Raw genomic sequence first — 56,503 nt, 5'->3', positions numbered from 1 at the left:
GTCGGTCGAGTCGGCACAGATCGCGACCATCTGCGCCGACTCGACGTGACGGTCAGTGTGCGGTCTTCGCCGGCTCGACGAGCTCGACGAGGACGCCGCCGGCGTCCTTGGGGTGGATGAAGTTGATGCGCGAGTCGGCGGTGCCGCGCTTCGGGGCGTCGTACAGCAGGCGCACGCCGCGCTCGCGGAGGATGGCGCTCACCTGCTCGACGTCGGTGACGCGGTAGGCGAGCTGCTGGAGGCCCGGGCCGCTGCGGTCGAGGAACTTCGCGATCGTGGAGCTCTCGTTGAGTGGCGCGAGCAGCTGGATCTTGTTGTCGGAGTCGCCGACGGCGATCATCGCCTCCTCGACGCCCTGCTCCTCGTTGGTCTCGCGGTGGGCGAGCCTCATGCCGAAGGTCGTCTCGTAGAACGCGATCGCCTCGTCGAGGTCGGGGACGGCCACACCGACGTGGTCGATCTGGGTGAACAGGTGCTCGGGGATGTCCAGGGACGTCATGGCCCCACTCTGGTGCGGGTGCGACCGACCGCGCGAGACTGTGTGACGATGGGCACACGTGGCCGGGCCATGGACCCCCTCCCGCTCCTGGTTAACGGTCGTTAATCTCGGCGTACTGCCAGTGCACACCCTTGGAGGCATGCCATGTCCACCCAGTCCGCATCCGTCATCGTCGCCGGGGCGCGAACCCCGATCGGCCGCCTGCTCGGCGGCCTGAAGAGCCTCTCGGCCGCGGAGCTCGGCGGCGTCGCCATCAAGGGGGCGCTCGAGAAGGCGGGCGTGGCGCCCGAGCAGGTCGACTACCTGATCATGGGCCAGGTCATCCAGGCCGGGTCGGGCCAGAACCCCGCCCGCACGGCCGGCATCGCGGCCGGGCTGCCGATGAGCCTGCCCTCGATCACGATCAACAAGGTCTGTCTCTCGGGGCTCAACGCGATCGCGATGGCCGACCAGCTCATCCGGGCCGGGGAGTGCGAGATCGTCGTCGCCGGCGGCATGGAGTCGATGACCAACGCGCCCCACCTGCTGCCGAAGTCGCGCGAGGGCTTCAAGTACGGCGACACCACGCTCGTCGACTCGATGGCGTACGACGCGCTGTACGACCAGCTGACCCAGCAGGCGATGGGCGGCCTCACCGAGCAGATCAACGCCGAGGGCACGAAGCTGACCCGCGAGGAGCAGGATGCGTTCGCCGCGACCTCCCACCAGCGCGCGGCGGCGGCGCAGAAGAACGGCCTCTTCGACGACGAGATCGTCCCGGTCTCGATCCCGCAGCGCAAGGGCGACCCGATCGTCATCAGCGCCGACGAGGGCGTCCGTGGTGACACCACCGTCGAGTCGCTCGGCAAGCTCCGTCCGGCGTTCTCCAAGGACGGCACCATCACCGCCGGCTCGGCGTCCCAGATCTCCGACGGCGCCGCCGCGGTCGTCGTGATGAGCAAGGCGAACGCCGAGGAGCTCGGCCTGGCATGGCTCGCCGAGATCGGCGCGCACGGCATGGTCGCGGGGCCGGACTCCTCGCTCCAGATGCAGCCCGCCAACGCCACCGCGAAGGCCCTGGAGAAGGAGGGGATCACCGCCGCCGACCTCGACCTGGTCGAGTTCAACGAGGCCTTCGCCGCGGTCGGCATCGAGTCGACCCGCGCGCTCGGTCTGGACCCGGAGATCGTCAACGTCAACGGCGGGGCGATCGCGCTCGGCCACCCGGTCGGCATGTCCGGCACCCGCGTCGTCCTCACCCTGGCGCAGGAGCTCAAGCGTCGCGGTGGCGGCGTCGGCGCGGCCGCGCTGTGCGGCGGTGGCGGCCAGGGTGACGCGCTGATCGTGCGTGTTCCGAAGTCCTGACGTTGCGGCGTGCTGACCCCGCGAGGGTCGACGACCTCGTCGCGCGCGCCCGGGGCGGTGAGCCCCGGGCCGTCGCGCGGCTCGTCTCCCTCGTGGAGGACGCGCCCGTCGGCGGCAGCGAGATCCTCCGCCAGGTGATGGCGGCGCTCGCGCCGTACGGCGGGCGTGCCCACGTCGTGGGCCTCACCGGCGCCCCGGGCGTCGGGAAGTCGACGACGACCTCCGCGCTCGTGCGCGAGCTGCGCGCCGCCGACCGCCGGGTCGCGGTCCTCGCCGTCGACCCGTCCTCGCCCTTCTCTGGCGGCGCGCTGCTGGGCGACCGGATCCGGATGACGGACCACGCCACCGACCGCGGTGTGTTCATCCGCTCCATGGCGTCGCGTGGCCATTTGGGTGGCCTCTCGTGGAGCACGCCGCAGGCCCTCCGCGTCCTCGATGCGGCGGGCTTCGACGTGGTGCTGGTCGAGACCGTCGGGGTCGGCCAGTCGGAGGTCGAGATCGCCTCGCTCGCGGACTCGACTGTCGTCCTCCTCGCGCCGGGCATGGGCGACGGCATCCAGGCGGCCAAGGCCGGGATCCTCGAGATCGGCGACCTCTACGTCGTCAACAAGGCCGACCGCGAGGGCGCCGGCCGGGTCCGTCGCGACCTGCGCGGCATGCTGCGCCTCGCCGACCGGAGCCCCGATGCGTGGCAGCCGCCGGTGCTGGCGACGGTGTCGCAGACCGGCAAGGGCGTCGACGCGCTCGTGGCCGCGCTCGACGAGCACCACGCGTGGCTGTCGTCGAGCGGTGAGCTTGCACGGCGGCGTACGCGTCGCGCGCGGGAGGAGATCGAGGCGATCGCCGTCGAGACCCTGCGCGCCCGCTGGGCGCGCGTCGGCGCCGAGGAGGAGCTGGGCCGGCTCGCGGCCGCCGTCGTGGCGGGGGAGTCCGACCCGTACGCCGCCGCGGACTCGCTCCTCGACCGCTGAGGCGCCCGGGCACGTCGGCCGGTCTGGACCGGTCCGGCTCCGCGTGCCTCCCGCACCCGGAGCCGCTGCTTTGCCATCATGGCCGGCATGAAGAAGGCGATCATCGCCGTGCTCGTGGTGTTCCTCGGGTTCTGGCTGTTCACCGACCCCCACGGCCTCGCCACGACGGCGAAGGACGTGGGTGGTGCTGCGTGGGTCGGGGTGAGCGCGCTCTTCACGAAGGTCATCGACTTCATCACAGACCTGTGAGCCGCAGCGGCCTCGGGACACCTGATATCTCCCGCCACCTCCTGCGCGACGAGGGCGAGGTCGTGGTCGACGAGGTCAGTCATCACTGGGTCGCCTACCTGCGTCCTGCGGTCGAGGGCTTCCTCGGCGTCGTGGTGCTGATCGTCGCCGCGATGATCGACCTCGACGTCGCGTGGATCCTCGTCCTGCTCTCCTGGGCGCTGCTGCTCCATGCCGCGTGGGGCGCGCTGCGGGAGCACCGCGACCGCTTCGTCATCACCAACATGCGTGTCTTCCGGCTCCACGGGGTCCTCTCCACCCACCTCGCCACGATGCCGCTGACCCGCATCCTCGACATCACCGTCGAGAAGCCGTTCCACGGTCGGCTGCTCGGCTTCGGTCACTTCGTCTTCGAGTCCGCCGCCCAGGAGCAGGGGCTGCGGGAGATCCGCTACGTCGGGCGGCCCGACGAGCGCGACCTCACGATCCAGCGGGTCGTGCAGCGGTCCGGCCTGCGCGGTCCGCGGGTGTACGGCGCCTGACCTGCTCCGGCTCGACCGCGACCGGGCACCGGGCCGAGCCTCGCGCAGCACTCGCCCGCCGCACCCCTAGGATTGTCGGCATGACCCAGCAGCCGTTCTCCCGTCCCGGTGCGATCGACCTGTCGGCCCTCAAGCGTCCCGCGCAGTCCGCGCCCGGTGCGGCGGCTCCGGGAGCGCCCGGCGCCACCGCCGGCGGTGCCGGCGGCCAGGCGACCGGCGCCTACACCGTCGAGGTGGACGAGCAGAGCTTCCAGTCGGTCCTCGAGTCGTCGATGACCGCTCCGGTGGTCCTCGTTTTCTACTCGCCCGGTCGGTCCCCGGAGAGCGCCGACCTGGCGCGCAACGTCTCGACCGTCGCCGAGGAGTACGACGGCCGCTTCCTCGCCGGTCTCGTCGACATCGACGCCTCACCGCAGATCGCCCAGGCGATGCAGATCCAGCAGGTCCCGCTCATGTACGTCCTGCTGGACGGCCGCCCGGTCACCCAGCCGATCCCGAGCGCCCCGCCCATCGACGAGCTGCGCGCGTTCTTCAACCAGCTCGGTCAGCAGCTCACCGCCCAGGGCATCGGGGGCCGTCACAAGCCGCGGACCGTCGAGGCGCCCGAGGGCGAGGAGCCGGTCTCCGACCCGCGCTTCGCGGCCGCGGACGAGGCACTCGCCTCGGGGGACGTCGACACCGCCGTCGCGGAGTACGAGAAGCTCGTCGCGGCCAACCCGGCCGACACCGAGGCGGCCGCCGGGCTCGCGCGTGCCCAGCTCCTCAAGCGCACCCAGGGCGTCGACCTCAACGCCGCGCGGGCCGCGGCGGCCGCGAACCCCGACGACGTCGAGGCCCAGATCCTCGTCGCCGACCTGGACCTGCTCGGTGGTCACGTGGAGGATGCGTTCGCCCGGCTCGTCGAGCTCGTGCGGCGTGCCTCCGGCGACGAGCGCAACGCCGTGCGCGAGCACCTCGTCGCCCTCTTCGCCGCGGTCGGCAACGACGACCCGCGCGTCCTCAAGGGCCGTCAGGCGCTCGCCAACGCGCTGTTCTGACCGTCGGCGCACATCGCGTCGAGGACCGCCGACACCGCGGGTGAGGCGGCCATGCTGCGCCGGTGGAGCGCGACGATCTCGCGGGTCGGCACCGGGTCCGTGGCGGCGACCGCGACGAGATCGTCACCGAGCGGCGCGCGACCCAGGCGCGGGACGAGCGCGATGCCGAGCCCGGCCCGGACCAGCGCGAGATGGCTGTCGAACTCCATCGACACGTGCGCGATCCGGGGGAGACGGCCGGTGCCGTCGTACATCCGGGTGAGCCACTGGCGGCAGATCGTCCCCTCCGGCGTCGCGACCCAGCCCTCCTCGACCAGGTCGGCGGGGCGGACCTGCGTGCGCCGGGCGAGGGCATGGTCGCGGTGGACGATCACGTCCGCGACGTCGCACGCGACCGCAGTGGTCTCGACGTGGTCCGGGATGGCGAGGGGTACGTCGCCCCAGCTGTGCACCAGGCCGAGGTCCGTCTGACCCGTGGCGACGAGGTCGATCGTGTCCCAGGGCTCGCGCTCGGCGAGGGTGAGGGTGAGCTCCGGGTAGGCGTCGAGCAGGCCGCGCGCGACCGGCGCGACGAGTCCACGCATGGCGGTCGAGAAGGTGGTCAGCCGGACGATCCCTGCGACGGTCCCCGTCTGGCGATGGAGTCCGGCCTCAAGGGACTCGAGGTCGGTCAGCAGCCGGGCGCCCTCGTCGACGAGGTGGCGCCCGGCGTGGGTCAGCATGACGCCACGCCCGACCCGCTCGAGGAGGCGTACGCCGGTCTGCCGCTCGAGCCGCTTGACCTGCTGTGACACCGCGCTCGGGGTGAAGCCGAGCGCCTCGGCCGCGCCGGCGACCGTCCGGTGGCGGTCGACAGCGCGCAGCGCGACGAGCGCGTCGAGGTCGATCATGAAGGAAGGCTAACGCTATCTCGTCACGAACGTTTGCTGGTGCTTCATGATCGGCCACGCAAGGCTGGACCTGTGACTCGCCGTGACTCGCTCCTCGCCGCCCTCGTCGCCGCCATCTGGGGCGTCAACTTCGTGGTCATCGACTGGGGGATGGGCGACGTTCCGCCCCTGCTCTTCGCGGCGCTCAGGTTCGTGTTCGTCGCCTTCCCCGCCTGCCTGCTGGTCCCGCGACCGGCAGCGCCGTGGCGGACGGTCGTGGCCGTCGGGACGTTCATGAGCCTGGGGCAGTTCGGCTTCCTCTACGCCGCGATGCACGCCGGGCTACCACCCGGGCTCGCGGCCCTCGTGCTGCAGTCCCAGGTGGTCTTCACGATCGTCATCGCCGCCGTGGCGCTGCGGGAGAGGACGACGGCGGTCCAGGTCGCCGGCGTGGCGCTCGGTGCCGTCGGGCTGCTCATCGTCGCGCTCGGCCGCGGCGGGCACGTACCGGCCGGCGCACTCCTGCTCTGCCTGGCCGGCGGCCTCTCCTGGGGGATCGGCAACGTCGTCGCGCGAGCCGCCCGGGTCGCCGGCGGACTGGGACTGACGGTCTGGTCGGCCCTGGTCGTGCCGGTGCCGTTGCTCCTCCTCGGCCTCGTGCTCGACGGGCCGCAGGCGCTGGCGGACGGGGTGGTGCACCTCGGGTGGCACGGCGTCTGGTCGACGGCGTACACCGTGGTGATGAGCACGCTCGTGGCCTACGGGATCTTCAACGGCCTGCTCGCGCGCAACGCCTCGAGCGACGTCGTGCCGTGGATCCTGCTTGTGCCGGTCGTGGCGATGGCCGCGGCCTGGACGCTGGTCGGGGAGAGGCCCAACCCCCCGGAGCTGGTCGGCGGCGCGCTGCTGGTGGCGGGCGTGCTCGTGGCGCAGGGCGTGGCGGCGCGGCTCATGCGCCGGCGGCTACCGCGTCCGGCCCGACTCGGTGTAGCGCGGCCCGTCGCCGCGAACCGCGGCGAGGGCGGCCTCGATCCGGCGGGCGGTGAAGTCGGCGGCCCGCTCCCGGATCTGCTCGATCGTGCAGAACTCCGCCGTGCGGATCTCGCGCGCCTCGTGGACGATCCGCTCGGTGAGTGACGCCGGGTGGACCCCGCCGTCGAAGACGAGACAGACGGCGTCGTCCCAGCCGCTCCACGGCGGCAGCCAGTCGGTGAGCACCAGCTCACCGGCCGGGATCCGCAGGGCCAGCTCCTCCTCGATCTCACGCGAGGTGGCGAGCCGCGGCGACTCGCCGACCTCGACGACGCCGCCGGGCAGGTCCCAGTCGCGCTTGTAGGTCAGCTGGCAGAGCAGCACCCGTTCGTCCTCGTCGCGGAGCAGCATCTGCCCGATCGCGCGCTTGCGCGGGAGGAAGGAGTTGAGCAGCGCCCGGAAGCCCTCCGGCTCGTCCACGGGGACGTCGGTCGTCAGCCGCGCGTAGACGATCCGGTCGACCGGGCGGCCGTCGATCGTCACGCCCCGCATGACGCCCTCGCGGTGCATCCCGGACCAGGTCGCCGTCCGCTGACCCTGAGTGTCGTCAGGATCGACCAGCGCCTCGACCCGCACGTGGGTCATCAGCGCGGCGGCCACCTCTCGGCGTACGACGTCGATGGGCTCGCCCGGCTCCCAGCTGATCCGAGCGACGCCTTCGCCCACGGTGGTCACGGTCAGCTCGTCGCTCACCCGATCACCCTACCGAGGGCCGCACGCCCGAGGGCGACCGGCGTGACGCTCCGCCGACGCGGGGCCCGATCGCGGTGGCGCTGTCACATTCGCCCGGCGAGCGGTGTCTCGTGGGTACGACCAGTTTTCCCGACCCAAGGAGGCACCGATGCCCTCACAGTCCACGTTCCGCATTCCCAAGGCCCGGCTCACCGGCGTCTACGGCTGGCTGGTCTCGCGCTTCGCGACCCGCACGTACGGCGAGATCCCGGACGGTGCCTACGTCTACGCCCACCACCTCCCGCTGCTCAAGGCGGTGCTGAGCTTCGAGGGCAAGGTCGCGAAGTGGGACGCGCTCGACCCGACCCTGAAGTCCTACGCCCAGCTCGCGAGCGCCGGCGCGATCGGCTGCAGCTGGTGCCTCGACTTCGGCTACTTCCTGGCGCACAACGATCACCTCGACCTCGCCAAGGTCAGCCAGGTGCCGCGCTGGCGGGAGCCGGAGAACGCTGACCTCTTCACCGACCTCGAGCGTGACGTCCTCGAGTACGCCGAGGCCATGACCGCCACGCCGCCGACGGTCACGGACCCGATGGTCGAGAAGCTGGTCGACCGGCTGGGGGAGAAGGCGGTCGTCGAGCTGACCCAGATGATCGCGATCGAGAACATGCGGTCGCGCTTCAACACGGCGGCGGGGCTGCAGAGCCAGGGCTACTCCGACGTCTGCGAGATCCCGCTCGCGCGAGCGTCGTCGGCGTCCGCCGTACGCTCGCAGGCATGACCACCCCGCGGCAGCCCTCCTCCGACCCGGACGGCGGACGAGCCCGGGCGAGCGCGGCCGTGGACGCTGCGACCGAGTCGTTCGTCGCTCACCGCAACCTGCTGTTCACCGTCGCCTACGAGCTGCTCGGGTCGGCGGCCGACGCGGAGGACGTCCTCCAGGAGACCTGGCTGCGTTGGGCCGACCGGGCGGCGGACGACGGGAGCGAGGAGGTCCGCGACGAGCGTGCCTACCTCGTCCGGACCACGACCCGTCTCGCCCTCAACCGGCTGCGCACCCTGAGCCGTCGCAAGGAGTCCTACGTCGGCCCGTGGCTGCCGGAGCCGCTGTTGACCGCTCCGGACGTGGCCGAGGACGTCGAGCTCGCGGAGAGCGTGTCCATGGCGATGCTGCTGGTCCTGGAGACGCTCGCGCCCACCGAGCGGGCAGTCTTCGTCCTGCGCGAGGTCTTCGACGTGCCGTACGACGAGATCGCCCACGCTGTCGACAAGTCACCCGCGGCCGTCCGGCAGCTGGCTCATCGGGCGCGCGAGCACGTCGCGGCCCGTCGCCCGCGGGAGGTCGTGTCGCCCGCCGCGTCCCGCCGCGCTCTGGAGGCGTTCCAGCGGGCGGCCCGGACCGGAGACCTCCACGCGCTGCTCGACGTCCTCGCCCCCGACGTGGTGCTGGTCAGCGACGGCGGCGGGCTCAAGCAGGCGGCGCTGCGGCCGATCACCGGCGCCGACAAGGTGCTCCGGTTCCTGGTCGGGGTCACGGCGAAGAACGGCCTCGCCCAGGTCGAGCCGGCCCAGGTCAACGGCAGCCCCGCCCTGCGTCTCCACCTCGACGGCGAGCTCGACGGAGTCCTCGCGCTACGCCTGGACGGCGGCGTCGTCACCGGGCTCTACTACGTCCGCAACCCCGAGAAGCTCCGCCGGCTCGACACCGCCACGCCGCTCACCCGCTGACGGCCGAGTTGTCGGTTGTGACGGGTCGAGTTGCGAGTTGTGACGGGTCGAGTGGTGGGTTGTGACGGGTCGAGTGGTGGGTTGTGACGGCGGCTGGGCGACCGGACGGTCGCCAGCGGCAGCTTCCGCTCAGTCGCTCACCGACTCGGCGCCGGGCTCCTTGGCCTCCGTGGTGACCGGCGACGTCGCGGGGTTGAGCGCTCCGCCCGTCGTCTTGGTCGCTTCGGGTGACTCTTCGGCAAGAACGGGTGACTCTTCGGCAAGAACGGGTGACTCCTCGCGCTTGCGGAACCAGACGGTGGCGAGCGGCGGGAGGACGACCATGGCGTGGGCCGGCTGACCAGACGCCTCGCCCTCGATGGCGGTCACCGCGCCGAAGTTGCCGACGCCGGAGCCGGTGTAGACGTCGGCATCGGTGTTGACGACCTCCTCCCAGACGCCGGCGGAGGGGAAGCCGAGCGGGAAGTCGCCGTGCGGCACGGCGGAGAAGTTGGCGACGCAGACCAGGTCCGGCCCATCGCCGCCGCGCCGGATGAACGAGTAGACGTTGTGGTGGGCATCGTCGGCGTCGATCCAGGAGAAGCCGGCCGGGTCGGCGTCGAGGGCCCACAGCGCCGGCGTGGCGGCGTACGCGCGATTGAGGTCGCGGACGAGGTCGTGCACGCCGCGGTGGTCGGGGTTGTCGAGGAGCCACCAGTCGAGTTCGCGGGACTCGGCCCATTCGGACTCCTGGGCGAACTCGCCGCCCATGAAGAGCAGTTGCTTGCCGGGATGCGCCCACATGTAGGCGAAGTAGGCGCGCAGGGTCGCCAGCTGGCGCCACCGGTCGCCGGGCATCTTCCGGATCAGTGAGCCCTTGCCGTGGACGACCTCGTCGTGGGAGAGCGGCAGGACGTAGTTCTCCGACCACGCGTAAGTCAGCGCGAACGTCATGTCATGGTGGTGCCAGGAGCGGTGCACGGGGTCGTAGTGCAGGTAGCCGAGGGTGTCGTGCATCCAGCCCATGTTCCACTTGAAGCCGAACCCGAGCCCGTCGTACGCCGTCGGCCTGGTGACCCCGGGCCAGGAGGTGGACTCCTCGGCGATCGTCACGATGCCCGGCACCCGCTTGTAGGCGGTCGCGTTCATCTCCTGCAGGAAGCCGACCGCCTCGAGGTTCTCCCGGCCGCCGTGGACGTTCGGCGTCCACTCGCCGGGCCCGCGGGCGTAGTCGAGGTAGAGCATCGACGCCACGCCGTCGACGCGAAGCCCGTCGGCGTGGAACTCCTCAAGCCAGTAGATCGCGTTGGCGACGAGGAAGTTGCGGACCTCGCGGCGGCCGAAGTTGAAGATGTGGGAGCCCCACTCCTTGTGCCAGCCGCGCTGCGGGTTGGGGTCCTCGTAGAGCGGCGTCCCGTCGAAGCGCACGAGCGCCCACGGGTCGGTGGCGAAATGGCCGGGCACCCAGTCGAGGATGACGCCGATGCCGGCCTGGTGGAGCTGGTCGACGAGATACCTGAAGTCGTCAGGGGTACCGTAGCGCGCGTCCGGGGCGAAGTACGACGTCACGTGGTAGCCCCACGAGCCGCCGTACGGGTGCTGCATGACGGGCATCAGCTCGACGTGGGTGAAGCCCAGGTCGGCGAGGTAGGGGACCAGCTCGTCGGCGAGCTCGCGGTAGGAGCGCCCGCGCCGCCACGAGCCGAGGTGGAGCTCGTAGACCGACATCGGCGCGGCGATCGGCTGCTTGGCGCGGCGGTCCTCCATCCACGCGGCGTCGCCCCAGGCGTAGCCGGACTCGAAGACGACCGAGGAGGTCTTCGGCGGCTCCTCGGCGTGGAAGGCGAGCGGGTCCGCCTTCTCCCGCCACTCCCCGTCGGCCCCGAGTACGACGAACTTGTACTGCGTCCCGGAGCCGACCTCGGGCACGAACAGCTCCCACACGCCCGACGTGCCGAGCTGGCGCATCGGGTGCTCGCGGCCGTCCCAGTGGTTGAAGGCGGCCTTCACCCGGACGCCCTGGGCGTGCGGCGCCCAGACGGCGAAGGAGGTGCCGGTCACCGGCGGCCCGCCGAGCCCCTCGTAGTGGTGGACGTGAGCGCCCAGCACGTCCCAGAGCCGCTCGTGACGGCCCTCGTTGACCAGGTGCAGGTCGAGCTCGCCGAGCGTCGGGAGGAAGCGGTAGGGGTCGTCGAGCTGGAGGGTGTGGCCGTCGTAGGTCACCAGCACGCGGTAGTCCGGGACGTCCGCGACCGGCAGGACGCCGACCCAGATCCCCCCGTGCTCGTGCACCAGCTCCACCTCGGTCGTCCCGCCCGCGGGCTCGACATAGCGCACGACGACCTGGGCGGCAAGCGGCTTGAGGACGCGGACCGTGACGCCGCCGTCGTGAGGGTGGGGGCCGAGCACCGAGTGGGGGCTGCCGTGCCGGCCGTCGGCGAGCAGCTCGAGCTCGGACCGGTCGATGGTGAGAGGGGCAGGGGAGGTCATGAGGCTCCGATCCGGGCGATCGCGGCGAGCGGGATCTCCAGCCACGCGGGCCGGTTGCGTGACTCGTAGACGCACTCGTAGACGGCCTTGTCGGCGACGTAGGCCTGCAGGAGGGTGCGCTCGTCGGGCGTGAGCTCCTCGGCGTACGCCACCACGAAGAAGTTGCGGTTCCGGTTCGCCCACTCGACCGCGCGCAGCCGGAGCTGCTCCTCCTCCTCGCCTGCGTTCAGGCCGTGCAGGACGGCGTGGGGGGCGTAGTCGAAGGAGCGCAGCATCCCTGCGACGTCGCGCCAGCGCGAGTCCGGCTCGAGCCGCTCGGCGAGCGGCTTGGCGGGCTCGCCCTCGAAGTCGACGATCTTCCACCCCACCGACGTGCGCAGAGTCTGGCCGAGGTGGAGGTCCCCGTGGATCGTCTGGACGGTGATCTCGGGCAGCGCGGCGACCTGGGCGAAGCTCGCGCGGAGGGCGTCGGCGTGCTCGGCGAGCTGCGGGACCACGGCCAGGGCGTCGTCGAGGCGCGACGTCATCGCCCGCGCCAGCGCGGCGGTCGCCTCCGGGCCGCGGGTCTGCGTCCCGAAGTGCTCCGCGAGGGTCCGGTGGACCTCCGCGAGCGCCTCGCCCAGCCGGGTCGACTCGCCGGCGAAGTCGCCCCCGGAGTCGGTGGCGTGCTGCTCCGGCTCGGCGAGCAGGGTGCGGACGCTGGCGAGGGCGAGGTCCCATCCGTCGGTGGCCGTCCGCAGGAACTTCTGCAGCATCGCGAGCTGCATCGTGGCGCCCTCGTCGTCGCCCGGTGCCGCCGTGTCGAGCCAGCCGTAGAGCGGCGCGACGTGCTCGGAGCCGGCGTTGGTCAGGACCTCGTGGATCCGGATGTCCGGGTTGAGCCCGGGGGTCACCTTCCGGAAGACCTTCATCAGCGAGTCCTCGCCGAAGGCCACGGACGAGTTGGACTGCTCGCCGGAGAAGAGCGTCGAGTGGGCCTCGACGTCGAGATCGTGGCCGGGCAGCCGGTGGAACACCAGGGGCGATGCGGGGTCGCCCGGCCCCTCGGCCGCCCGCGCGAACGAGCGGAGCCAGCAGGCCATCGCCTCGCGGTCGTGGAGGGCGTCGTACGCATGGACCCAGCCGTACGCCGGGTCCTCCCACCAACCGATGAACGCGTGGTCGAGCCGTCCCTCGGGGTGCGCGTAGAACGAGAGCGGGACCTGGTAGAGCTCGGTGTCGGGCGCGGCACCCGCGACGGCGTCGCCGTAGGTCACCTCGACGAGGTAGACGACGACGTGCGGGCTGGTCTCGACCCGGCCCGGCACCTCGCCGACGGCGGTGATCGCGGTGACCTCGAAGGGGCGCCCCTTGCCTCCGAACCAGCGGGTGCGGACGAGGTAGTCGTGGAACAGCTCGCGGTCGAGATGGTCCGTGGTCGGCGACGGGTTCGGCCGGTCGGCCGGTCGATCGGTCACAGCAGCGCTCCTTCCTCGGCGGTCGCTCCGCTCGCGCTGCTCTCGACGGGCTGGGTCAGGCGGAACCAGTAGAAGCCGTACCCGCCGAGGGTCAGCAGGTACGGCAGCTCGCCGATCGGCGGGAACGGCACTCGGCCGATCACCTCGACCGGGACCATGCCCTCGAAGCGGCGCAGGTCGAGCTCGACAGGCTGCGGGAAGCGGGACAGGTTGTTGACGCAGATCATGATCTCCGTCGTGCCGTCGGGGAACGTGTGCTCCCGGGAGTAGGACAGCACCGACGGGTTGGAGCCACCCAGGTCGTGGAAGCTCCCGAGCCCGAACGCCGGGTGCTGCTTGCGCGCGTGGATCATCCGGCGGGTCCACTGCAGCAGCGACGACGGATCCTCGGTCTGCGCCTCGACGTTGACCGCCTGGTAGCCGTAGACCGGGTCCATCACCAGCGGCCGGTCGAGCTTGCCGGGGTTGGCGGTGGAGAAGCCGGCGTTGCGGTCGCCGGACCACTGCATCGGCGTGCGTACGGCGTCGCGGTCACCGAGCCAGATGTTGTCGCCCATCCCGATCTCGTCGCCGTAGTAGAGGACCGGCGACCCCGGCAGCGACAGTAGGAGCGCGGTGAACAGCTCCATCTGGTTGACGTCGTTGTCGAGCAGCGGAGCCAGCCGCCGCCGGATGCCGATGTTGGCCTTCATCCGGGGGTCCTTGGCGTACTCCGCCCACATGTAGTCGCGGTCCTCGTCGGTGACCATCTCGAGGGTCAGCTCGTCGTGGTTGCGCAGGAAGATGCCCCACTGGCAGCCGCTGGGGATCGGCGGCGTCTGCTCGAGGATCTCCGAGATGGGGAAGCGCGACTCGCGGCGTACGGCCATGAAGATGCGCGGCATCACCGGGAAGTGGAAGCACATGTGGCATTCGTCGCCACCCGACGCGAAATCGCCGAAGTAGTCCACGACGTCGGCGGGCCACTGGTTGGCCTCGGCGAGCAGGATCCGGCCGGGGTACTCCTCGTCGACGACGCGGCGGACCTTCTTGAGGAACTCATGTGTCTCGGGGAGGTTCTCGCCGTTGGTGCCCTCACGGACGTAGAGGTAGGGGACCGCGTCGAGGCGAAACCCGTCGAGACCCATGTCCAGCCAGAACCGCAGGGCATCGAGGACGGCCTCGTGCACCTGGGGGTTCTCGTAGTTGAGGTCGGGTTGGTGGGAGAAGAACCGGTGCCAGAAGTACTGCTGGCGGACCGGGTCCCAGGTCCAGTTGGACGGCTCGGTGTCGACGAAGATGATCCGCGCGTCCTGGTACTTCTCGTCCGTGTCGGACCAGACGTAGAAGTCGCCGTACGGGCCGTCGGGGTCACTGCGCGACGCCTGGAACCACGGGTGCGCGTCGCTGGTGTGGTTGGCGACGAAGTCGATGATCACCTTGATCCCACGCTCGTGGGCGGCGTCCAGGAACACCTGGAAGTCCTCGACCGTGCCCACGAGCGGGAGGACGCCGGTGTAGTCGGCGACGTCGTAGCCGCCGTCGCGCAGTGGGCTCGGGAAGAACGGTGGCAACCAGAGGCAGTCGACGCCGAGCCACTGCAGGTAGTCGAGCTTCTTGGTCAGGCCCTTGAAGTCGCCGGTGCCGTCACCGTTGGAGTCCTTGAAGGAGCGGACCAGGACCTCGTAGAAGACCGCGGTCTTGAACCACGCCGGCGGCCCCGCCTCGCGGGAGTCCTCGAAGCTGCTCTCCTCGGCGGCGGGGGTGGCCTCGACGGGGGAGGTCGCGGTCTGCGCCTGGGCCGAGGCCTGCGCGGTGGACTGGGGTGTCGCGTGGTCGGGGGTCTGCTCCATCGTCTGGTCGGTCAACGGGGCCTCCTGACGGTGAGGATGTGGGCGGGTTCCTGCGCGGGGTCGAGCCGGACGTAGTTGTCCCGCCCCCAGGTCCAGTCGCTGCCGCTGAGCTCGTCGTGGACGGCGTACGACTCGGTGCCCTCGGGGAGGCCGAGCGCCAGGGGATCGATGGCGACCATCGTCTCGCGGGTCGCGTGGGGGTCGAGGTTGAGCACGACGATGACGGTGTCCTCGCCGGCGGTCTTGGAGAAGCACAGGATGTGGTCGTCCCCGGTCGGGTGGACGGTGAGGTTGCGCAGCCGCTGCAGCGCCGGGTGGGCGCGGCGGAGCGCGTTGAGCGTCGTGAGGTACGGCGCGAGCGTGCGCCCCTCGCGCTCGGCGGCGGCCCAGTCCCGCGGCCGGAGCTGGTACTTCTCCGAGTCGAGGTACTCCTCGCTGCCGGGGCGTACGGCGACGTGCTCGAACAGCTCATAGCCGGAGTAGACGCCCCAGCTGGGGGAGCCCATCGCCGCCAGCACCGCGCGGATCTTGAAGGCCGCGGGGCCGCCGTACTGCAAGAAGGCGTGCAGGATGTCGGGGGTGTTGACGAAGAAGTTCGGCCGCATCAGATGGTCGGACTCGTGGGCGACCTCAAGGAGGTAGTCCTCGATCTCGGTCTTCTCCGTCCGCCAGGTGAAGTAGGTGTAGGACTGGTGGTAGCCGATCGCGCCGAGCCCGTGCATCATCGCCGGTCGGGTGAAGGCCTCGGAGAGGAAGAGGACGTCGGGGTCGGTGGCGCGGACCTCGGCCAGCAGCCACTCCCAGAAGCCCAGCGGCTTGGTGTGGGGGTTGTCGACGCGGAAGACGCGGACGCCGTGGGACACCCAGTGCCGCACGATCCGCAGCACCTCCTGGGAGATCCCGCGCGGGTCGTTGTCGAAGTTGATCGGGTAGATGTCCTGGTACTTCTTCGGCGGGTTCTCCGCATAGGCGATCGTGCCGTCGGCGCGGGTGGTGAACCACTCGGGGTGCTCGGTCACCCAGGGGTGGTCGGGCGCAGCCTGGAGCGCGAGGTCGATCGCCACCTCGAGGCCGAGCGCGTTCGCCCGGGCGACGAACGCGTCGAAGTCCGCGAAGGTGCCGAGGTCGGGGTGGAGGGCGTCGTGGCCGCCGTCCTTGGAGCCGATCGCCCAGGGTGAGCCCGCCCAGTCGGCGGGGACCGGGCCGGGGCCGTCGTAGACCATGTTGTTGGGTCCCTTGCGGTTGACCTCGCCGATCGGGTGGACCGGGGGCAGGTAGACCACGTCGAACCCCATCGCGGCGATGGCGTCGAGCCGCTCGGCGGCGGTCCGGAAGGTGCCGGAGCGCAGTGTGCCGGTCTCCGGGTCGGGGTTCGCGCCCTCGGAGCGCGGGAAGAACTCATACCAGCTGCCGAAGAGGGCGAGGGGGCGGTCGGCGTACGCCAGGAAGGGGCCCTCGACCGAGGCCAGCTCGCGCAGCGGGTGGGTGTGGAGCAGGTCGACCAGCTCGGGCGCCTCGAGGACGGCGAGCCGTGCCTCGGTCGGTCGCTCGGTGTCGGACGCGGCCTCGATGGCGGCACGGACGAGCGCCTCCTCGCGCTGGTCGAGCGCGTCCGCCCCCTCGAGCTTGAGGACCCGCTCGAGCAGGAGCCTGCCCTCGGTGAACATCAGCTCCACGTCGACGTCGGCACGGATCTTGATCGGCGCGTCGTGGAGCCAGGTGGCGAGCGGGTCGGACCAGCCCTGGACCTCGAAGGTCCACGGACCCTCGAGGTCGGGCGTGACCCAGGCCTCGTAGCGGTCCGTCCCCGGCGCGATCTCGACCATGCGCAGCGGTGGACGGCGTACGCCGTCGGGGCCGGTCGCCACCACCTCGGCGCCGAGTCGGTCGTGCCCCTCACGGAAGACCGTCGCTCGGACCGGGAACGGCTCGCCGAGGGTCGCCTTCGCGGGTTGGCGGCCGTTGTCGACGACCGGGTGCACGTCCATGACGGGGATGCGTCCGACCATGGACTCAACTTATCCAGATCCGGCGCCCGGCATGCGGGTCGCCGCGGCGGCGCGGCCCGTCGAGGTCGTCCGCCGACCTGGCGCAGGCGCCGCTGCACCGGTCCTTTCGAAGGTTCCGCGATCTCGGTAGGTTCGCGGACATGCGCGCGATCCGTCGCTTCACCGTCCGTCCTGTCCTGCCGGAGCCGCTTCACGCGCTCGGCACGCTCGCCGGCAACCTGCGCTGGGCGTGGCATCCCCCCACACAGGACGTGTTCGCCGAGATCGACGAGGACCTGTGGCAGTCGACCGGACACGACCCGGTCCGCCTCCTCGGCGAGGCCGACCGCGGTCGGCTCGACCGGCTCGCCGGCGACGAGGGCTTCCTCCACCGGCTCGCCGCGGCCGAGGACGACCTGCAGCGCTACCTCGACGAGGACAGGTGGTATCAGCGGGCCGTCCCCGACGGTCCGCGGGCGATCGGCTACTTCTCGCCGGAGTTCGGCATCGCGGCCGCGCTCCCGCAGTACTCCGGCGGCCTCGGCATCCTGGCGGGCGACCACCTCAAGGCCGCCAGCGATCTCGGCGTCCCGATCGTCGGCGTCGGGCTGCTCTACCGTCACGGCTACTTCTCCCAGTCGCTCTCCCGCGAGGGGTGGCAGCAGGAGAGCTATCCCGTCCTCGACCCCGACGAGCTGCCCATCTCCGCGCTCCGGGAGGCCGACGGGTCCCGCACCACGGTGACGATCACCCTGCCCGGCGGTCAGCCGCTGGTGGCGCGGATCTGGGTGGCCTCGGTCGGTCGGGTGCCGCTGCTCATGCTCGATGCCGATACCGAGGAGAACCCCGAGCAGCTTCGCACCGTCACCGACCGGTTGTACGGCGGAAACTCCGAGCATCGCCTCCGCCAGGAGCTGCTCCTCGGCGTCGGTGGGATGCGGGCCCTGCGCGCCTACTCACGCATCACCGGCGCGCCGGCCCCCGAGGTCTTCCACACCAACGAGGGGCACGCCGGGTTCCTGGGCGTCGAGCGCATCCGGGAGCTGACGACCGCCGACGGCGAGAAGGGGCCGCTCGACTTCGACACCGCCCTGGAGGTGACCCGGGCGTCGACGATCTTCACCACCCACACGCCGGTCCCGGCCGGCATCGACCGCTTCCCGCGCACGCTCGTGGAGCAGTATTTCGCCGGTGAGGCGGGGGCCGCCCCCGGCGTGCCGGTGGACCGCGTCCTCGCCCTCGGCGCCGAGACGTACGACGGCGGCGACCCCAACGTCTTCAACATGGCTGTCATGGGCTTCCGACTGGCTCAGCGGGCCAACGGGGTGAGCAGGCTCCACGGCCACGTCAGCCGGGAGATGTTCAACGGGCTCTGGCCCGCCTTCGACGAGGCGGAGGTCCCGATCGGGTCGATCACCAACGGCGTGCACGCCCCCACCTGGGTCGCGCGCGAGGTCTACGCGCTGGCCGAGCAGGAGGGCGCCGACCACAACGACCCCGACACGTTCTGGGCCGCGGTCGACAAGGTGCCGGGCCGACAGGTGTGGGCCGCGAAGCGGGCACTGCGGGAGCGGCTCGTCAAGGACGCCCGGAGGCGGCTGCGGGCGTCGTACCTCAAACGCGGGCTGTCGCCGGCCGAGCTGGGCTGGATCGACGACGCGCTCGACCCCGATGTGCTCACGATCGGCTTCGCGCGGCGGGTGCCGTCGTACAAGCGGCTCACGCTGATGCTGCGCGATCCTGAGCGGCTCAAGACCCTGCTGCTCCATCCCGAGCGGCCCATCCAGCTGGTCATCGCAGGCAAGGCGCACCCGGCCGACGACGGCGGCAAGAAGCTCATCCAGGACATGGTCCGCTTCGCCGACGACCCCGAGGTGCGGCACCGGATCGTCTTCCTGCCCAACTACGACATCGCGATGGCACAGCCGCTCTACCCCGGCTGTGACGTCTGGCTCAACAACCCGCTGCGGCCCTACGAGGCGTGCGGCACGTCGGGGATGAAGGCCGCGCTCAACGGCGGCCTCAACCTCTCCATCCTCGACGGCTGGTGGGACGAGTGGTTCGACGGCGACAACGGCTGGGCCATCCCGTCGGCCGACGGCTACGACGACCCGCACGCGCGCGACGACCTCGAGGCGGCGGCGCTCTACGACCTGCTCGAGCACGAGGTCGCGCCGCGCTTCTACGACGCCGCGACCACCGGCGATGACGCAGGGCTGCCGGTGCGCTGGATCGAGATGCTGCGTCACACGCTGAAGTCGCTGGGCCCCAAGGTCCTCGCCACCCGGATGGTGCGCGACTACGTGCAGCAGCTCTACGCCCCGGCCGTGGCCAACGCGCGGTCGCTGGACCCCGATCACCGCGGGGCGGTCGCGCTGGCGGCCTGGAAGCAGCGGGTGCGGTCGGCCTGGCCCGCCGTCCGCATCGAGCACGTCGAGGGGGAGGGCATCGGCGACGTCCCCCAGGTCGGCGACACGCTCTCCGTGCGCGCCTACGTCGCGCTGGGCGACCTCGGTCCCGACGACGTCGACGTCCAGCTCGTGCACGGCCGGGCCTCCGCCGAGGACGAGCTCGTCAGGACCGCCGTGACGCCGTTGACCGAGGTCGAGGCGTACGACGGCGGCCGGCACTGCTTCGGCGGCTCCCTGACCCTGTCGCGCTCGGGCCCGTTCGGCTACACGGTCCGCGTCGTCCCGCGCAACAGCCACCTCGCCTCCGTTGCCGAGCTCGGGGTCGTCGCCTACGCCTGACCGCCCGAGAGGTCGCTCGTTGCGCGCGAGAGGGCGGTGAGCCCCGCCGGCGGGCCGCAAACCTCTTGCCCGGCGGCGGCTGTCATGCCGAGACTCTGCGGCATGACGACCGCCGCCTCCGTCTTCCCGGTCCTGGGCCTGCGGGTCACCGCCGGTCCGCTCGAGCTGTGCGGGATCACCGACGACCTCCTCGCCGGCCTGGGCGACCTCGCCGTCGCCGGGATCCACGACCCGGACGCGATGCCGTTCTTCGTGCCGTGGTCGACGGCGCCCGCCGAGGAGCTGCCGCGCAACCTCGCTCGCTACCACTGGGGCGTCCGGTCCCGGTTCGCTCCGGAGACCTGGTCGCTCGAGCTCGCGGTGCTGTGGGAGGGCGAGCTTGTCGGGGTGCAGGGGATCTCGACGAAGGACTATCTCGTCACCCGCACGGGGGAGACCGGCTCCTGGCTGGGCCGCGCCCATCAGGGCCGGGGCATCGGCACGGTCATGCGCCAGGTCTTCTGCGCCTTCCTCTTCGACCACCTCGACGCCGCCGAGGTGACCTCCGCGGCGTTCACGGACAACCCCGCGTCGCTCGCGGTCAGTCGCAAGGTGGGCTACCGCGAGAACGGCGTACGCCGCGTCGTGCGCCGCCCCGGCGAGCTCGCCGTCGTGCAGGAGCTCGTCCTCGCGCCCGAGGACCTCGTTCGCTACCAGGAGCCGCTGGAGGTCACCGGGGTCGCCGGCGTACGCGACCTGGTCGGTCTCGCCTGAGGTTGTGGACGGGCCGGGGCGGCCGCCTCCGGCGTACACCGTGCCCTCGTGGGCGGAATGGATGACATCTGGCAGGGAATGAGTGGCGCCTCGCGGTCAGTGACCCTGGATGACGACGATGGTGTGACGGCCGAGGGTGATCCGGTCGCCGGCCTTCACCGCGGTGCCGACGGGAAGCCGGAAGTCGGTGGAGAGCACGATGTCGCCGGTATGGACCCACTCGTTCTCCGGGAGCACGATCGTGAGCGGCTTGTCGGAGGCGTTGAACCACAGCACGAACGATGCGTCGATCAGCTGCTCGCCGCAGCGGCCGGGCTCGCGCAGCGGCGCGCCCGACACGAAGGCGCCGACCGCCTTCAGCGACGTGTCGGCCCAGTCGGCCTCGGTCATCTCGCGACCTGAGGGATGCAGCCAGGCGAGGTCCTTCGGGCCGCCGGGGATGGTCGGCGCGCCCTCGAACCAGTGCCGCTGACGCAGCGCCGGGTGCTCGCGACGCAGCTTGAGCGCGGCGCGGGTGGTCTCGTAGACGTCGAGCCATGCCCCGGCGTAGCCGTCCTCCGGCACGGGGTCGGCGCGCCAGTCGATCCAGGAGATCTCGTTGTCCTGGCAGTAGGCGTTGTTGTTGCCGCGCTGGGTGCGCCCGCGCTCGTCACCGGCGGTGATCATCGGGACGCCGTTGGAGAGGCAGAGCGTGACCATGAGGTTCGCGGCCTGTCGGCGACGGAGCCGGACGATCGCCTCGTCATCGGTCTCGCCCTCGACTCCGTGGTTCCAGGACCGGTTGTTGTCGGTGCCGTCGCGGTTGTCCTCGCCGTTGGCCTCGTTGTGCTTGTGGTTGTAGGAGACCAAGTCGCGCAGCGTGAAGCCGTCGTGGGCGGTGATGAAGTTGACCGAGTTGTAGGCCGAGCGGCCGTCGTCGGCGTACAGGTCGCTCGACCCGGCCAGCCGCGTCGCGACGTTGCGTACGCCGTCGGAGCGGCCGCGCCAGAAGTCGCGGATCGTGTCGCGGTACTGGTCGTTCCACTCCACCCAGGGGGGCGGCATGCGGCCGACCAGGTAGCCGTCCATGGAGACGTCCCAGGGCTCGGCGATGAGCTTGACGTGGCGCAGGACGGGGTCCTGGCCGATCGCGATGAGCAGGGCGCAGTGGAAGTCGATGTCGTAGCCCGTCCGGCTCAGCGCCGACATCAGGTCGAAGCGGAAGCCGTCGACGTGCATCTCCTCGACCCAGTAGCGCAGCGAGTCGAGGATCAGCCGCAGCGCGAGGTCGTTCCAGGTGTCGACCGTGTTACCGCAGCCGGTGACGTCCCAGTAGGTGTCGTCGAATCCGCCGTCCTCGGGCAGCACCCGCTTGTAGAAGCCGCGGTCGTCGAGCCCGCGGAAGGAGAGCGTCGGCCCGGTCGGGCCGGCCTCCGCGGTGTGGTTGTAGACGACGTCGAGGATCACCTCGATGCCGGCACGGTGCAGCGCCTTGACCATCTCCTTGAACTCGGTGACCTGCTGACCCCGGTCCCCGGAGGAGGAGTACGACGCGTCGGGGGCGAAGTAGGAGATGGTGTTGTAGCCCCAGTAGTTCACCGTGCCGCGCTCGAGCAGCGCGGTCTCGGAGAAGAACTGGTGCACCGGGAGCAGCTCGACCGCCGTGACGCCGAGATCGCGGAGGTAGTCGACGACATGGGGCGTCGCGAGGCCGGCGTACGTGCCACGCAGGTGCTCGGGGACGCGGTCGTGGAGCTGGGTGAACCCCTTGACGTGGAGCTCGTAGAGCACGGTGTCGCGCCAGCGTGTCCGCATGGGCTGGTCGCCCTCCCAGTCGAAGGAGGGATCGACGACCACGCTGCGGCCGGTGACGGGTGCGGAGTCCTGGGTGTCCGGCGTGGCCGGGTCGTCCCAGCGGTAGCCGAACAACGCAGGATGGTTCTCGATGGTGCCGCACGTTGCGCGTGCGTAGGGGTCGAGCAGGAGCTTGTGCAGGTTGAACCGGAACCCGTGAGCGGGGTCCCACGGGCCGTCGGCGCGATAGCCGTAGCGCTGGCCGGGCGCGATGTCGGGCAGGGCGCCATGCCAGATGCCGAGGGAGCGCTGGGTCAGCGGGTGGCGCGTCTCGACCTCGCGGCCGCTCTCGTCCTCGTCGAAGAGGCAGAGCCACATCGCGGTGGCGTTGGGAGCGTAGACGGCGAAGTTGGTCGACTCGGGCGACCACGTCGCGCCCAGGGGCCAGTTCCTCCCGGGCCACACCGGGGCCCGCTCGCCGAGACGGCTCCACATTCCCGCTTCCACGCCCGGCATTGTCGCCGATGACGCCCGCGAAGCCGTCTTCGCCGATCGCGATGCCCGCGTGGAGCGGCGGCCCGACGCGCCGGCGATGGCCTAGGGTGCGACGCATGACGACAGCCGAATTCATCCGCCTCGAGGTCGACGAGGGCGTCGCCACCCTGAGGCTGGACCGCCCGAAGATGAACGCGATCAACTTCCAGGTGCAGGACGAGCTGCGCACCGCCGCGGCCGAGGCCGCCGAGCGCGAGGACGTCCGCGCCGTCGTCCTGTACGGCGGAGAGCGGCTCTTCGCGGCCGGCAACGACGTCAAGGAGATGGCGGACGTCTCCTACACCGAGATGGTCCGGCGGGGTGCGTCGTTGCAGTCCGCGGTCACGGCGGTGGCCGAGATTCCGAAGCCGGTCGTCGCCGCGGTCACGGGCTATGCCCTGGGCGGTGGCTGCGAGCTGGCGCTGGCGGCCGACGTACGCTTCGCCGCCGAGGACGCCCAGCTCGGCCAGCCCGAGGTGCTGCTCGGGATCATCCCGGGTGCGGGCGGCACGCAGCGGCTCGCGCGTCTCGTCGGTCCGTCGAAGGCGAAGGACCTGATCTTCACCGGCCGGTTCGTGAAGGCCGATGAGGCGCTCGCGATGGGGCTCGTCGACCGGGTCGTGCCGGCCGCCGACGTCTACGCGGAGGCGGTCGCGTGGGCGCGGCAGTTCGCGACGGCGGCGCCGTACGCGCTGCGTGCCGCCAAGGAGTCGATCGACAAGGGGCTCGGCGTCGACCTCGCCACCGGACTGGAGATCGAGCGGCAGCAGTTCGCCGCGCTCTTCGCCACCGAGGACCGCACGATCGGCATGGACTCCTTCGTCGCCAACGGACCCGGCAAGGCCGTGTTCGAGGGGCGCTGAGGTGACCGACAAGGGGGAAGGCACGATGGAGAACTCGTCACAGGACACACCGCAGCACTCCTCGGAGAGCGGGGCGGACAAGCGTGCGCGGGCCTCGCGCACGGCCTCCGCGTCGGCGATGGCCGCGAAGGTGAGGGCGTACGCCGCCCGGCTGGTCTGGCTGGTCTGCGTGCTCGCCGCGCTCGTGCTGGCGGTGGGGGCACTGCTGATCGCGCTCAAGACCAACACCGAGAACGGCCTGGTGAAGGGGATCCTCAACCTTGCGGACGTCGCCGACGTCGGCGTCTTCGACCTGGCGAACCCGATCAAGAAGTTCGCCGAGCCGGATGCCCACATCAAGGTCGCGCTGCTCAACTATGGGCTCGGGGCGCTCGCCTGGCTCGTCGTGGGCCGGATCCTGACCTGGGTCCTGCGGCCGCGTTCCTGACGGCACGCCTGACGCACGCGCGCCGGCGCGCGTCCTCATCCCGAACCGCCTTAACGCTCGTTCAGCGAGTGTGACATTCTCAACGGAGCGACCCGTATCGACCGTTGTGACTGATCGGTAACATCGGCGCGAACTACGACTATGCAGGAGGGGCCGACCAGGCCGACCACCATGAACATTGTTGTGCTTGTGAAGTACGTCCCCGACGCGACTGCCGATCGGCAGTTCGAGTCGGACAACACCGTTGACCGGGTGAACGTCGATGGTCTGCTCTCCGAGCTGGATGAGTACGCCGTCGAGCAGGCGCTCCAGATCAAGGAGAAGCGTGCGGAGGAGGAGATCGAGGTCACCGCGCTGACCGTCGGTCCGCAGGCCGCCGAGGCCGCCGTACGCAAGGCCCTGCAGATGGGTGCCGACAAGGCCGTGCACGTCGTGGACGACGCGATCGCCGGCTCGGACGCGGTCGCGACGTCGCTGGTGCTGGCCAAGGCCGTCGAGAAGCTGGGTTCGGATTCTGGGAAGAAGTTCGACCTCGTCGTGGGTGGCCTGGCCTCGACCGACGCGGGCATGAGTGTGGTGCCGGCGATGCTGGCCGAGCGTCTCGGCGTGCCTCAGGTCACGCTGGCCTCGGTGGTGGAGACCCAGGGCGACCAGGTCCGGATCAAGCGGGACGGCGACACCGCGACCGAGGTCATCGGCGGCACGATGCCGCTGGTGCTGTCGGTGACCGACCAGTCCGGTGAGGCGCGCTACCCGTCGTTCAAGGGCATCATGGCCGCGAAGAAGAAGCCGCTGGAGACCTGGTCGCTGGCCGACCTCGGCCTCGAGGCCGGTCAGGTGGGTCTGGCGGCGGCGTGGACCGCGGTCGAGGAGACCACGGCTCGTCCGCCGCGCACCGCCGGCGAGATCGTCAAGGACGAGGACGGCTCGGGCGCCAAGGCGCTGGCCGACTTCCTCGCCTCGAAGAAGTTCATCTGAGGCCAGGAAGGGATACGCATCATGGCTGAGGTTCTCGTTCTCATCGACCACGTCGATGGCGCTGTCAAGAAGCCGACCTTCGAGCTGCTGACCATCGCCAAGCGGCTCGGCGAGCCGTCCGCGGTCTTCATCGGCGCGCCGGACCAGGCCGCGGGTGCCGCGGAGGCGGTGGCGAAGTACGGCGCGGAGAAGGTCTACGTCGTCGACGACGCCCAGATCAAGGGCTACCCGGTGGCGCCCAAGGCCGAGGCGCTCCAGCAGCTGGCCGCCAAGGCCGGCCCGGCGGCGATCCTGCTGCCCTCGGGCGCCGAGACCAAGGAGGTCGCGGGTCGCCTGGCGATCAAGCTCGAGTCCGGGCTGATCACCGACGCCGTCGACGTCCAGGCCGGGGCTGATGGGGGTCCGGTGGCGACCCAGTCGGTCTTCGCCGGCAACTTCACGGTGACCTCGAAGGTCACGCACGGTACGCCGATCATCACGGTCAAGCCGAACTCGGCCGCGCCGGAGGAGGCTGCCGGCGCCGGTGCGGTGGAGCAGGTCGCGGTGACCATCTCCGATGCGGCCAAGACCGCGCAGATCGTGGCCTCGCAGCCGCGCAAGGCGTCGGGTCGCCCGGAGCTGACCGAGGCCGCGATCGTGGTCTCGGGCGGTCGTGGCACCGGTGGCAACTTCGAGCCGATCGAGAAGCTCGCCGACGCGCTCGGTGCGGCGGTGGGTGCCTCGCGGGCCGCGGTCGACTCGGGCTGGATGCCGCACACCTTCCAGGTGGGTCAGACCGGCAAGACCGTCAGCCCGCAGCTCTACGTCGCCAACGGCATCTCCGGCGCGATCCAGCACCGTGCCGGCATGCAGACCTCGAAGACCATCGTGGCCGTCAACAAGGACGAGGAGGCCCCGATCTTCGAGCTCGTCGACTTCGGTGTCGTGGGTGACCTCCACACCGTCCTTCCCGCGGTCATTTGGGAGGATCGGCGCATGGACCTGCTCACGTCGCTCACGCCGCTCGAGGGCGGCTGGTCGGGCGAGACCTTCCTGGCCGAGGCCGGCGGGGAGCGATCCGTCGTGCGGATCTTCGCCGACCCGCGCCATGCGCCCGAGGCCGCTGAGATCCAGGCGGCGCTGCTGCGGCTGGTCCGTGGCCTCGTGCCGGTGCCCGAGGTCCTCGAGGTCCGGCGCGCCGACCCGGTCGCAGGGACGCCGCCGCTGCTGGTGACCGAGCACGTCGCCGGCGTACGCGGTGACCTGCTGCTGCCCACGCTCGACGGCCCGTCCCTCACGCGGGTGGGGGAGGCGCTCGGCCGGATCGCCGGGACGCTCGCCGGCATGCCGCAGCTCGTCGGCGGGACCTTCGCCGACCGGGAGCTGCGGGTGGCGCCGTACGACCTCGACCTCACCGACTGGGTCGCCTCCCACGCGGACGGGCTTGCGTGGTCCGAGGACGACCTGCTGGCGCTGCGGGACGTGGCGGCCGCCGCCCAGACCCGCCTCGACACGGTCGGCCGGGTCAGCCTCGTCCACAGCGACCTCAACCCCAAGAACGTCCTCCTCGACCCGGACACGCTCGCCGTGTCAGCGGTGCTCGACTGGGAGTTCAGCCATGCGGGATCACCGTTCTCCGATCTCGGCAACCTGGTCCGCTTCGACCGTCGTCAGGAGTACGTCGCCGGCGTGCTGCGCGGCTGGGTGACGCTGCGGGGCGGCGCCGACGACGAGGCCCTGGAGCTCGCCCGGTGCGCCGACCTGGTGGCGCTTGTCGAGCTGGCGGCGCGCAAGGATGCCAACCCGGTCGCCGCCCGGGCCCATGACCACCTGCTGGCCATCGCGCGCCGGGGCGACGTCCATGCCCTGCCGTCTGACTGACCGGTCAGTCAGGCCGGGCTGGTCAGTCAGGCCGGAGTGGTCAGTCGGGCCGGAGTGGGCGTCGCCGGCGCACGGTGCGTGCGCCGGCCGAACAGATTTCTGTTCGGCTCGCAGTGGCGGGCGCCGAGGAGCCGCCCGGCGCCCGTGGAACACCGAGGCGTGCCGTAGGCCATCCGCCTTAGGCTTGAGCCATGAGCGCCGAGACGCAGATCCGTGAGGTCGCCCTGCGCGCGCGGGAGGCGAGCTATGAGCTCGCGCTCGCGACGCGGGGCGTGAAGGACGCCGCGCTGCACGCGATGGCCGACCAGCTGCTCGCGCGGGCGCCGGAGGTCCTCGCTGCCAACGCCGAGGACGTCGCCCGCGCGGAGGCCGACGGCGCGCCGGCCAACATCGTCGACCGGCTGCGGCTGACCGAGGAACGACTGTCGGGGATGGCGCAGGGACTGCGCGACGTCGCCGCGCTCGCCGACCCGGTCGGCGAGGTGGTCCGGGGCAGCACTCTCGCCAACGGTCTGGAGCTGCGTCAGGTCCGGGTGCCGTTCGGCGTCGTCGGGATGATCTACGAGGCGCGGCCCAACGTCACCGCGGACGCCGCCGGCATCTGCCTGAAGTCCGGCAACGCCGCGCTCCTACGCGGCTCGTCGAGCGCGCGGTCCAGCAACGCCGCGATCGCCGAGGTCCTGCGCGACGCCGTCGCCTCCGGCGGCCTGCCGGCGGACGCCGTCCAGCTCGTGCCCGGTGACACCCACGACAGCGTGAAGGCGCTCATGCGTGCGCGGGGGCTCGTCGACGTCCTCATCCCGCGTGGGGGAGCGGGGCTGATCCGCAGCGTCGTCGAGGAGTCGACGGTCCCGGTGATCGAGACCGGTGTCGGCAACGTCCACGTGTACGTCGACCGGGCGGCCGACCTCGACAAGGCGCTGCGCCTCGTCCTCAACTCCAAGACCCAGCGCACCAGCGTCTGCAACAGCGCGGAGTCGCTGCTCGTGCACGCCGACGTCGCCCACGAGTTCCTGCCGCGCGTCATCGAGGCGCTCCAGGAGGAGGACGTCACCATCCACGGTGACACCGAGTTCTGCCACTTCGACGGCGTCGTGGCGGCCACCGACGAGGACTACGCGACGGAGTACCTCGCGCTGGAGATCAGCGCCGCCGTCGTACCCGACCTGGAGGCGGCCATCGCCCACATCCGGCGCTGGTCGAGCGGACACACGGAGGCGATCGTGACCGAGGACCTCGCTGCAGCGCGTCGCTTCACGGCGGCCGTGGACGCCGCGGCGGTGATGGTCAACGCGAGCACACGCTTCACCGACGGTGGCGAGTTCGGCTTCGGCGCGGAGATCGGGATCAGCACCCAGAAGCTCCACGCGCGCGGCCCGATGGGGCTGCAGGAGATGACCTCGACGAAGTACGTCGTCACGGGGGACGGGCAGGTGCGCGAGTGACCTCGGTGCACCGGTAGGATCACGCCCATGTCGACTCCACTCGTCACGCGCATCGCCGCCGAGGCCGCCGAGCACTCCGAGAAGGTCAACCACTGGATCATCGGAGCGGTCGCCATCGTGATCCTGCTGGGTGCGCTCCTGGGCCTGATCTGGTTCGCCGGTGGTCGCGAGCACTCCTGAGCCGGGCCTCAGCGGCCTGACCGGGCTGGCCGGCGGACGGCGCGGCCGCGTCGGAGTGATGGGCGGGACGTTCGACCCGATCCACCACGGCCACCTCGTCGCGGCCTCGGAGGTCCAGGCGTTCTTCGACCTCGATGAGGTCATCTTCGTGCCGACCGGCGCGCCGTGGCAGAAGGCGCACCGCGACGTCTCGCCCGCCGAGCACCGCTACCTCATGACGGTGATCGCGACCGCCGCCAACCCGCGGTTCACGGTCAGCCGGGTCGACATCGACCGAGGTGGGCCGACCTACACCCTCGACACGCTGCGCGACCTCGCGGCGGCGCTGCCCGAGGCCGAGCTCTTCTTCATCACCGGCGCCGACGCCCTCGCCGAGATCTTCACCTGGCGAGGCGCCGAGGCGCTGTTCGAGTATGCCCAGTTCGTCGGTTGCACCCGGCCGGGCTACACGATGGATGACGACGTCCTCGCCAAGATCCCCGGCGATCGGGTGACGATGCTGGAGATCCCTGCGCTGGCCATCTCGTCGACCGACTGCCGCGAGCGTCACCGCCGTGGCGAGCCGGTGTGGTACCTCGTGCCCGACGGGGTAGTGCAGTACATCGGCAAGCACGACCTCTACGCCCCCAAGACCACGGATCGAGCATGACCGCCACCGACCACGCCACCGAGCTCGTCGTCGCCGCCGCCCGCGCGGCCTCCGACAAGCTGGCCTCCCAGATCATCGCGTTCGACGTCAGCGACCAGCTGGCCATCACCGACGCCTTCTTGCTCGCCTCCGCGCCCAACGAGCGCCAGGTGCAGTCCATCGTCGACGAGATCGAGGACAAGCTCCGCGGCGCCGGCGCCAAGCCGCTCCGCCGCGAGGGGCAGCGCGAGGGCCGCTGGGTCCTCCTCGACTACGGCGACGTCGTCGTCCACGTGCAGCACGAGGAGGAGCGGCAGTTCTACGCCCTCGAGCGGCTCTGGCGCGACTGCCCGACCATCGACCTGCCCGCCGACGTCGTCTCCCACGAGCGGTGAGGCGGCTCGTCCTCCTGCGCCACGGTGAGACGCCGTGGAACGCCGAGCGCCGCTGGCAGGGACAGACCGACGTCGAGCTGAGCGAGCTCGGTCACCTGCAGGCGAAGGCGGTCGCGCCCGCGCTCGCCGCCTACGCGCCGGTCGCACTGTGGTGCTCCGACCTGGCCCGGGCCGTCCAGACCGCGGCGTACGTCGGCGAGCGTGTCGGGCTGGAGCCGCGGCACGACCGCCGGCTGCGTGAGACCTCGGCCGGCGCGATCGAAGGCCTCACGACGGACGAGATCTGGGCGCGCCACGGTACGACGCGGCCCGAGCTCAGCGCGCTCGGCGGTGAGTCCGCCGACGCGGTCGCGGACCGGGTCGCGGCGGCGCTCGCCGAGGTCGGTGCTGCGCTGGATGCGGGGGAGACGGCGGTCGTCGTGTCCCACGGCACCGCGGTGCGCCACGGCATCTCCCGGCTCATGGGATGGCCCGTCGACGTCGACAGCGCGCTGCGGGGGATGTCCAACTGCGGCTGGGCCGAGCTCGTCTCCGAGGGCGACGAGGGCCCCTGGCGACTGGCGGCGTACAACCGGACGGCCCCGATTTCGTGATCGCGCAGCCTGTCCGCTAATGTTCTCGTCGTTGCCGAGGGAGCATCCCGGGAACACCACGCCGGAGTGATTCGGCTTGGGGCTGTGGCGCAGCTGGTAGCGCATCTGCATGGCATGCAGAGGGTCAGGGGTTCGAGTCCCCTCAGCTCCACAAGACTCAGACGGCCTGTGTCTGCGGAAAGCGCAGACCAGGTCGTCTTGTCATTCATGGCGCGCTTCGCGCGCGACGGTTGGGCCCAACCCCAAGCGGTCCTCAGCCTGGGGTTCCGGGTTCGAGGGTTGTCCACCCAGGGGTCGTGAAGAGAGCGACGTCGACCTGATCGTCGATCTCGCTCCTGGCCCGGGCCAGGAGTTCCGATTCTGGCCGGTCCCGGAGGAGTCGTGCGCTCTGGCATCTGCCCGGTGCGCTAACACGCGCCCGCGCACCAACGCCGACACGATGCAATTGCATAGCGCAAGACTTGCCTTTCGCAAGTCTATCTGCCAGGCTCACCTTTGAATCGATCAAGATTCCGCGGCGCCCGCTCGTCGGCGTACGCCTGGGGACGACGGCCGCGTTGGCACAGCACGGAGTGGAGACGCAGATGAGCACGACCGCAGAGACCCCGACGACCGACCGCGTCCGCGTCCAGGGGCCGCAGAAGCTCGGGCCGCTGACGCCGCTGGTCGGCGAGTGGGAGGGGGACGCCGGCCTCGACCTGTCGTACCACAACCAGGATGACGAGACGAGCCACACGTCCTACTTCGAGAAGGCCAGCTTCAAGCCGATCCCGATCCAGGAGAACGGCCGGCAGGTGCTCTGGGGGCTGAGCTACAGCATGACCGCGTGGCGCCACGGCGAGGAGGCCATGGACCCCTTCCACGACGAGATCGGCTTCCTGCTCTGGGACAAGGCCCACGGGCAGGTCATCCGCAATGTCGTGTTCGGCCGTGGGATCGCGATCCTCGCCGGCAGCGACGCGCAGGTCGGCGACCGCGTGCTCCACTTCGACGCCAAGCCGGGCGACCCGTCGTACGGCATTCTGCAGAACCGCTATCTGATGGAGCGGGCGGAGATCAAGGACTTCACCAGCAGTTTCACCTTCCACGACGACGGCACGTTCAGCTACACCTCCGACCTGCTGCTCCGCCTGTCCGCCACCGGCGCGGAGATGCACCACACGGACCAGAACACACTGCACCGGGTCAGGCGCTTCCACCCGAGCGTCGAGATCGGCTGAGCCGCGCGCCAGACGACAAGAGCCCGAGCCTCCGGCTCGGGCTCTTCCGCGTCCGTGCGGTCCTCCGCCGCGGTGGACGGCCGCGTCGCCGCACGGACCCGGCGGTGTGCGGGATAGTGGTTCACCGGCACCGAGCGAGGGGTACCGCGCGCAGGTGCGAGTCGGAACGCAGTCGAGCTCGGGGGAGTGTCGTGGGACGCAGAGTCGCACCTCGTGTGTGGGGGCGGGCGCTGGTGCTGCTCCTTCTCTCGATCGGCGTGTTCGTGGTCGCGACATCCGCGCCGGCGCCTGCGGTGGCTGCCTCGGACCCGGCGCGCCCGGTGGTGCGGGTCGGCACCGAGGGCACCTACCCGCCGTTCACGTACGCCGATCCTCGGACCGGCGCACTGACCGGCTTCGACATCGAGGTGGTCCGCGCCGTCGCCGAGAAGGCCGGGTGGGACCTGCGCTTCACCAAGGGCTCGTTCGACTCGCTGTTCCCCGCCCTCGACGCGAAGCGGATCGACGTCATCGCCAACCAGGTGACGATCAACCCCGACCGCCAGGCGCACTACATCTTCAGCCGGCCGTACACGTACTCGCACGGGGTCATCGTCACGGCCTCCGACACCGACGACATCACCACGCTGGCCGACCTGAAGGGCAGGACGGCGGCGGAGACGCCGACCAGCAACTGGACGCAGGTCGCGCGGGACGCCGGCGCGAAGATCCAGTACGTCGACCAGTTCTCCCAGGCTGCGGCACTGTTGGCGCAGGGTCGGGTCGACGCCGTCGTCAACGACAACATCGCGGTGCTCGACTACCTGGCGACGTCCGGGTCGCACAAGGTCAAGATCGCGGGCAACGCGGGCAACGAGATCGGTCGCCAGGCCTTCGTCTTCCGTCCGACCGACCGCGACCTGCGGGACCAGGCCGACCGGGCGCTGGCCGCGCTGGCCGCGGACGGCACCCTGGCGAAGATCTCGAAGAAGTACTTCGGCGCTGACGTGTCGGTGCGCAATGCCGGGGCGGTCAAGGTCGCCGGCTCGAACGCCGGCCGCAGCACGGGGCAGGTCGTGCAGGACACTGCGTGGCCGATGCTGCGCGGAGCGCTCAAGGGGACGATCCCGCTGACCGCGGTGAGCTTCGTGTGCGGTCTCGTCATCGCGCTCGCCGTCGCCCTCGCGCGACTCTCGTCGTACCGCCTGCTGAAGGTGCCCGCGCGGGTCTACATCTCGATCATCCGGGGCACACCGCTGCTGGTGCAGCTGTTCATCGTCTTCTACGGGCTGCCTGAGATCGGGATCGAGCTGCCGAGCTTCCCGGCGGCGTGCCTGGCGCTGAGCCTCAACGTCGGCGGCTACGCCGCCGAGGTGATCCGCGCCTCGATCTTCTCGGTGCCGCGCGGTCAGTTCGAGGCGGCGACGACGATCGGCATGGACTACTGGCAGGGGATGCGGCGCATCGTGCTGCCGCAGGCCGCGCGGATCGCCGTACCCCCGCTGTCCAACACGCTGCTGTCGCTGGTCAAGGACACCTCGCTCGCGTCCGTGGTCCTCGTGGTCGAGCTGCTCCGTGAGGCGCAGGTATCGGCGGCGGTGAGCTCGCGGTTCATGGCGCTCTACTGCCTCGCCGCGGTGTACTACTGGGTGATCTGCTACCTCGTCTCGCTCGGGCAGCATGCGTTGGAGAAGCGACTCGGAAGGTACGCCACATGACGACGGATCCCGCCGCCAGCCTCGTCGAGGTCGCCGGCCTGGCGAAGTCCTTCGGCGACCATCACGTGCTCCGGGGCGTGGACTTCACCGTGGAGAGGGGTACGGCGACCGTGCTGCTCGGGCCGTCGGGCTCCGGCAAGACGACGGTCCTGCGGTCGCTCAACGTCCTGGAGACGCCGGACCGGGGACGCGTGCGCATCGGGGACGCCGCGGTCGACTTCGCGGCGCTGCCCCGGAGCAAGGCCGAGCGGCGGCGTACGGTCAAGGCGCTGCGCGCCCGCAGCGGCATGGTCTTCCAGGCCCACAATCTGTTCCCCCACAAGACGGTCCTCGGCAACCTCGTGGAGGGGCCGGTCCAGGTGCAGGGGCGTCGCCGCGAAGAGGCGGAGGCCGATGCTCGGGCACTGCTTGCGCAGGTCGGGCTCGCCGGTCGCGAGCACGCCTATCCCGCCCAGCTCTCCGGCGGTCAACAGCAGCGGGTGGGCATCGCGCGGGCGCTCGCCCTGAAGCCGGAGGTGCTGCTGCTCGACGAGCCCACCTCCGCGCTCGACCCCGAGTTGGTGGGGGAGGTGCTCGCTGTGATCCGTGACCTTGCCGCGGAGGGGTGGACGCTGGTGATCGTCACCCACGAGGTCCGCTTCGCGCGCGACGTCGCCGACCAGGTCCTCTTCCTCGACCAAGGCGTCATCGCCGAGCGCGGCGGCCCCGAGGTGCTCGTCGACCCAGGGGAGGAGCGCACCCGCCGGTTCCTCGCCCGGGTGCTCGAGGCGGGCTGAGGTCGCGCGTTCCGCGGGCGCGTGCGCCGCCGCTTCGGCTCGCGCGATGGCAGGCTTGGCGCATGACTGAGCGCGCCGACGACGACGTGAACGTCGCCGACCTCGACTTCCAGACGTTCGTGCAGTTCGCCGAGGAACGTGCGGCCGAGCTCGAGCCAGGGCTCGACGTCGAGGCGATGCGGTTCGTCCTGACGCTCACGCGCGCCGCGAGCACGGTCGTCTATGATCTGGAGTCGTCGGTGCACCGCCCGGCGGGATGGAGCTGGGCCGGCTTCCGGCTCGTCTTCGTGCTGTGGATGGCCGGTCCGCTCGAGGCGCGCATCGCCGCGAAGCTCTCCGGCAACAGCAGGCAGGCGACCTCGACCCTGGCGAACACGCTGGAGCGACGGGGCATCCTCGAGCGGCTCCCCGACCCCGCGGACGGGCGCAGCGTGCTGTTCAGACTGACGGAGGCGGGCATCGAGGCGATCCAGGGGGTGTACGCCGACCACAACCGTCGCGAGCAGCTGTGGGCCTCGGTGCTGACGGCGGAGGAGCGCGAGGCAGCGACCCGGATCGTCGCCAAGCTGCTGACGGCCGCGCCGGGCCTTGACGTCCGCCGTCGGCACGACTGATCCATCCCTTCCCAATGTGACTGGGGTCACGTATTCTGCGGCGTCGTAAAAGGTTGTATGACGTCGGGCGTGCTCGGGCGGCCGCCGCCACAGCCGTCCCCCACCTCGACGGAGGGCCCATTGAGTACGTTTGCCAACCCTGCCTCCGAAAGCGCCGGCGCAGACCTCGGTCCGGCCGGCATCATCGCCCGGCTGGACCGGATGACCGTCTGGTCGCTGTCGTACCTGTTCATCGGCATCATCGGCACCGGATTCCTCTTCACCTTCTATGACATCTTCGACATCAACGTGTCGTTCGTGCAGACATGCGTGCAGCTGAAGTCCGGGTGCACGCCCGAGAATGCGCTCGACTCGCTGAGCCTCCCCGTCGTGCTCAACCTGGTCGGCTACGTCATCGGCACGCTCGTCCTCAGCCCGATCTGTGACCGGATCGGACGGCGCAACATGCTGCTCATCACCATGCTCGTGACCGGCCTGGGCTCCCTCTACAACGCGCTGGCGCCCGACTACGGGAACTTCATCGCTGCTCGCTTCATCACCGGGATCGGCATCGGCGCCGACCTGGCCGTGGTGAACGTCTACCTCAACGAGGTCGCGCCGCGGCGCGGTCGGGCGAAGTTCACGGCGGTCGTCTTCGTCATGTCGGCGCTCGGCGCGCTGATCGGCATCTGGCTCGGGCTCCTGCTCACCACGGGAAAATCGCCCTGGCCGGAGGGGCTCCCGTTCGCCCTCGCCAGCGACTCCTTCACGTCGGGGTGGCGGTGGATGTATGCCATCGGCGCGATCCTGGCGCTGCTGTCGATCCTGGTGCGTGTCGAACTGCCTGAATCGCCGCGCTGGCTGGTCGGCCAGGGCCGCATCGCCGATGCCGACGCCGTCGTCGCTGGGATGGAGGCGCACGCATCGCGTCGTGGCCCGCTGGCCGAGCCGGTCATCGGCTCGGACGTCGAGATCAAGCCGCCGGCGAAGCTGCCGTACCGGGAGATCTTCGGCAGCCGGCTCTACCGGCGCCGGGCGGCGCTGCTGCTGGTGATGTGGTTCACCGGGTACATCACCGTCTACTCCTACGCCTCGGGGTTCACCTCGGTCCTGACGGGAATCAAGTACGCCCCGCCGACCGCAGGCGTCATCGCCGCAGTCGGGACGCTCGGATTCGTCGCCTCCAGTGTGTTCATGGCGCTCTTCGCCGAGAGGCTGCACCGGCACTACTGGCTGCCGATCAACACGGCCATCACGTTGGTCGGTGCCCTGCTCGTGGGGTTGGCCGGCAGTCATCTCGGTCTGGCGTTCCTCGGCTCTGCGGTCATCTTCTTCGGGTTCAACGGGTGGGTCTCCCCGTCCTACGCACTCACGGCGGAGAGCTTCCCGACCCGTGCGCGCAGCACCGGCTTCGCCCTCGTCGACGGCGTCGGGCACATCGGCGGCTGCCTGGGCATCGTGGCGTTGGCTCCCGCGCTGCCGCACCTCAACGCGACAGCCGCGCTGGTCCTGGTGACGCTGGGCATGGTCGTCGCGTCCGTGCTCGCGCAGTTCGCGCCGAGCACGCGGGGCCGCGTCCTCGACGAGGTCTCTCCCTGATCCGAGGCCTGGGGCGGCGGGACGTCGGGGGCGTCCCGCCGCTGGGCGGCAGGCCGGAGGCGGGGTTGCCAGCGTGACGGCGATCACCTACAGTCGAATCATAAAAGGTTTTATGACTATGACGGGACTCAAATCATGAACAAGCCGTTCGCCTCTTCCGCTGATCTGGCCGCCAAGGAGCAGACCCTGGAGGTCCTCGCCGAGGGCGTCTATGCCCTGACCGCCGAGGGGGACCCGAATCTGGGTGCGATCGAGGGGGAGGACTTCCTGGTCTGCTTCGAGGCGTTGGCGACGCCGACGGCCGCGAGGAAGTGGCTGGCCAAGCTGCGCGAGCACACCGACAAGCCGGTCCGCTACCTGGTGCTCAGCCACTATCACGCGGTCCGTGTGCTGGGCGCGAGCGCGTTCGACGCCGAGGTGATCGTCGCGCACGAGAAGACCAGGTTCCTGGTCGGGGAGCGGGGCAAGCAGGACTGGGAGTCGGAGTTCGGCCGGATGCCGCGCCTCTTCGACGACCCCGACTCGATCCCGGGCCTGACCTGGCCGACGGTGACGTTCAACGACACCTTCACCATCGACCTCGGCGGTGACCGGGGCGACCTCGTCCTGCAGCACGTGGGCCGGGGGCACACCGCGGGCGACATCGTGGCGTGGCTGCCCCAGCAGAAGATCCTCTTCGCCGGTGACCTGGTGGAGGCGCAGGCGGCGCTCTACACCGGTGATGCGTTCCACCAGGAGTGGTCGACCGGCACCCTGGACCGGATCGCGGCCTACGGCGCCGAGCAGCTCATCGGGGGCCGGGGCGCGGTGGCGCGGGGCACCGAGGCGGTCGAGGCGGCGATCACCCAGACCCGCGGCTTCCTGACCACCATGATCACCGAGGTCGCGGCGGTCCAGGCTCGCGGTGGCACGCTGAAGGACGCCTTCGAGGCCTGCCACGCGGCGCTGGCGCCGAAGTTCGGCGGCTGGCCGATCTTCGAGCACTGCCTGCCCTTCGACGTCTCCCGGCTCTGGGACGAGCTCAACGGGGTCGACTGGCCGGTCATCTGGACCGCCGAGCGTGACCGTGAGGTCTGGGACCAGCTCCAGGGCTGAGCCGACGACGCTGCCCGGACACGAGACGACGTACGCGATCATGCCTCCCGAAACCAAGCCGGTCCTGGTGATCGGCAACGGCCCCGTCGGCCAGACCTCGGCCCTCTTTCTCGCCCACTGGGGAGTGCCGAGCATCGTCCTGGACCGGCGCCCGCGCCGCGACCCGGTGGGCTCGAAGGCGATCGTGCAGCAGCGCGACGTCCTCGATGCGTGGGACACCCTTGCCGGTGCCGGCCGTGAGATCGCCGAGCGCGGTCTGACCTGGCAGCGGGCGCGCACCTTCCACCAGGACCATGAGCTGTTCTGCACCGAGTTCGCCGACTCGGGGCGGTCGGCGTTCCCGCCGTTCGTCAACCTCTCCCAGAGCGAGACCGAGGCCATCCTCGACGAGAGGATCGCCGCCGAACCGCTCATCGACGTCCGCTGGGGCCACGAGGTCACCGGAATCGCCCAGGACGAGACGTCGGCCACGGTGACGTGCGCGACCGCCGGAGGCGTGGCCGAGGTCGCGGGCTCGTACGCCGTCGCCTGCTCGGGCGCCCGCGGTGACGCTGTGCGGCAGATGCTGGGAGTCACCCTGGACGGACGCACGTTCGGCGACCTGTTCCTGATCTGCGACATCAGGGCGGACCTGGGGGAGTGGGCCCAGGAGCGACGGTTCTACTTCGATCCGGTGTGGAATCCCGGTCGCCAGGTGCTGATCCATCCCTGCCCCGACTCCACCTTCCGCATCGACTGGCAGGTCCCCGCCGACTTCGACCTGGAGGCCGATGAGGCGTCCGGCGGGCTTGAGCGGCGGATCCGGATGATCGTGGGGGACACGCCCTACGAGATCGTGTGGAAGTCGGTCTACCGCTTCCACCAGCGCATCGCGGACCGGTTCAGGGTCGGCCGCGTGCTGCTCGCCGGCGACGCCGCCCACCTGGTCTCGCCGTTCGGCGCCCGCGGGCTCAACTCCGGTGTCCAGGACGCCGAGAACGCCGCCTGGAAGCTGGCCCTCGTCTGGCGTGGGCTGGCCGGCGACTCACTGCTCGAGAGCTACCACGACGAGCGCCACGCCGCCGCGGTCGAGAACCTCGACGTCACGGGGGCCACCATGGACTTCCTGGTGCCCCAGGACGACGAGCACCGCGACCGACGGGTCGCGACCCTCACGGCCGCGCGCACCCGTGACGAGGCGCGCGCGCTGGTCGACTCCGGCCGCCTGGCGGAGCCGTTCTGGTACGCCGACTCCCCGCTGACCACACCCGCGGCCGGCCGGCCCTGCGGCGGCCGTCCGGCCAAGGGCAGCGTCCCGCCGCCCGCCCCCGGGGTGCTGATCCCCGACCACCCCCTCGCCGACGGCGGCCGCCTGCGGCTGCTCGCCCGTCAGTCATTCACGCTGCTGTGCGGGGACGAGGTCGACGTCGGCATGGTCGAAGGGGCAGCCCTCGACGGTGTCCGGCCGATCACCGTGCACCGCCTCCGCGACCTCCATGCCGACGCGCCCGGTGTCCTCGGGCTGCGCCCCGACGAGGTCTGGGTCGTCCGTCCGGATGCGCATCTCGCCGCGACCCTGCCTGTCGGCGACCCCGCGGCGATCCGGTGCGCCATCGACCGGGTGCTCGGCGTCGCAGGTTCCCCCGCGGCCTACCGCATGGTGTCCCAGAGCCAGGCCTGACCCAGACAGCCGTTGTCGCAGGCGGTTCGACGGACCTCGCACGGTCCGAGGAGCGACGGCCGACACCCGACAGTCGGGCCGCCGGCTCACTCGAACGCGCGGGAGAGGTCGGGGTAGGGGTTCGTGATCTCGTCGGTCCACAGCTCCTCGTCGGTGACCATCCGGGAGTGCCGCTTCACCGCTTGGGCCGAAAGCTGGGTGTCGTGGATCTCGACGGACGGACAGACCGCTCGCAGCTGGGCGATCACGGCGTTCAGGCTGCCCAGGGTGGTGAGGTTCGCCATCGCCATGACGTTCGAGCGGCCGGTGGCCACGCTGAGCAGACCAGCCCAGTGCAGCTCCGCCCGGTGACGCTGCAGCAGACCGAGCTCGTCGGGGTCGATGCGACACCAGATCAGCGCCGCGTGCGGGGCGGAGGAGAGCGGCTCGGCGATCATGGTGACGAAGTCGAGATAGCCGTCCGCCTGGAGTCTGGCGATCCGACGTGACACGGCGCTGGGGCTGCGTCCGAGATGGTCGGCCGCCCGGGCGACCTCCATCCGCCCATCGGCCAGCAGGCGCCACAGCTCGGCGTCGGCCTCGCTGAACCGGGTGGCCTCGTGCCCCGGCGGCGTCGGAGGGACCTGCTGACGACGCAGGGCGGCGACCTGTCGGGCAGAGAGCACGTCGAGCCGCTCGGCGCGGCCGATGTCGAGGGACTCGACCACGGTCTGCATGTCCGCGCGGACGATCTGCGGGATCCGGGCGATCCCCTCCTGGGTGGAGCGCCACAGCGTCCGGGCGTCGAGCCCGGTGAGCCACGCATACACCTCGAACGCTCCGTCGGTGACCCGGACCGACGCCGCCTGTGGCCACTCGGCGAGCTGGCGTGCCACTGTCAGGGCCTGGCCGGGAAGGGTGCGCGCGCGCAGGTGCGCCCAATGGGCTTCGGCCAACATCCGCGGACCGAGCGTGGCCACGACCCGGATCTGCCCCTCGTCCCGCAATCGGACGTAGCGCCTGGCCACCGTCCGGGCGTCGGTCTCGAGCACCTGGGCGAGCAGGTTCCACGAGGCCCGCGGAGCCTCCTGAAGGGCATGCACGAATTCGAGATCCGTCTCGCTCAGCATGCACGAATGCTACGTCGCGCACGCCGCTGATGAAGGTATGAGGAAATTCCGGCGCACGCTTCTCTGCATCCAATGAACTCTGGCACACGCCGAGCGGTCGACCCGTCGGCGGAGGAGAAAGGAGCTCGCCGTGGGCGGTCACGCCACACCTGCCCCCGGGGCTGCACCCCAGAAGCCAACGTCGGAGTCTGTGGCGCCGATGGTCCGCATCCGTGACCTGCACAAGGTCTTCGGACAGGCCCATGTGCTGCGCGGCGTCGATCTTGACGTCGAGCGCGGCGAGGTCGTCTGTGTGATCGGCCGCTCAGGATCCGGCAAGTCGACGATGCTGCGCTGCATCAACGCCCTCGAGACGCCCACGATCGGGTCCATCGAGGTCGACGGCGAGCGCATCGGCGTCGCCGTACGCAACGGACGCCTCCACGAGCTGGCGCCGCGCCGTCTCGCCGCGCAGCGCCGCCACATCGGCATGGTCTTCCAGCACTTCAACCTCTTCCCGACCCGGACGGTCGCGGAGAACGTGATGGAGGGCCAGGTCGTCGTCGCGCGCCGGGCCAAGGCGGAGTCACGCAAGCGCGCGATCGAGCTGCTCGGAGAAGTCGGGCTGGCCGACCACGTCGACAAGTACCCCGCCCAGCTCTCCGGCGGTCAGCAGCAGCGCGTGGCGATCGCCCGGGCCCTGGCGATGGACCCGAAGGTGATGCTGTTCGACGAGCCCACCAGCGCCCTCGATCCCGAGCTGGTGGGCGACGTCCTCGGTGTCATGCGTCGTCTCGCCGGCACCGGCATGACGATGATCGTCGTCACCCACGAGATGGCCTTCGCCCGCGACGTCGCCGACAAGGTCGCCTTCGTCGACCAGGGCTGCATCGTCGAGTACGGCGCCTCGGCCGAGGTCCTCGGTCAGCCGTCCCACCCGCGTACCCGTGAGTTCCTTGCGAGGGTCCAGTGACCAGTCCTCTCGGCAGCCCCACCGTCAGCTCGCCCACCGCCGCGTCCGGCGTCACCGAGGAGTACGTCGTTCCCGTGGCCGACCGCGTCATCACGCGCCCGCGGCCCGGACGCTGGGTGACCTACGCCGTCGTCGCCCTCGTCGTGGCGATGCTGGTCTACAGCGTCCTCACCAACGACAACTGGCACTGGGACGTCGTCCGCGCCCACCTGCTCGACTCCGCCGTGCTCAAGGGCCTGGCCGTCACCGTCGTCCTGACCGTCGCCGCGATGATCCTGGGCCTCGTCCTCGGCAGCGTCGTCGCCGCCCTGCGGCTCTCCGAGAGCCGGATCCTCTCGGCCATCGCCGGCTGGTACATCTGGTTCTTCCGTGGCGTCCCGGTCATCGTCCAGGTCATCTTCTTCGTCTACCTCGGACAGCTCTACCCCTACCTCGGCCTCGGGGTGCCGTTCGGGGGGCCGAAGCTCGCGTTCTACAACACGAACGACCTGATCGCCCCGATCGTCGGCTGCATCATCGGCCTCTGCCTGAACGAGTCGGCCTACCAGGCGGAGATCATCCGTGGGGCGGTCGCCTCCGTCCCGAAGGGACAGCGTGAGGCCGCGGCCGCCCTCGGCATGACCCCGTGGCAGGTACGCCGCCGGGTGATCGCCCCGCAGATCCTGCCGGTCGCCGTACCCCCGTTCTTCAACGACGTCATCTCGATGACGAAGACGACCGCGGTCGTGATCCTCGCCTCGGTCACCGACCTGTTCTCGGCCGTGAGCCAGATCGGCGCCCGGACGTTCCAGCAGGTGCCCCTGCTCCTCGTCGCGACCTTCTGGTACCTCGTCCTGACCGCTGTCATCACCCTGCTCCAGATCGGGCTCGAGCGGATCCTGACCCGTCACAACAGGCCGTCCTGACGGCACCACCACCCCTTGAGTGAAGGACACCCGATGAAGAAGATCCGCCTTCTGGCCATGCTCGTCGCGGGCGCTGCCGTCAGCGCGTCCCTCGCCGCCTGCGGCGCCAGCAACCCCGAGGCCGCTCGACCTCCGGGGCCTCCGCGTCCGCCGGCGCGTGCACGTCGGTCCCATCCGGTGACCCGATGGCGGCCCCGGCGCAGTCCGAGCAGGACGTCGACGAGACCCTCGCCTCGCGCCTGCCGGCCTCGCTGAAGAACGGCACCGTGCGCATCGCGGTGACCGCCGACCTGCCGAAGGTGAACTTCACCGCGGATGGCACGCAGCGCGGCTTCGAGCCCGACCTGATCACCGCTGCCGCGCAACGCCTCGGTCTCACCGTGACGTGGGTCAAGAGCAACAACCCGCTCGCCGAGCTGCAGTCCGGCAAGGCCGACGGGATGGCGACCTTCCTCAACGACACGAAGGAGCGCGAGGCCAACGGCGGCGCGTGGGTCGACTACCTGCAGGCCGGCGTGTCGGCAGTGGTCGCGAAGTGCAACCCGCAGTCGATCACGTCCGACACCGACCTGTGCGGGAAGAAGGTCGCCGCCGCGACCGGCACCGTCCAGCTCGCCCAGCTGACCACCACGAAGACGGCCGGCTCCATCCTCAAGCAGTGCAAGGCCGCCGGCAAGCCTGCTCCGAAGGCGGTCCAGGCCCAGACCAACGAGGCCGCCGTCACCGCCCTCAGCGCCGGCCGCGCCGACGCGCTCGTCATCGACACGCCGATCGCGACCGCGATCGCGCAGAGCGCGAACGGAGCCCTGACCATCGGCTACACCGAGCCCGTCGAGGGCCAGCCGATCGGCGTCTTCGTGCTCGACACCGACCTGGGCAAGGCGCTCCAGGCGGCGTACCAGTCGCTCGTCGACGACGGTACCTACGGCCAGATCCTCGACGGCTACGCGGTGGACACCGGCCGACTGAAGACCATCACGGTCAACGGCGCCACCCGCTGAGCCGTCGGCTCCCCGGCCGAGCCCCCGATCGTCCGGGGAGCCGACACCTCTCGCTAGGAGACCACACGCCATGATCCTGGATGCCCTCTACCTCAACGGGCGTATCCGGACCGGGACCTCGACCCGCCCGATGGCCCACACCCTGGGCGTCTTCGACGGCGTGGTCGTCGGCCTCGACGAGGAGGTCAGCGGCCTGCGCGCGCGTCGGGTCGTCGACCTCGGCGGTGCCCCGGCGGTGCCCGGCCTCCACGACGCCCACCACCACCTGAGCGGGCGCGGGCAGGCGCTGCTGTCGTGCGATGTCAGTCCCCGCCGGGTGCGCACCCTCCAGGAGCTCTACGCCGCACTCGCCGACCACGTCGTCGGCCTGCCCGGCGACGCCTGGGTCCGCGCGCACGGGTACGACGAGTCCACGCTCGGGGGTCATCCGCTGCGCGAGGCGCTCGACGCCGCGGTGGGCGGGCGCCCGCTGCTCGTGCTCCACCGCTCCCACCACAGCGGCATCGTCAACACCCCGGCGATACGGCTCGTCGGGGGAGGGCACCCGGACGGCCTGCCCGAGATCGACGGCGGCACGGTCGAGCGTCGCCCCGACGGGACGCCGACCGGCTACCTCACCGAGCGGGCGTGGGAGTTCGCGTTGGCCGGTGCCGGGCCGATCTCCTCGGCGGACATGGTCCGGGCGATCGGACTCGCGAGTGCCGCGGCACTCGCGGACGGTCTCACGAGCATCACGGAGCCGGGCATCTCCGGGAGCCTGACCGGGAACGGTCCGGCCGACCTCGGCGCCTTCCTCACCGCCCGGGACCAGGGGCTGCGGGGGCCGCGCATCACCGTCATGCCGGAGATGGCGGCGCTCCACGAGATGGCGGGCAGCGAGCGCGATCTCCCGGGCTTCGGCCTCGACCTGGGTCTGCGCACGGGCCTCGGCGACGACCGGCTGCGTATCGGAGCGGTCAAGATCTTCGGCGACGGGGCGCTCAGCTCGCGCACGGCGTCGCTGCGGTGCCCCTACCACGGGGAGCCGGACAACACCGGTCTGGCGCACCCCGACCCCGACCAACTGCGCACGCAGGTGCTCGCGGCCCATCGCACCGGCTGGCAGATCGCCACGCACGCCATCGGCGACGCGGCGGTCGACGTGGCGCTCGGGGCCTACGAGGCGGCGCAGGAGACGTTTCCCCGGCCGGACGCCCGGCACCGGATCGAGCACTGCGGGGTCGCGGACGACGAGACGATCAAACGGCTCGCCGCGCACGGCGTCATCCCGGTCCCGCAGGGTCGCTTCCTCACCGAGTTCGGCGCGACCTATCTCGAGGCGGTCGGCCCGGAGCGCGGTGACCTGCTCTATCGCCAGCGCAGCTTCCTCGACGCCGGCATCGAGCTGCCGGGCAGTTCCGACTGCCCGGTGGTCGACGGTGCCCCGCTGCTGGGCATCCAGGCGTTGGTCACCCGCGTCCTGGACGACGGTCGCGTGCTCAACCCCGCCGAGCGGCTCACGCCGGTGCAGGCCCTGCGCGCCTACACCTACGGATCGGCGTACGCCGACCACCAGGAGCACCGCAAGGGCACCTTGCAGCGCGGGCGGCTCGCCGACCTCGTGGTCCTCTCCGACGACCTGCTCGAGGTCGCGCCCGAGCGCATCGAGACAATCGACGTGGTCGCCACCGTCGTCGGCGGCGAGGCCCTCTTCGGCGCCGACAACCTGAAGGAGCTGTGAGGGTGCCACGCATGCTGTCGACCGGCGCGATCCGTCGCACCTGCGACGGCAGCACCGAGCACGTACGGCGACGACACATCGTGTGGCCGAGGCGGTGGCCCCGGCCTCGTACCCGGGAGGAGAACCGATGAACACCCACCGCATCCGCGGCGCGGTCCTGGAGTCCTGCGGCGCATCCGCGCCCTTCGCACAGAGCCGGCCGATCACGGTCGGCGAGCTCGACCTCGTGGGCCCCGGCCCCGACGAGGTGCTGGTGCGCATCGAGGCTGCCGGGATCTGCCACTCCGACCTGTCCGTCGTCGACGGCCACCGCGTCCGCCCCACGCCGATGCTGCTCGGGCACGAGGCGGCGGGACGGATCGTCGAGGTCGGCCCCGGCGTGGCCGACCTGGAGGTCGGCCAGCGCGTCGTGATGGCATTCCTGCCGCGGTGCGGGGAGTGCGCCGGATGTCGCACCGACGGCAAGATGCCGTGCGTGCCGGGCACCGCCGCCAACAACGCCGGCACCCTGCTCTCCGGTGACGTCAAGCTCAGCCGCGACGGTGCGCAGGTCAAGCACCACCTCGGCGTCTCCGGCTTCGCGACGTATGCCACGGTCGACCGCCGATCCGTGACGCCGGTCGGCGACGACGTACCCCCGGAGGTCGCCGCCGTGCTCGGCTGCGCCGTCCTCACCGGAGGCGGCGCCGTGCTCAACGTCGCCCGCCCGGTCGAGGGCCAGCGGGTCGCCGTCGTCGGTCTCGGCGGCGTCGGCATGGCGGCGGTGCTCACCGCCGTCTCGCTGGGCGCCCACGTCATCGGTATCGACGCCGTCCCGGCCAAGCTCGACACCGCCCGCGACCTCGGTGCCGCCGAGGTCTTCACCCCCGCCGAGGCGGAGGAGCAGGGCATCCGCGCCGACCTGGTCGTCGAGGCCGCCGGCCACCCGAAGGCCTTCGAGACCGCGGTCGCCATCACCGCGCCCGGCGGCACCACGGTGACCGTCGGCCTGCCCGGACCCGATGCGCGGTCGACGATCTCGCCGCTGGTGCTCACCGCCGAGGCGCGCACGATCGTCGGGAGCTACCTCGGCTCCGCCGTTCCGCAGCGCGACATCCCCGTCTACGCCCAGCTGTGGCGCGAGGGCCGGCTTCCGGTGGAGAAGCTCATCTCGTCGCACATCCGGCTCGAGGACATCAACGAGGCCATGGACCGCCTCGCGGACGGCTCCGAGCTTCGTCAGGTGATCACGTTCGAGGAGGACAGGTGACGGCCTTCGCCGCAGTACCTCAACGTGGCGTGGCCGTCGTGAGCCGGCGTACGCCCCCGGAGGTGAGGACGCCGTGCGTGCCGTGATCTTCGACGCCATCGGCGCGACGCCGACGGTGCGCGACGTGCCCGAGCCGACCGCGCCGGACGGCGGGGTCGTCGTCGAGGTGCACGCCACCGGCCTGTGTCGCAGCGACTGGCACGCCTGGGCCGGGCATGACGACATCGCCCTTCCGCACGTCCCCGGACACGAGCTCGCCGGCATCGTGGCCTCGGTCGGTGCCGGCGTCACGAAGTGGCGGGTCGGCGACCGCGTCACCGTGCCGTTCGTCTGCGGCTGTGGTCGCTGCGAGTGGTGCCGGCAGGGTGACGCCCAGGTCTGCCCCGATCAGGAGCAGCCGGGCTTCACCCACTGGGGTTCCTTCGCCGAGTACGTCGCCCTGCACGCCGCCGACACCAACCTGGTGGCGATCCCGGCGTCGGTGTCCTTCGAGGCCGCGGCCAGCCTGGGGTGCCGGTTCGCGACGGCGTACCGCGGACTGGTCGGACGCGCCCGGCTCGACGCCGGCGAGTCGGTCACCGTCATCGGCGCCGGCGGCGTCGGCCTGAGCGCCGTGATGATCGCGAAGGCCCTGGGCGCCCGTGTGGTCGCGGTCGACCGGAACGCCGAGGCGCTCAAGGTCGCCGGCGACCTCGGCGCCGACCACGTCGTCGTCGCCGACGGCTCGGACGTGCCGACCGCGGTCCATGACCTGACCGGCGGCGGCACCCACGTCGCCGTCGACGCCGTCGGCAGCGAGCAGACCTGCGCGGACGCGATCCACAGCCTGCGCCGCCGCGGCCGGCACGTGCAGATCGGCCTGCTGCCACCCGTGGACGGGCACCCGCGCGTGCCGATGGCGCGGGTCATCGGCTGGGAGCTCGACCTGCTCGGGAGTCACGGCATGGCGGCCGTCGACTACCCGAGCATGCTCGCGCTCATCGAATCTGGCGGGCTGCGGCCGCAGGACCTCATCGAGCGCGTCATCGGCCTCGAAGAGGCCGCGGCGCTGCTGCCGACGTTCGACCGCGCCACGGTCGCCGGCATGACCATGATCAACCCCGCAACCCGCTAACCAGCATCCAGAAGGTCACGAATTGGACGCCATCACCACCCCGCCGGTCCCCGCCAACGAGCCGAACCTCACCTACGCACCCGGCACCGCGGAGCGTGATGCCCTCGCCACCGAGATCGCCCACCTCAGCGGCTCGGTCAAGCAGCTCGACGCCCACATCGGGGGCGAGCGGGTCACGGGCGGCGGCGACGAGATCGCGGTTGTGCAGCCGCACGCCCACGCCAAGACGCTCGGCGTGATGCGCAACAGCACCGCCGCCGACGCCGCGAAGGCCATCGCCGCCGCCGCGGCCGCCGCGCAGGAGTGGCGCGCGCTGCCCTTCGACGAGCGCGCCGCGGTCCTGCTGCGCGCCGCCGACCTGCTGGCCGGGCCGTGGCGCCAGCGGCTCAACGCCGCCACCGTCCTGGGGCAGGGCAAGACGGCGTACCAGGCGGAGATCGACGCGGCCTGTGAGCTGATCGACTTCTGGCGGTTCAACGTCCACTTCGCCGCTCAGGTGCTCACCGACCAGCCGATCGCCAACAGCCCCGGCGTCTGGAACCGCACCGACCACCGGCCGCTCGAGGGCTTCGTCTACGCGATCACGCCGTTCAACTTCACCGCGATCGCCGGCAACCTGCCCACCGCGCCGGCGCTGATGGGCAACACGGTGATCTGGAAGCCGTCGCCGACCCAGCAGCTCGCCGCGTCCCTCACGATGGAGCTCCTCGAGGAGGCCGGGATGCCGCCGGGCGTGATCAACATGCTGCCGGGCGACGGTCTGGCCGTCTCCGAGGTCGCGCTGGGGCACCCCGACCTCGCCGGCATCCACTTCACCGGCTCCACCGGCACGTTCCAGAACCTGTGGCAGACCGTCGGCGCCAACCTCCCGGGCTACCGTTCCTACCCGCGGCTGGTCGGCGAGACCGGTGGCAAGGACTTCATCATCGCCCACCCCAGCGCCGACCCCGACGTGCTCCGCACGGCCCTGATCCGGGGAGCCTTCGAGTACTCCGGGCAGAAGTGCTCGGCCGCCTCCCGCGCCTACGTCCCGCGCTCGCTGTGGGCGAAGATCGGCGACGAGATCGCCGCCGAGACCGACGCGCTCGCCGTCGGCGACCCGACCGACTTCGCCAACTTCACCGGCGCCGTCATCGACGCCCGTGCCTTCGCGAAGCACGCGGCCGCGATCGAGCGGGCGAAGGCGACCGACGGTCTCACCATCGTCGCCGGCGGCACGGTCGATGACAGCGTCGGCTACTTCGTCCGCCCGACCATCGTGGTCGCCGAGGACCCGGCCGACGAGATGTTCTCGACGGAGTACTTCGGTCCGATCCTCGTGGTCCACGTCTACGAGGACGCCGACCCCGCAGCGTTCGAGGCCGTCGTCGCCCAGGCCGAGTCGGCGGCGCCGTACGCCCTCACCGGCTCGATCATCGCGACCGACCGCCGCGCGATCGCGTGGGCCAGCGAGAAGCTGCGCTTCGCGGCGGGCAACTTCTACGTCAACGACAAGCCGACCGGTGCGGTTGTCGGGCAGCAGCCGTTCGGCGGGGCTCGGGCCTCCGGCACCAACGACAAGGCGGGCTCAGCGCTCAACCTCACGCGGTGGACCTCGCCTCGATCCATCAAGGAGACCCTGGTGCCGCCGACGGAGCACCGTCACCCGCACCAGGGCTGATCCGTCCCCAGGGCTGGCCGACGCGCCAGAGAATTTTCTTGACTCATTCAAGAAAAGGGTGAAGACTTCGGGGTGTGGCTGATGCGACGGACTTCCAGCAGATGTTGCGTGACGCGGATCTCCGCGTCACGCGCCCGCGGCTGGCTGTGCTGCAGGCCGTTCACGCCCATCCGCACGCCGACACGGACTCGCTGATCGGGGCCGTCCGGCAGGAGCTTTCGCAGGTGTCCCACCAGGCCGTCTACGACTCCCTCAGTGCGCTCACCGCGGCCGGCCTGTTGCGGCGCATCCAGCCGACCGGCTCCGTGGCTCGCTACGAATCCCGTGTCGGCGACAACCACCACCACGTCGTGTGCCGGTCCTGCGGCGCCATCGGCGACGTCGACTGCGCCGTCGGCGAGGCGCCGTGCCTCACCGCGTCCGACGACCACGGCTTCACGATCGACGAGGCCGAGGTCATCTACTGGGGCCTGTGCCCCGACTGCTCCACCACCCGTTCCTGAATCGCCAGCTGATCGGCAAGCACCGGAAGGAATCACCATGACCGAGACCGAGCCCACCGAGCCGGAGAACCTCCACGGCCAGATCACGACGGACGACGCGGTGCCGGCGCCCGGCACCGGTTGCCCGGTCGCGCACGGCGCCGACCTGCCTCACCCGACCCAGGGTGACCCCAACACCGTCTGGTGGCCGAACCGGCTCAACCTCAACCTGCTCGCGGCGAACCCGCCGGCGAAGGACCCGATGGGCGAGGACTTCGACTACGCCCAGGAGTTCGAGTCTCTCGACCTCGCGGCGGTCAAGCAGGACATCGTCGCCGTCCTCACCGACTCGCAGCCGTGGTGGCCCGCCGACTTCGGCAACTACGGTCCGCTCATGATCCGGATGGCCTGGCACAGCGCCGGGACCTACCGGGTCGAGGACGGCCGCGGCGGCGCCGGCTCCGGCCAGCAGCGCTTCGCGCCGCTCAACAGCTGGCCCGACAACGTCAGCCTCGACAAGGCTCGCCGTCTGCTGTGGCCGGTCAAGAAGAAGTACGGCAAGAAGATCTCGTGGGCCGACCTGATCGTCCTCGCCGGCAACGCGGCGCTCGAGAGCATGGGCTTCAAGACCTTCGGCTTCGCCGGCGGTCGCGAGGACGTCTACGAGCCCGAGGACGTCTACTGGGGCTCCGAGACGGAGTGGCTCGGCAGCGACAAGCGGATCTCGGGTGGCGAGCGCCGCGACCTCGAGAAGCCGCTCGGCGCGACCCACATGGGCCTGATCTACGTCAACCCGGAGGGTCCCGAGGGCGTTCCGGACCCGATCGCCGCGGCGCGCGACATCCGCGAGACGTTCGCCCGGATGGCGATGAACGACGAGGAGACCGTCGCCCTGATCGCCGGCGGCCACACCTTCGGCAAGACGCACGGCGCGCACCCCGACGACAAGCTCGGTCCCGACCCGGAGGCCTCCCCGCTGGAGGACATGGGCCTGGGCTGGAAGAACGGCTACGGCACCGGCTCCGGTCCCGACACCGTCACCAGCGGTCTCGAGGTCACCTGGACCTACCACCCGACCCGGTGGGACAACGAGTTCTTCCACATCCTCTTCGCCTACGAGTGGGAGCTCTTCGAGTCCCCGGCTGGCGCCAAGCAGTGGCGGCCGAAGAACAACGGCGGCGCCGACCTCGTCCAGGAGGCGTTCGGTGACGGCAAGCGCGAGCCGCGCATGCTGACGACCGACCTCGCCCTGCGCTTCGACCCGATCTATGAGCAGATCTCGCGGCGGTTCAAGGACGACCAGGAGGCGTTCGCCGACGCGTTCGCCCGTGCCTGGTTCAAGCTCACCCACCGCGACATGGGCCCGGTCGAGCGCTACCTCGGCCCGGAGGTGCCCAGCGAGCAGCTCGTGTGGCAGGACCCGGTCGTGACGCCCGAGGGCGAGCCGATCGGTGCCGCCGAGATCGCGACCCTCAAGGCGAAGATCGCCGAGTCGGGCCTCAGCGTCCAGCAGTTGGTCACCACCGCGTGGGCGTCGGCATCCAGCTTCCGTCGTACCGACAAGCGCGGCGGCGCCAACGGCGGCCGCATCCGCCTGCAGCCGCAGAGCGCGTGGGAGGTCAACGAGCCCGACAAGCTCGCGCAGGTCATCAGCGCGCTCGAGTCGATCCAGGAGGCGTTCAACGCCGAGGGAGGCACGCAGGTCTCCTTCGCCGACCTGGTCGTGCTCGCCGGCTCCGTCGGTGTCGAGCAGGCGGCCAAGGCGGCCGGCTACGACCTCGAGGTGCCGTTCACGCCGGGCCGCGGCGACGCCACCCAGGAGATGACCGACGTCGAGTCGTTCAGCCACATGGAGCCCGCCGCCGACGGCTTCCGCAACTACCTCGGCAAGGCGGCGAGCCGGCCGGCCGAGTTCATGCTCGTCGACCGAGCCAGCCTCCTCGGCCTCAACGCCCCGGAGATGACGGTCCTCGTCGGCGGCCTGCGGGTCATCGGCGCGAACCACCAGGGCTCCGAGCTGGGCGTTCTCACCAAGACGCCGGGTGCGCTGACGAACGACTTCTTCGTCAACCTGCTCGACATGAGCCACACCTGGAAGCCCGTCCAGGGCGACGAAAACACCTTCGAGGCCTTCGACGACGCCACGGGCGAGAAGCTCTGGACCGGCAGTCGCGTCGACCTGCTCTTCGGCTCGAACTCCGAGCTGCGGGCCGTCGCCGAGGTCTACGGTGCCGACGACGCCAAGGAGAAGTTCGTCAAGGACTTCGTCGCCGCCTGGGTCAAGGTCATGGAGGCTGACCGCTTCGACCTGCACCGCTGATCACAGGCTGATCACAGCCTGCCTCACCGGAGGGGCGCCCGTCGTCGTACGGGCGCCCCTCCGCCGTCTGTGCTGCGTTTGCTTCTGCCCGGTCGGCTCATCTCGGCCCAAGCCGCGCACTCGCTGCCGCGCGAGCCCAGCGAGGAGCCGGCGTCGAGGAGGTGCGGCGGACCTTGACCGAACGGTCGGTCAACCCTGCCTCGGCACCGGTGGTGCCGAGCGGGTCCTGCCGCGGCTCGCGACACGGTCTCCGGTCCGCTCGCGCAACGCCGTGACGCGGAACTCGCGCGCCATCTGCGGACGACCACCCACGCGGGCTTCGCGTGCCTGAGCCTGCTGCGCGATCGCGATCGTCCAGTTTGGGAATCGTTCGCCGAACTATGTAAAGACGCTGTTCACTGCTCGTCCACGTCGGTGGCACCGCCGCGTCCGCGGCTGATCCCAGACTCTCACCGCTGCGCCTCCCGAGGGCGCAGTGGAGAGGGACCGGTGACGAACACGGATGACACCGCGTCCGTCGACGAGGCTGACGTGGACGAGCTCGTCGAGGGCGCCGGGGAACGAGCGAAGCGGACGGCGTGGCGCCGTCCGAGGGTCCTCCTGACCGCGGGCGTCATCGGCGCGCTTGCGGTCGGCGGAGTCGCGGTCGCCGCGACCCACCGCGGCGATCAAGCCCTTCCCGTGGCCGCGCCCCACGGCTCGGCGACGGTGCCGGGCACGCCCGTGACGGTCGGCACCGACGTCTGCGGACAGGGCTGGTCCGGTGGCACCTCCGGGCCCCAGACCTTTGCGTTCTGGAACAACTCGATCCAGCCCGTCGAGGTCTACGTGGAGGACCCCGCCACGCGGAAGGTCTACCTGGACGCGGAGAACATCGGCTCCGGCGCCACCCGCGCGGCGAGCGTCACTCTCGGTCCCGGCACCTACCGCTTCTTCTGCATGCCCGCCGACTCCGACCCGGTGGCGGGCGCGTCGTGGAGGCTCACGGGCGACGACGCGGGACCCACCACGCCCGGCATCCGGCCGGTCACCGTTCGTGACCTGATCCCGGCGCTGAAGGAGTACGAACGCTGGGTCCGCGGCGAGCTGCCCGGGCTGCAGCGCCAGACGCAGCAGGTGGCCGACGACGTACGCCGCGGCGATCTCGTCACCGCGAGGAGCGACTGGCTCACCGCACATCTGCACTACGAGACGCTGGGTGCGGCGTACGACGCCTTCGGCGACGACGGTGACGCGATCGACGCGCTTCCCTCAGCGACCGATCCGGCGAAGGATCCGGACCTGCACGGCTTCCACAAGATCGAGGCGCTGCTGTGGGGCGGTGCGCCCGCGGCCCGGATCCAGGGCCCGGCCGACGACCTCGTGAAGGCCGTGGCCCACCTGCGCAAGGACATGGTCAACCCGGTCCAGTCGACGACCGTGATCGGGCTGCGTGCCCACGAGATCATCGAGGACGCCGTGCGCTTCGAGCTCACCGGCGAGGACGACGCGGGCAGCGGCACCGACCTCGCGACGATCGACGCCAACCTCACCGGCAGCCTCGAGGCGCTCAGGCCGTTGCGGCCGATCCTCGCCGCGCGCGGCCACGACCTCGCCGACGTGGACGCCTGGATCGCACGGTCGCGGCGGCTCGTCCGCTCCTACGACCACCACGGCCGCTGGACGCCGGTGACCTCGCTCGGCCGCCGCGCGCGCGAGCGCCTCGACGCCACCCTCAGCCAGACCGTCGAGCTCCTCTCCGAGGTCGCGGTCATGACCGACCCCCGAAGGAGCAACTGATGGCCGGCGAGTGCCCGGTGACCGGGCGGTTCACCCGCCGAGGACTCTTCGGCGGCGCCGTCGGAGCGGCCGCAGCCGCACCGGTCGGGGCGCTCGTCGCGGGGCGAGCGTTCGCCGACGCGCCGTCGAGCAGCCCGAGCGCCGCGGCCGGCGAGTCGAAGCCGACCGACTCCTACCCGTTCGAGGGCGTCCACCAGGCGGGCATCCTGACCCCGATGCAGCGCGCGGCGGCGTACGTCTCCTTCGACGTCACCGCGGCGAACCGCCGTGAGCTCCAGGACGCCCTCCAGGAGCTGACCTCGGTCGCGCGCCTCCTCACCCGGGGAGGTACGCCGCCGGATGAGGGTCTCACCGGCACCACCTGGTCCAACGGCGTGCTCGGCCCCAAGATCCCTGCGGACGGCCTCACCGTCACGGCCAGCGTCGGCGCGAGCCTCTTCGACGGGCGCTTCGGGCTCGCGAAGGCGAAGCCGGCCCGGCTGCGCGCGATGGAGGCGTTCCCGAACGACGACCTCGACCCGGCGCGCTGCCACGGCGACCTGCTGCTCCAGATCGGCGCGCACAACACGGACACCGTGCTGAGCGCCCTCCGGCTGCTGACCCGGCGCACGCGCGGCGCCTTCGCGGTCCGCTGGCGTCAGGACGGCTTCTCGTCGCCCCCGCGGCCGAGCGGGACGCCGCGCAACCTGCTCGGCTTCAAGGACGGCACGGCGAACCCGGCGGTCGACGACGCGGCGCTCATGGACCGGCTGGTGTGGACACGCGCGGGTGGCGACGAGCCCGCCTGGGTCGCCGGCGGCAGCTATCACGTCGTCCGTGTCATCCGGATGTTCGTCGAGTTCTGGGACCGGGTGTCGCTCCTGGAGCAGGAGAACATGTTCGGGCGCAGTCGTGACACCGGGGCGCCCCTCACCGGGACCGACGAGTTCGACGAGCCCGACTACGCACTCGACCCGACCGGTGACGCGATCAAGATGGACGCCCACATCCGGCTGGCCAACCCGCGGACACCGGACACGGACGACCAGCGGTTCCTGCGCCGGTCCTTCAACTACGACGCCGGCACCGACATGAACGGCAACCTCGACATGGGCCTGATCTTCACGGCCTTCAACCAGGACCTCGAGCGCCAGTTCGTCACGGTGCAGAAGCGTCTCGTCGACGAACCCCTCGTCGACTACATCTCGCCGGTCGGCGGCGGCTACTTCTTCGCCCTGCCGGGCGTGAGGTCGGCCGACGACTGGTTGGGCCGGGGCATGTTCGCGTGACCCACGCGCGCAGACCCGGCAGCAGCGTCACCCCACCACATCACCCGACACACCCGATGAGACACGGGAAGGATCCATGGGAATGAGAAAGCCCACGGTTCGGCTCTCGCGCACCTGGAAGGGGGCGGGCCTGGCGCTCGCCGGCGCAGGGCTTCTCGGCGGCTCCTTGACGTACTTCACGTCGCAGGGCGCCTCCGCGGCCGACAAGGTGCAGACGGCCACGCCGATCAAGCACGTCGTCGTCCTCTTCAGCGAGAACATCTCCTTCGACCACTACTTCGGCACCTACCCGTACGCCACGAACAAGGACGCGAACCCCGCCGCGCCGACGTTCACCGCGGCGCCCGGGACGCCGGTGCCGAACAACTACAAGGCGGACCCCACGCTGATCTCGGCGAACCCGAACAGCACGAAGCCCTTCCGCCTCGGATACGACGACGCCTGGACCTGCTCGCAGAACCACGCCTACACGCCGGAGCAGAAGGCCGAGGACGGCGGGAAGATGGACCTCTTCCCGGAGAACACCAACGGCGGCTGCACCGCCGGCACGGGACCGGCGGGCGCCGCCATCAACATGGGCTACTACGACGGCAACACCGTCACAGGCTTCTGGAACTACGCCCAGAACTACGCGATGAGCGACAACTCCTGGGACACCACCTTCGGTCCCTCGACCGTCGGCGCGATGAACGTCATCGCCGGCCAGACCTACGGCGGCATCGCGTACGACGCCACCTCGGACGACACGAACCCCACCCCGGCGGCGAACAAGACGGCGAGCGGCTTCTCGGCGGTCGACCCCGACACCGGCCTGGGCACGGTCATCGGCGACCCGGACCCGGTCTATGACGACTGCTCCGACAACAACCACGCCTCGTCGAGCAACCTGGTCGGGATGCAGGGGAAGAACATCGGCGACCTGCTCAACGAGAAGCACCTCACCTGGGGCTGGTTCCAGGGTGGCTTCACCCCGACGACGGCGTACGACCCCGAGAACGGCGCGGCGTACGCCAAGTGCCAGTCGACCGACGTCAACCTGCACGGGTCGACGGTCACCGACTACTCGCCGCACCACAACCCGTTCGCGTACTACAAGTCGACCTCGAACCCGCACCACTACCCGGGGACGGAGGGCGTGACGCTCGGCGCCGACGACCCGACCGACGACGCCACCCACACCGGTGCGAACCACGAGTACGACCTCTCCGTCTTCGAGCAGGCCGTCGCCGACGACCAGCTGCCGGCGGTGTCGTACGTCAAGGCCGACGCCTACCAGGACGGTCACCCCTCCAACTCCGACCCCATCGACGAGCAGCACTTCCTCGTCCGCGAGATCAACGCGATCGAGCAGTCGCCGGAGTGGAAGTCGACCGCCATCGTCATCTCCTACGACGACTCCGACGGGTGGTACGACCACCAGGCGCCGACGATCCTGAATCCGTCGTCCACGAGCGACGACGCCGCGATCTGCACGGCGGCCGCGCAGACCGCCGACCCGATCGCCGGTGAGGAGGACCGCTGTGGCCCGTCGCAGCGGCTGCCGATGGTCGTCATCTCGCCGTACGCGAAGAAGAACTACATCGACCACAACATCAGCAACCAGGCGTCGATCGTGAAGTTCATCGAGGACAACTGGGGCCTCGGCACCATCAAGGACGACTTCGGCGACGGCCCGGTCGAGGACTCCTTCGACGCGACCGCCGGCAGCATCGAGCCGATGTTCGACTTCCAGCACCCGAGCGGCAACACCGTCGTCCTCAACGACGACGGCACCGTGAAGAGCACCAGCACGGTCAAGGTCCCGCCCGCCGGCGGGTATTCCTCCCGGCTGAGCGTGACGGTCCCGCCGCATGCCTACGGGCGCCCGGGCAAGGCCACCGTGCGGGTGAGCACCGACGGTGACCCCGACGGCGGCACCGTGACGGCCACGATCGACCACAAGCCGGACGGCGCTCCCGCCGTCGTCGACGGCAAGGCCGTCGTCACCCTCCCGGCCAGGCTCGCCGTCGGCCGTCACACGCTGCAGCTCACCTACTCGGGCTCGGCCGACGCCAAGGGCGCGACCGCGTCCAGGTCCTTCACGGTCACCAAGGCGGTGACCCGCACCGCCGTCAAGGCCGGCAGGGTCGCGCGCGGCACGGTCCCGGTCGCGGTCACCGTCACGGCCACCGGTGTCACGCCGACCGGCAAGGTGACCGTCAAGGTCAACGGCCGGACCGCGGGTGCGGCCGTGCTGCGCTCGGGGCACGCGACCCTGGTGGTCGGCGTGCGGGGCGGCAGCAACAGGATCGTCGCGACCTACCCCGGCGGGGCGAACGTCGCCGGCTCCACGTCAGCCGCCGCCGTCGTGCGGGGCCGCGTCCCGGCCACGCACGCCAAGCACCGGCGCCACCGGTGATCCCGGTCGGCTCCTAGACAGGCGTCGGACAGCAGCCGGGCCCCGGCCCCCCCCCCCGG

Annotated in this window: 46 protein-coding genes, 1 tRNA gene and 2 pseudogenes; 40 read left to right on the top strand and 9 right to left on the bottom strand. The window is 71.0% G+C overall.

The window, feature by feature from the left end:
• Window positions 1-52: 52 nt before the first annotated feature.
• Window positions 53-499 (bottom strand): methylmalonyl-CoA epimerase, encoded by a 447-nt coding sequence (mce, locus tag AB3X52_RS14355; protein ID WP_367994772.1) that lies wholly within the window; start codon window positions 497-499, stop codon window positions 53-55.
• Window positions 500-643: 144 nt separating this feature from the next.
• Here mce and AB3X52_RS14350 point away from each other — a divergent pair, with 144 nt between their 5' ends.
• From AB3X52_RS14350 to AB3X52_RS14330, 5 genes are all read left to right on the top strand, one after another.
• Window positions 644-1,843: an acetyl-CoA C-acetyltransferase gene (locus tag AB3X52_RS14350; protein ID WP_367994771.1), complete on the top strand. Its 1,200-nt coding sequence runs from the start codon at window positions 644-646 to the stop codon at window positions 1,841-1,843.
• 2 nt (window positions 1,844-1,845) lie between these two features.
• A complete protein-coding gene (meaB, locus tag AB3X52_RS14345; protein WP_367994770.1) occupies window positions 1,846-2,814 on the top strand; it encodes a methylmalonyl Co-A mutase-associated GTPase MeaB in 969 nt (322 codons plus the stop codon).
• An 87-nt stretch (window positions 2,815-2,901) separates the two neighbouring features.
• Window positions 2,902-3,063 carry a hypothetical protein gene (locus tag AB3X52_RS14340; protein WP_367994769.1) on the top strand — a complete coding sequence of 54 codons (162 nt, stop codon included), beginning with the start codon at window positions 2,902-2,904 and terminating at the stop codon, window positions 3,061-3,063.
• The gene (locus AB3X52_RS14335; RefSeq protein ID WP_367994768.1) at window positions 3,060-3,584 is read left to right on the top strand and encodes a PH domain-containing protein; all 525 of its coding nucleotides are present in this window, start codon (window positions 3,060-3,062) and stop codon (window positions 3,582-3,584) included. The genes AB3X52_RS14340 and AB3X52_RS14335 overlap by 4 nt, the downstream gene beginning before the upstream one ends.
• Before the next feature lie 80 nt (window positions 3,585-3,664).
• Window positions 3,665-4,621: a tetratricopeptide repeat protein gene (locus AB3X52_RS14330; RefSeq protein ID WP_367994767.1), complete on the top strand. Its 957-nt coding sequence runs from the start codon at window positions 3,665-3,667 to the stop codon at window positions 4,619-4,621.
• Here the strand turns inward: AB3X52_RS14330 and AB3X52_RS14325 are convergent.
• Window positions 4,594-5,511 (bottom strand): LysR family transcriptional regulator, encoded by a 918-nt coding sequence (locus AB3X52_RS14325; RefSeq protein WP_367994766.1) that lies wholly within the window; start codon window positions 5,509-5,511, stop codon window positions 4,594-4,596. The two genes, AB3X52_RS14330 and AB3X52_RS14325, sit on opposite strands and share 28 nt — an antisense overlap.
• A 150-nt stretch (window positions 5,512-5,661) precedes the next feature.
• Here AB3X52_RS14325 and AB3X52_RS14320 point away from each other — a divergent pair.
• Window positions 5,662-6,357 (top strand): annotated as a pseudogene (locus AB3X52_RS14320) (EamA family transporter); the annotation flags it as partial.
• Between the two features lie 96 nt (window positions 6,358-6,453).
• Here AB3X52_RS14320 and AB3X52_RS14315 read toward each other — a convergent pair.
• Complete coding sequence (locus tag AB3X52_RS14315) at window positions 6,454-7,215, bottom strand: NUDIX hydrolase (protein WP_367994765.1); 762 nt, start codon at window positions 7,213-7,215, stop codon at window positions 6,454-6,456.
• A gap of 148 nt (window positions 7,216-7,363) precedes the next feature.
• On the opposite strand from AB3X52_RS14315, the gene AB3X52_RS14310 reads away from it, so the two are divergent.
• Entirely contained in the window at window positions 7,364-7,975 is a 612-nt protein-coding gene (locus AB3X52_RS14310) for a carboxymuconolactone decarboxylase family protein (protein WP_367994764.1), read from the top strand.
• A complete protein-coding gene (locus AB3X52_RS14305; RefSeq protein ID WP_367994763.1) occupies window positions 7,972-8,922 on the top strand; it encodes an RNA polymerase sigma-70 factor in 951 nt (316 codons plus the stop codon). Before AB3X52_RS14310 ends, AB3X52_RS14305 begins: the two co-directional genes overlap by 4 nt.
• A 129-nt stretch (window positions 8,923-9,051) precedes the next feature.
• Here AB3X52_RS14305 and glgB read toward each other — a convergent pair whose 3' ends face one another.
• From glgB to AB3X52_RS14285, 4 genes are read right to left on the bottom strand one after another with little or no spacing between them, the layout of a single operon-like run.
• Window positions 9,052-11,391, bottom strand: coding sequence for a 1,4-alpha-glucan branching protein GlgB (glgB, locus tag AB3X52_RS14300; protein ID WP_367994762.1), 2,340 nt, complete (start codon window positions 11,389-11,391; stop codon window positions 9,052-9,054).
• Window positions 11,388-12,848, bottom strand: a complete 1,461-nt coding sequence (locus AB3X52_RS14295) for a maltokinase N-terminal cap-like domain-containing protein (RefSeq protein WP_367994761.1) — start codon at window positions 12,846-12,848, stop codon at window positions 11,388-11,390. The genes glgB and AB3X52_RS14295 overlap by 4 nt, the downstream gene beginning before the upstream one ends.
• Window positions 12,845-14,680 carry a maltose alpha-D-glucosyltransferase gene (treS, locus tag AB3X52_RS14290; RefSeq protein WP_437440557.1) on the bottom strand — a complete coding sequence of 612 codons (1,836 nt, stop codon included), beginning with the start codon at window positions 14,678-14,680 and terminating at the stop codon, window positions 12,845-12,847. The genes AB3X52_RS14295 and treS overlap by 4 nt, the downstream gene beginning before the upstream one ends.
• 11 nt (window positions 14,681-14,691) lie before the next feature.
• Window positions 14,692-16,689, bottom strand: coding sequence for an alpha-1,4-glucan--maltose-1-phosphate maltosyltransferase (locus tag AB3X52_RS14285; protein WP_367994759.1), 1,998 nt, complete (start codon window positions 16,687-16,689; stop codon window positions 14,692-14,694).
• A gap of 140 nt (window positions 16,690-16,829) precedes the next feature.
• Here AB3X52_RS14285 and glgP point away from each other — a divergent pair, with 140 nt between their 5' ends.
• Window positions 16,830-19,418, top strand: a complete 2,589-nt coding sequence (glgP, locus tag AB3X52_RS14280; RefSeq protein WP_367994758.1) for an alpha-glucan family phosphorylase — start codon at window positions 16,830-16,832, stop codon at window positions 19,416-19,418.
• Window positions 19,419-19,520: 102 nt separating this feature from the next.
• Window positions 19,521-20,171: a GNAT family N-acetyltransferase gene (locus AB3X52_RS14275; RefSeq protein ID WP_367994757.1), complete on the top strand. Its 651-nt coding sequence runs from the start codon at window positions 19,521-19,523 to the stop codon at window positions 20,169-20,171.
• A 96-nt stretch (window positions 20,172-20,267) separates the two neighbouring features.
• Here the strand turns inward: AB3X52_RS14275 and glgX are convergent, their stop codons facing one another.
• Window positions 20,268-22,460 (bottom strand): glycogen debranching protein GlgX, encoded by a 2,193-nt coding sequence (gene glgX / locus AB3X52_RS14270; RefSeq protein ID WP_437440555.1) that lies wholly within the window; start codon window positions 22,458-22,460, stop codon window positions 20,268-20,270.
• A 95-nt stretch (window positions 22,461-22,555) separates the two neighbouring features.
• Between glgX and AB3X52_RS14265 the strand changes: the two genes are divergently transcribed.
• From AB3X52_RS14265 to AB3X52_RS14180, 18 genes and pseudogenes are all read left to right on the top strand, one after another.
• Entirely contained in the window at window positions 22,556-23,341 is a 786-nt protein-coding gene (locus AB3X52_RS14265; protein WP_367994755.1) for an enoyl-CoA hydratase/isomerase family protein, read from the top strand.
• 1 nt (window position 23,342) lies between these two features.
• Complete coding sequence (locus AB3X52_RS14260) at window positions 23,343-23,768, top strand: hypothetical protein (RefSeq protein WP_367994754.1); 426 nt, start codon at window positions 23,343-23,345, stop codon at window positions 23,766-23,768.
• A 171-nt stretch (window positions 23,769-23,939) separates the two neighbouring features.
• Window positions 23,940-24,746: an electron transfer flavoprotein subunit beta/FixA family protein gene (locus tag AB3X52_RS14255; protein ID WP_367994753.1), complete on the top strand. Its 807-nt coding sequence runs from the start codon at window positions 23,940-23,942 to the stop codon at window positions 24,744-24,746.
• A 21-nt stretch (window positions 24,747-24,767) separates the two neighbouring features.
• A pseudogene (locus tag AB3X52_RS14250) lies at window positions 24,768-25,712 on the top strand (electron transfer flavoprotein subunit alpha/FixB family protein); the annotation flags it as partial.
• A gap of 9 nt (window positions 25,713-25,721) precedes the next feature.
• Window positions 25,722-26,606: a phosphotransferase family protein gene (locus AB3X52_RS14245; protein WP_367994775.1), complete on the top strand. Its 885-nt coding sequence runs from the start codon at window positions 25,722-25,724 to the stop codon at window positions 26,604-26,606.
• A gap of 191 nt (window positions 26,607-26,797) precedes the next feature.
• The gene (locus AB3X52_RS14240; protein ID WP_367994752.1) at window positions 26,798-28,051 is read left to right on the top strand and encodes a glutamate-5-semialdehyde dehydrogenase; all 1,254 of its coding nucleotides are present in this window, start codon (window positions 26,798-26,800) and stop codon (window positions 28,049-28,051) included.
• A gap of 27 nt (window positions 28,052-28,078) precedes the next feature.
• A complete protein-coding gene (locus AB3X52_RS14235) occupies window positions 28,079-28,231 on the top strand; it encodes a hypothetical protein (RefSeq protein ID WP_367994751.1) in 153 nt (50 codons plus the stop codon).
• Between the two features lie 16 nt (window positions 28,232-28,247).
• A complete protein-coding gene (gene nadD / locus AB3X52_RS14230) occupies window positions 28,248-28,880 on the top strand; it encodes a nicotinate-nucleotide adenylyltransferase (protein ID WP_437440556.1) in 633 nt (210 codons plus the stop codon).
• Window positions 28,877-29,254 (top strand): ribosome silencing factor, encoded by a 378-nt coding sequence (gene rsfS, locus AB3X52_RS14225; protein WP_367994750.1) that lies wholly within the window; start codon window positions 28,877-28,879, stop codon window positions 29,252-29,254. Before nadD ends, rsfS begins: the two co-directional genes overlap by 4 nt.
• On the top strand, window positions 29,251-29,847 hold the full coding sequence (locus AB3X52_RS14220) for a histidine phosphatase family protein (RefSeq protein ID WP_367994749.1): 597 nt from the start codon (window positions 29,251-29,253) through the stop codon (window positions 29,845-29,847). Before rsfS ends, AB3X52_RS14220 begins: the two co-directional genes overlap by 4 nt.
• A 78-nt stretch (window positions 29,848-29,925) precedes the next feature.
• A tRNA-Ala gene (locus AB3X52_RS14215) sits at window positions 29,926-29,998 on the top strand.
• Between the two features lie 433 nt (window positions 29,999-30,431).
• Window positions 30,432-31,067 carry a heme-binding beta-barrel domain-containing protein gene (locus AB3X52_RS14210; protein ID WP_367994748.1) on the top strand — a complete coding sequence of 212 codons (636 nt, stop codon included), beginning with the start codon at window positions 30,432-30,434 and terminating at the stop codon, window positions 31,065-31,067.
• Between the two features lie 233 nt (window positions 31,068-31,300).
• Complete coding sequence (locus tag AB3X52_RS14205) at window positions 31,301-32,764, top strand: ABC transporter substrate-binding protein/permease (protein ID WP_367994747.1); 1,464 nt, start codon at window positions 31,301-31,303, stop codon at window positions 32,762-32,764.
• Window positions 32,761-33,540, top strand: a complete 780-nt coding sequence (locus AB3X52_RS14200) for an amino acid ABC transporter ATP-binding protein (protein WP_367994746.1) — start codon at window positions 32,761-32,763, stop codon at window positions 33,538-33,540. The genes AB3X52_RS14205 and AB3X52_RS14200 overlap by 4 nt, the downstream gene beginning before the upstream one ends.
• A 62-nt stretch (window positions 33,541-33,602) precedes the next feature.
• Window positions 33,603-34,154, top strand: coding sequence for a MarR family winged helix-turn-helix transcriptional regulator (locus tag AB3X52_RS14195; RefSeq protein ID WP_367994745.1), 552 nt, complete (start codon window positions 33,603-33,605; stop codon window positions 34,152-34,154).
• 120 nt (window positions 34,155-34,274) lie between these two features.
• On the top strand, window positions 34,275-35,732 hold the full coding sequence (locus AB3X52_RS14190) for an MFS transporter (protein ID WP_367994744.1): 1,458 nt from the start codon (window positions 34,275-34,277) through the stop codon (window positions 35,730-35,732).
• 135 nt (window positions 35,733-35,867) lie between these two features.
• A complete protein-coding gene (locus tag AB3X52_RS14185) occupies window positions 35,868-36,827 on the top strand; it encodes an MBL fold metallo-hydrolase (protein ID WP_367994743.1) in 960 nt (319 codons plus the stop codon).
• 40 nt (window positions 36,828-36,867) lie between these two features.
• On the top strand, window positions 36,868-38,487 hold the full coding sequence (locus AB3X52_RS14180; protein WP_367994742.1) for an FAD-dependent monooxygenase: 1,620 nt from the start codon (window positions 36,868-36,870) through the stop codon (window positions 38,485-38,487).
• Window positions 38,488-38,573: 86 nt separating this feature from the next.
• On the opposite strand, the gene AB3X52_RS14175 is transcribed toward AB3X52_RS14180, so the two are convergent.
• Window positions 38,574-39,596 carry an AsnC family transcriptional regulator gene (locus AB3X52_RS14175; protein WP_367994741.1) on the bottom strand — a complete coding sequence of 341 codons (1,023 nt, stop codon included), beginning with the start codon at window positions 39,594-39,596 and terminating at the stop codon, window positions 38,574-38,576.
• Window positions 39,597-39,795: 199 nt separating this feature from the next.
• Between AB3X52_RS14175 and AB3X52_RS14170 the strand changes: the two genes are divergently transcribed.
• The 12 genes from AB3X52_RS14170 (at window position 39,796) to AB3X52_RS14115 (ending at window position 56,444) form a co-directional block, all read left to right on the top strand.
• Entirely contained in the window at window positions 39,796-40,548 is a 753-nt protein-coding gene (locus AB3X52_RS14170; RefSeq protein ID WP_367994740.1) for an amino acid ABC transporter ATP-binding protein, read from the top strand.
• Complete coding sequence (locus AB3X52_RS14165; RefSeq protein WP_367994739.1) at window positions 40,545-41,453, top strand: amino acid ABC transporter permease; 909 nt, start codon at window positions 40,545-40,547, stop codon at window positions 41,451-41,453. Before AB3X52_RS14170 ends, AB3X52_RS14165 begins: the two co-directional genes overlap by 4 nt.
• 185 nt (window positions 41,454-41,638) lie before the next feature.
• Window positions 41,639-42,454, top strand: a complete 816-nt coding sequence (locus tag AB3X52_RS14160) for a transporter substrate-binding domain-containing protein (RefSeq protein WP_367994738.1) — start codon at window positions 41,639-41,641, stop codon at window positions 42,452-42,454.
• Window positions 42,455-42,524: 70 nt separating this feature from the next.
• On the top strand, window positions 42,525-44,174 hold the full coding sequence (locus tag AB3X52_RS14155; protein WP_367994737.1) for an amidohydrolase: 1,650 nt from the start codon (window positions 42,525-42,527) through the stop codon (window positions 44,172-44,174).
• 127 nt (window positions 44,175-44,301) lie between these two features.
• Window positions 44,302-45,423, top strand: coding sequence for an alcohol dehydrogenase catalytic domain-containing protein (locus AB3X52_RS14150; protein ID WP_367994736.1), 1,122 nt, complete (start codon window positions 44,302-44,304; stop codon window positions 45,421-45,423).
• A 73-nt stretch (window positions 45,424-45,496) separates the two neighbouring features.
• Entirely contained in the window at window positions 45,497-46,537 is a 1,041-nt protein-coding gene (locus AB3X52_RS14145; protein ID WP_367994735.1) for a zinc-dependent alcohol dehydrogenase family protein, read from the top strand.
• 22 nt (window positions 46,538-46,559) lie between these two features.
• Complete coding sequence (gene pruA / locus AB3X52_RS14140; protein ID WP_367994734.1) at window positions 46,560-48,197, top strand: L-glutamate gamma-semialdehyde dehydrogenase; 1,638 nt, start codon at window positions 46,560-46,562, stop codon at window positions 48,195-48,197.
• A gap of 101 nt (window positions 48,198-48,298) precedes the next feature.
• Window positions 48,299-48,700 carry a Fur family transcriptional regulator gene (locus AB3X52_RS14135; RefSeq protein WP_367994773.1) on the top strand — a complete coding sequence of 134 codons (402 nt, stop codon included), beginning with the start codon at window positions 48,299-48,301 and terminating at the stop codon, window positions 48,698-48,700.
• 37 nt (window positions 48,701-48,737) lie between these two features.
• Entirely contained in the window at window positions 48,738-50,999 is a 2,262-nt protein-coding gene (gene katG, locus AB3X52_RS14130; RefSeq protein ID WP_367994733.1) for a catalase/peroxidase HPI, read from the top strand.
• 489 nt (window positions 51,000-51,488) lie between these two features.
• Window positions 51,489-52,778 (top strand): imelysin family protein, encoded by a 1,290-nt coding sequence (locus AB3X52_RS14125; protein WP_367994732.1) that lies wholly within the window; start codon window positions 51,489-51,491, stop codon window positions 52,776-52,778.
• Window positions 52,778-54,046 carry an iron uptake transporter deferrochelatase/peroxidase subunit gene (gene efeB / locus AB3X52_RS14120; protein WP_367994731.1) on the top strand — a complete coding sequence of 423 codons (1,269 nt, stop codon included), beginning with the start codon at window positions 52,778-52,780 and terminating at the stop codon, window positions 54,044-54,046. Before AB3X52_RS14125 ends, efeB begins: the two co-directional genes overlap by 1 nt.
• An 82-nt stretch (window positions 54,047-54,128) precedes the next feature.
• Window positions 54,129-56,444 (top strand): alkaline phosphatase family protein, encoded by a 2,316-nt coding sequence (locus AB3X52_RS14115; RefSeq protein WP_367994730.1) that lies wholly within the window; start codon window positions 54,129-54,131, stop codon window positions 56,442-56,444.
• The last annotated feature ends 59 nt before the right edge of the window (window positions 56,445-56,503 follow it).

Origin of the sequence: Nocardioides eburneus, from assembly GCF_040838215.1 — a bacterium.
In the GTDB taxonomy this organism is placed as follows: domain Bacteria; phylum Actinomycetota; class Actinomycetes; order Propionibacteriales; family Nocardioidaceae; genus Nocardioides; species Nocardioides eburneus.
This window is presented reverse-complemented; position numbering and strand designations above follow the sequence as displayed.

Bases quoted from the DNA above. Each gene is read 5' to 3' on its own strand.
- mce (WP_367994772.1), bottom strand. From the start codon at position 499: ATGACGTCCCTGGACATCCCCGAGCACCTGTTCACCCAGATCGACCAC.
- AB3X52_RS14350 (WP_367994771.1), top strand. From the start codon at position 644: ATGTCCACCCAGTCCGCATCCGTCATCGTCGCCGGGGCGCGAACCCCG.
- AB3X52_RS14340 (WP_367994769.1), top strand. From the start codon at position 2,902: ATGAAGAAGGCGATCATCGCCGTGCTCGTGGTGTTCCTCGGGTTCTGG.
- AB3X52_RS14330 (WP_367994767.1), top strand. From the start codon at position 3,665: ATGACCCAGCAGCCGTTCTCCCGTCCCGGTGCGATCGACCTGTCGGCC.
- AB3X52_RS14325 (WP_367994766.1), bottom strand. From the start codon at position 5,511: ATGATCGACCTCGACGCGCTCGTCGCGCTGCGCGCTGTCGACCGCCAC.
- AB3X52_RS14310 (WP_367994764.1), top strand. From the start codon at position 7,364: ATGCCCTCACAGTCCACGTTCCGCATTCCCAAGGCCCGGCTCACCGGC.
- AB3X52_RS14305 (WP_367994763.1), top strand. From the start codon at position 7,972: ATGACCACCCCGCGGCAGCCCTCCTCCGACCCGGACGGCGGACGAGCC.
- glgB (WP_367994762.1), bottom strand. From the start codon at position 11,391: ATGACCTCCCCTGCCCCTCTCACCATCGACCGGTCCGAGCTCGAGCTG.
- treS (WP_437440557.1), bottom strand. From the start codon at position 14,680: ATGGAGCAGACCCCCGACCACGCGACACCCCAGTCCACCGCGCAGGCC.
- AB3X52_RS14285 (WP_367994759.1), bottom strand. From the start codon at position 16,689: ATGGTCGGACGCATCCCCGTCATGGACGTGCACCCGGTCGTCGACAAC.
- glgP (WP_367994758.1), top strand. From the start codon at position 16,830: ATGCGCGCGATCCGTCGCTTCACCGTCCGTCCTGTCCTGCCGGAGCCG.
- AB3X52_RS14275 (WP_367994757.1), top strand. From the start codon at position 19,521: ATGACGACCGCCGCCTCCGTCTTCCCGGTCCTGGGCCTGCGGGTCACC.
- glgX (WP_437440555.1), bottom strand. From the start codon at position 22,460: ATGCCGGGCGTGGAAGCGGGAATGTGGAGCCGTCTCGGCGAGCGGGCC.
- AB3X52_RS14265 (WP_367994755.1), top strand. From the start codon at position 22,556: ATGACGACAGCCGAATTCATCCGCCTCGAGGTCGACGAGGGCGTCGCC.
- AB3X52_RS14255 (WP_367994753.1), top strand. From the start codon at position 23,940: ATGAACATTGTTGTGCTTGTGAAGTACGTCCCCGACGCGACTGCCGAT.
- AB3X52_RS14245 (WP_367994775.1), top strand. From the start codon at position 25,722: ATGGACCTGCTCACGTCGCTCACGCCGCTCGAGGGCGGCTGGTCGGGC.
- AB3X52_RS14240 (WP_367994752.1), top strand. From the start codon at position 26,798: ATGAGCGCCGAGACGCAGATCCGTGAGGTCGCCCTGCGCGCGCGGGAG.
- AB3X52_RS14235 (WP_367994751.1), top strand. From the start codon at position 28,079: ATGTCGACTCCACTCGTCACGCGCATCGCCGCCGAGGCCGCCGAGCAC.
- rsfS (WP_367994750.1), top strand. From the start codon at position 28,877: ATGACCGCCACCGACCACGCCACCGAGCTCGTCGTCGCCGCCGCCCGC.
- AB3X52_RS14210 (WP_367994748.1), top strand. From the start codon at position 30,432: ATGAGCACGACCGCAGAGACCCCGACGACCGACCGCGTCCGCGTCCAG.
- AB3X52_RS14200 (WP_367994746.1), top strand. From the start codon at position 32,761: ATGACGACGGATCCCGCCGCCAGCCTCGTCGAGGTCGCCGGCCTGGCG.
- AB3X52_RS14195 (WP_367994745.1), top strand. From the start codon at position 33,603: ATGACTGAGCGCGCCGACGACGACGTGAACGTCGCCGACCTCGACTTC.
- AB3X52_RS14185 (WP_367994743.1), top strand. From the start codon at position 35,868: ATGAACAAGCCGTTCGCCTCTTCCGCTGATCTGGCCGCCAAGGAGCAG.
- AB3X52_RS14180 (WP_367994742.1), top strand. From the start codon at position 36,868: ATGCCTCCCGAAACCAAGCCGGTCCTGGTGATCGGCAACGGCCCCGTC.
- AB3X52_RS14175 (WP_367994741.1), bottom strand. From the start codon at position 39,596: ATGCTGAGCGAGACGGATCTCGAATTCGTGCATGCCCTTCAGGAGGCT.
- AB3X52_RS14170 (WP_367994740.1), top strand. From the start codon at position 39,796: ATGGTCCGCATCCGTGACCTGCACAAGGTCTTCGGACAGGCCCATGTG.
- AB3X52_RS14160 (WP_367994738.1), top strand. From the start codon at position 41,639: ATGGCGGCCCCGGCGCAGTCCGAGCAGGACGTCGACGAGACCCTCGCC.
- AB3X52_RS14155 (WP_367994737.1), top strand. From the start codon at position 42,525: ATGATCCTGGATGCCCTCTACCTCAACGGGCGTATCCGGACCGGGACC.
- AB3X52_RS14150 (WP_367994736.1), top strand. From the start codon at position 44,302: ATGAACACCCACCGCATCCGCGGCGCGGTCCTGGAGTCCTGCGGCGCA.
- AB3X52_RS14135 (WP_367994773.1), top strand. From the start codon at position 48,299: ATGTTGCGTGACGCGGATCTCCGCGTCACGCGCCCGCGGCTGGCTGTG.
- katG (WP_367994733.1), top strand. From the start codon at position 48,738: ATGACCGAGACCGAGCCCACCGAGCCGGAGAACCTCCACGGCCAGATC.
- efeB (WP_367994731.1), top strand. From the start codon at position 52,778: ATGGCCGGCGAGTGCCCGGTGACCGGGCGGTTCACCCGCCGAGGACTC.
- AB3X52_RS14115 (WP_367994730.1), top strand. From the start codon at position 54,129: ATGAGAAAGCCCACGGTTCGGCTCTCGCGCACCTGGAAGGGGGCGGGC.